Origin of the sequence: Flagellimonas yonaguniensis, from assembly GCF_029193885.1 — a bacterium.
GTDB classification, from domain to species: Bacteria; Bacteroidota; Bacteroidia; order Flavobacteriales; family Flavobacteriaceae; genus Flagellimonas; species Flagellimonas yonaguniensis.
In genome coordinates this window covers 1-57,671 of the sequence record NZ_JARFVB010000009.1, presented here as the reverse complement: position 1 = coordinate 57,671, position 57,671 = coordinate 1, and the positions used below count along the sequence as shown (strand labels likewise).

The following is a 57,671-nucleotide window of genomic DNA, read 5'->3' as shown; positions in this document are numbered from 1 at the left end:
ATTTCTCCCATTCGTAGAGGAATCTGCCACATGCAAGCTTATGCCTATGCCAATGGAAAACTGGTATCCGAAGCCGAGTTGATGGCCCAAATCGTAAAAACAAAAAACACAAATTCGTAGATGAACCAACCATTAGCATATGTACACCCAGGGGCCAAAATCGCCAAAAATGTGGTAATTGAGCCCTTTACCACTATACACAACAACGTCACGATTGGCGAGGGGACGTGGATTGGTTCCAACGTAACCATTATGGAAGGAGCCAGAATCGGAAAAAACTGTAGTATTTTCCCAGGCGCCGTAATTTCCGCAATGCCGCAAGACTTAAAATATCAGGGTGAGGACACTACAGTGGTTATTGGTGATAATACAACTATTAGGGAGTGTGCCACAATAAACAAGGGTACCTCTGACCGTATGAAAACGGTAATTGGAAACAATTGTTTGATCATGGCCTATTGCCACGTAGCACACGATTGTTTGGTAGGCGATGGCTGCATTTTCAGTAATAATTCAACCTTGGCAGGACACGTAACCATTGGCCAGAATGTAGTTTTGGCGGGAATGGTTGCCGTACATCAATTTGTATCCATTGGAAACCACGCCTTTGTAACAGGTGGTTCTTTGGTTCGAAAAGATGTCCCTCCTTATGTGAAGGCCGCAAGAGAACCTCTTTCCTATGTGGGCATCAATTCCATTGGGCTGAGACGAAGAGGTTTCGAATCCGACAAGATTCGCGAGATTCAAAATATTTACAGACTACTATATCAACAAAATTATAACAATTCCCAAGCGGCATCCATTATTGAAGCCGAGATGGAGGCAACTCCCGAAAGAGACGAAATCCTTCAATTTATAAGAGATTCGCAGCGTGGAATTATGAAAGGTTATTTCAGTTCAAATTAAATTTATGGCAAGTACTTCTGATATAAGAAAAGGGTTGTGCATCAAGTACAATCACGATATCTACAAGATTGTAGAGTTTCTTCATGTAAAACCTGGCAAAGGACCAGCGTTTGTTCGAACCAAATTGAAAAGTGTTACTACCGGAAAGGTGATAGATAACACGTTTTCCGCAGGACATAAAATTGAGGATGTCCGTGTAGAAACACGTAGTTATCAATTCCTTTATAATGAAGGTGAGACTTATCACTTCATGAATACGGACGATTACACTCAGATTGCTTTGCAAAGGGATGCTCTTGATGCTTACGATTTGATGAAAGAAAGCGAAGTGGTTACTATTATTTTCAACGCAGAGGATAACATGCCGCTTTCTGTGGAAATGCCCGCAAGTGTTATATTAGAGGTAACCCATACCGAACCTGGTGTTAAGGGAAACACCGCTACAAATGCCACCAAACCGGCTACGGTAGAAACTGGAGCAACGATTAATGTGCCACTTTTTATCAACGAGGGCGACAAAATAAAGATCGATACGGAGAAAGCAGCCTATTTGGAACGTGCCAAAGAGTAGCCTCAGATGAAATTCCCAAAAACCTATACGTTAAAGGAAATATCGAAGATCATTGATGCCGATTTCGTGGGAGATGATGATTTTCCGGTCTTGGGCATGAACGAAATCCACGTAGTGGAAGCGGGCGACATTGTGTTTGTGGACCATCCAAAATATTATGACAAAGCCCTTCAATCCAATGCTACAGTGGTACTCATCAATAAAGAGGTGGAATGCCCGGAAGGTAAGGCGTTGCTCGTTTCTGATGATCCGTTTCGAGATTTCAATAAATTGACTCGCCATTTTAAACCTTTTGAAAGTGCTGCTTCTTCGATTGCAGAAACTGCTGAGATAGGGGAGGGAACCATAGTTCAGCCTAACGTATTTATCGGTAACCATGTGAAAATCGGTAAAAACTGCTTGATTCATCCTAACGTAACCATTTACGATGGATGTATTCTTGGCGATAATGTGATCATTCATGCAGGTACCATTTTGGGTGCCGATGCTTTTTATTACAAAAACAGACCTGAAGGATTTGATAAACTGCTTTCAGGAGGAAACGTAGTAATCGAAGATCATGTGGATATTGGAGCTGGATGCACCATTGATCGAGGGGTAACAGGTTCAACAACCATTAAGGAAGGGACCAAGTTGGACAACCAAATTCAGGTTGGGCACGATACCGTCATTGGAAAAAAATGCTTGATTGCATCCCATGTGGGCATTGCTGGTTGTTGTGTTATTGAAGATGAAGTTACGCTATGGGGGCAGGTGGGCATCACAAGTGGGGCTACAATAGGTAAAAAAGCGGTGATCTTGGCACAATCAGGTATTTCAAAATCACTTGAAGGAGGTAAAACCTATTTTGGTTATCCGGCCGAGGAAGCACGTGAAAAACTCAAACAAATCGCATACATCAAAAAGATTCCTGAAATCTTGAAAAAACTGAAAAAGATTTAAGAAATCAATAGAAAAAAACTTTAGTAAACCATATTTTTGTATCTCTACATTAAGTTAAATATATGAGCGTCTTAGTAAACAAGGATTCAAACATAATTGTACAAGGATTTACCGGTAGTGAAGGAACATTCCATGCCGAACAAATGATTGAATACGGAACCAACGTAGTTGGTGGTGTGACCCCAGGAAAAGGTGGTCAGGAACATTTGGGAAAACCAGTTTTCAACACAGTTGAAGAAGCTGTAAAAGAAGTTGGTGCCGACACCACGATTATTTTTGTTCCACCTGCATTTGCTGCGGATGCCATTATGGAAGCTGCCGATGCAGGAATCAAGGTGATCATTACCATTACCGAAGGTATTCCCGTAGCGGATATGGTAAAAGCCAACGATTACATCAAGGATATGGACTGTACATTGATTGGTCCAAACTGTCCGGGTGTAATTACTCCAGGTGAGGCAAAAGTTGGTATTATGCCAGGATTTGTCTTCAAAAAAGGAAAAGTCGGTATTGTTTCAAAATCCGGAACATTGACCTACGAAGCTGCAGACCAAGTAGTTCGTCAAGGATTGGGAATCACAACAGCCATCGGAATTGGTGGTGACCCTATCATTGGAACTACTACCAAACAAGCCGTTGAGCTGTTGATCAACGATCCAGAAACCGAATGTGTGGTTATGATTGGGGAGATTGGTGGTCAATTGGAAGCCGAAGCGGCAAAATGGTACAAAGAAAGTGGAAGTGAAAAACCAGTAGTTGGTTTTATCGCTGGTGAAACAGCACCTGCCGGTCGTACAATGGGTCATGCTGGTGCCATTGTGGGCGGAAGTGACGACACTGCACAAGCCAAGAAAAGAATCATGAAGGAATGTGGTATCCACGTGGTGGATTCTCCTGCTGAAATCGGTGCAAAAGTGAAAGAAGTGGTTGGGTAACCAACCGTTAAAACCATACTAAATCCCGTTTTATGCGGGATTTTTTTTCGTCTAAACATAAAACAACAACTATATTTGGTTAATAACCATTCAAACACAATCATGGTATGAAACTTTTGGAAGGGAAAAACGTAATTATAACTGGAGCCAGTAGGGGAATTGGTAAAGGCATTGCCGAAGTATTTGCAAAGCATGGAGCAAATGTGGCGTTTACCTACAGCTCCAGTGAAGCTCCAGCCTTGGAATTGGAAAAAGAATTGACCGAAATGGGCGTAAAAGCCAAGGCCTATAAAAGTAATGCCGCAAGTTTTGAAGAATCCGAAGCACTTGTTGCCAAGGTTTTGGAAGATTTTGATGGAAAAATCGATATCCTCATCAATAACGCAGGTATTACCAAGGATAATTTATTGATGCGAATGGGCGAAGATGATTTTGATAAAGTAATCGAAATCAACCTGAAGTCTGTCTTTAACATGACTAAAGCCGTGCAGCGCACCATGTTGAAGCAGCGCAAAGGTTCCATAATCAATATGAGCAGTGTGGTAGGTGTAAAGGGTAATGCCGGACAGACCAACTATGCGGCCTCCAAAGCAGGAATGATTGGATTTACAAAGTCAGTTGCTTTGGAATTGGGATCCAGAAACATCCGTTGCAATGCCATCGCTCCAGGTTTCATAGAAACTGAAATGACCGAGAAGTTGGACGAAAAAGTAGTTCAAGGTTGGAGAGAAGGTATTCCGTTGAAACGAGGCGGAAGTCCTGAAGATGTAGCCAATGCCTGTGTGTTCTTGGCATCTGACCTATCCGATTACGTAACAGGACAGGTATTGAATGTAGATGGTGGAATGTTAACATAGATGAATGGAGTTGAGCACGGTACTTCTTATTGTTTTAGCAGTTGCTGCCGCGCTTACCTTTGTCTTTTTTCAATACTTCTATAAAAATCCAAGAAAGGGTTCACTTAAGATGATATTGGCCGCATTAAGGTTTGTTACCTTGTTTTGCGGCCTTTTACTTTTGATAAACCCAAAGTTTGTCAACAAGGATTATTTTGTTGAAAAAGCGAACTTGATTCTGTTAGTGGATAATTCCACATCCATGCAGGATGCTTCATCCGAGGCCGAGATTTCCCAAGTTATTCAACAAATTAAACAGGATGATGCTATAAACGAACGATTTACCGTGCATCAATATGGATTTGGCAATACCATTTCCACCACTGATTCTATTCGTTTTGATCAAGGCAACACCGATGTTTCCAATGCGCTCGCTACTCTAAATGATGTTTTTGTGAATAGTAACAACGCCATTGTGCTGTTTTCGGATGGAAATCAAACCCTGGGCAGGGATTACGAATACATAACTCTGAATGAAAACTCAACAATAAACCCTGTTGTGATAGGTGACACCACACAGTATGAAGATATTTCCATTGGGCTCATCAATGTGAACAAATATGCTTTTTTACGAAATAGCTTTCCGATCGAATCCACAATTCGGTACCAAGGAAAACGACCAGTATCCAGTACAGTAACCATTTCAATTAACGGAAGTAGGGTGCATCAAGAAAGGGTAAATCTCAACGCAACAAAGAACAGTCAGATTTTGAATACATTGGTCGAGGCACAAAGTGTAGGCATCAAAACCATCAAAATCGAAGTAGGGGCCTTGGAAAACGAACGCAATACAGCCAATAATTCCAAGGAAACCGCCATTGAGGTGATCGATGAAAAAACCAATGTTGCCATCATCTCCGATATGCTGCACCCAGATATTGGTGCATTAAAAAAATCGATTGAATCCAACGAACAACGCTCAGTAACTCTTTTAAAACCAACTGCCAGTCAATCCGAATTGGAAGATATGGGGTTGCTGATTCTCTATCAGCCCAATCGTGATTTTAGGAGTGTGTATGAATTTTTAAATAATTCAGGCACAAACTATTTTACCATTACCGGAAGCAATACGGATTGGAATTTTTTAAACCAGGTTCAAGAAAGCTTTACCATTTCTGGGAGTAGACAGTCCGAGGATATTTTACCTGTTTTAAACAACACCTTCGGGTTGTTTGGGCTTGGCGATTTTGCTGTGGATGGATTTCCTCCTTTAAAGGGAACTCTTGCAGATATTCAATTAAACAAGGAAAGTGAAACATTGATGTTCCAGCAATTACAGGGCATCAACTTGGAAAAACCCTTGTTTTCGATTTTAACAGAATCAAACACTAAGGAAGCGGTACTTTTTGGAGAGGATATTTGGCGGTGGCGCGCACAGGTGTACCGAAATGAACAAAGCTTTGACACCTTTGATGAATTCATCGGAAATTTGATGGTGTATCTCGGCTCCAACAAGCAACGAAACCGTTTGGAACTGGATTATGAATTGGTTTTTGATAATGCCAGCATGGCCAAGATCAGAGTCTCTTATTTTGATGAAAGTTACCAGTTCGATGCCAATGCAAACATTTCAATCAAAATAGAAGGAAGGGAAAACGATTTTTCAAGGGTCTCCCCAATGCTATTGAAAGGCTCTTTTTATGAGGTGGACCTGAGTGACCTGGAAGCAAGGGAGTACGAATTTACCGTGACCATTCAGGATGAAAATTTGAGCCAATCGGGAACATTCAGAATTTTGGATTTTAATCCAGAAAAGCAATTGATTTCCGCCGACTATAAAAAAATGGAGCGACTGGCTTCCAAAAATAGGGGGCAGGTGTACTATATGGACAAATTAGAGGAACTACAGACCAATTTATCCTCATCACAACAGTTTTTACCAGTTCAAAAAAGCAGGGATAATGTTGTATCTTTAATAGATTTCCGTATTTTACTCGGACTCATCATTCTTTCGCTTACAGCGGAATGGTTCATCAGAAAGTATAACGGATTAATATAAATCAAAGTAAATAAAATGGATAAATTACCAAAGATTGCGTTGCCGGCTTTGGCGGCGATTATTTTCATCATCATTTTTGCATCAAGGTCAACTGTAACCATTGGTTCAGGGGAGGCCGGAGTTTTGTACAAATATTTCGGTGGAGGTGTTGTTACCGACAAACCACCGTTGGGAGAAGGCTTTCATTTAGTGGCTCCTTGGAATAAAGTCTATATTTATGAAGTTCGACAGCAAGAACGATTGGAAAAAATGAACGTGCTCTCTTCCAATGGTTTGGATATTAAGTTGGAAGCATCTGTATGGTTTCAGCCCAAATATGACGAGCTCGGGAAGTTACATCAAGAAAAGAGTGAACAATACATAGAACGCGTGCTCCTTCCCGCCATTCGGTCTGCGGCCCGTAGTGTTGTGGGTAGATATACTCCTGAGCAATTATATTCCAGTAAGCGTGATGCGATTCAACAAGAAATATTCGAGGAAACCCAAAAAATTGTGGAAGACCAGTATATCCAGTTAAATGAAGTTCTGGTAAGAGACGTGACGTTGCCACCGACAATTAAGGATGCCATTGAACGTAAACTACGACAGGAACAAGAGTCGTTGGAGTATGAATTTAGATTGGTGACTGCCGAAAAAGAAGCTGAAAAAGTTCGGATTGAAGCACAGGGTAAGGCGGATGCCAATCGTATTTTGAGTGCTTCCTTAACGGATAAGATATTACAAGACAAGGGTATAGACGCGACGTTGAAGTTGTCGGAATCCCCTAATGCCAAAGTTGTTGTAGTCGGTTCCGGGGAAAGTGGATTGCCATTAATTTTGGGAAATAACTAAATTCCCCTTTTTTGATATAAAAATATATCCTACTTTTGAAGCATCATGAGAAACAAAAACACACATCATCATTTTTATACTTGCCCTCAAGCGAGATAGAAATGTATTGTTGTTTTTAAAATATATTCTAACCCGTTTGAGAAATCAAACGGGTTTGTTTTTTGTACCCCTTTGGTTTTTCGGACAAAACGATTGAAAAATGACAAAAATTAGAATTGCTGTTCAAAAAAGTGGCCGATTAAACGAGGATTCCCTCGCCATTTTAAAAGACTGTGGTATTTCCATCGATAATGGAAAAGATCAATTAAAGGCAACCTCACGTAATTTTCCTTTGGAAGTGTTTTATCTACGAAATGGAGATATCCCACAATATTTAAGGGATGGGGTAGTGGACATTGCCATTATCGGGGAAAACGTTTTGATTGAAAAAGGAAAGGACATTTCCATTGCCGAGCGTTTGAATTTTTCCAAATGTCGTGTCTCCCTTGCCGTACCAAAGGGAGTTACCTATAATTCCATCAAGGATTTTGAAGGCAAAAAGATAGCCACTTCATACCCGAATACGGTCAAGGAATACTTGGCATCAAAAGGCGTGACGGCAGATTTGCACATTATCAACGGTTCGGTGGAAATTGCACCCAATATTGGTTTGGCTTATGGAATCTGTGACATTGTTTCAAGCGGAAGTACACTCTTCAAAAACAATTTGAAAGAAGTGGAAGTAATGTTGAAAAGTGAGGCCGTATTGGCCGTATCGCCCACCATTTCCGAGGAACGCAAAGAGTTATTGAAGAAAATCCAGTTTAGGATCAAGTCGGTATTACAAGCTCGTAATAACAAGTATGTTTTGATGAACGCACCGAATGATAAATTGGATGAGATTATCGCTATACTTCCTGGAATGCGTAGTCCCACAGTATTACCTTTGGCCGAAGAGGGGTGGAGTTCTGTGCACACTGTGATCAATCGGGAGACCTTTTGGGAAGTCATAGATGAACTAAAAGCAGCTGGTGCAGAAGGAATATTGGTTTGTCCCATTGAAAAAATGGTGCTTTAATTCGAGGGATATGGAAAGTCAGATTGTAATAAAATGGATTCCGAAGGAGCATCTAACTACTATTTTGCCTTTAGCTTTTGTGCTGAATGACAAAAAAGTCTCCATGGAAGTTCTGGAAAACCGACTATCCTCCATGATTCCCATGGGATATAAATGTATCGGAGCATACCAAAATGAAAAACTGGTAGGAATATGTGGTGTTTGGGAATTGAACAAACTCTATGCAGGTAAACACTTGGAGCCTGATAATGTTATTATTGATCCAGAGTACCAAGGTAAAAGAATTGGTGAATTAATGATGTCCTACTTGACTGATTATGCCAAACGATTTGATTGTGAAACCTTGGAAATCAATTGTTATGTAAAAAACACGAGGGGTAAAAAATTCTGGGAAAGGCAAGGCTATGAGGCGTTGGGCTTTCACATGATCAAAAAACTCAAAGCATGAAAAAGGTTTTATATCCAGATAGGAGCACATGGAATAATTTGCTGAAAAGACCAACTCAAACCGTAGCTGATATTGAGGGTATAGTGGAAAATATTTTCAACGAGGTACAAATTGAAGGAGATACGGTCATTAAAAAATACACGGCCCAATTCGATAAAGTTGAATTGGATTCACTCTTGGTAACTGATGTTGAGATTGATAAGGCCAATAATACTGTTTCTGATGCTTTGAAACAGGCCATAAACTTGGCCAAATCCAATATTGAAAAGTTTCATGAAGCTCAAAAAACATCAAAAGTGGAAGTTGAAACGCTTCCCGGAGTAGAATGTTGGCAAGAAAAACGTCCCATTCAAAAAGTGGGATTGTACATTCCCGGAGGTACAGCTCCTTTGTTTTCAACCATTTTAATGTTGGCCATTCCTGCTAAATTGGCTGGATGCAAAGAAATAATTCTATGTACTCCACCAGATAAAAACGGTAAAATCAATCCAGCTATTTTATATACGGCCCAATTGTGTGGTGTAACACAAATATTCAAAGTTGGAGGTATTCAAGCCATTGCAGGGATGACCTTTGGCACAGAAAGCATTCCGAAAGTTTACAAAATATTTGGTCCTGGCAACCAATACGTGACCGTTGCAAAGCAATTGGCCACAAAATATGGAGTGGCAATAGATATGCCGGCTGGTCCAAGTGAATTGTTAGTGGCTGCTGATGATACCGCCAATGCGGCCTTTGTTGCTTCAGATTTACTGAGTCAGGCAGAACATGGAGTGGACAGTCAGGTTATTTTGGTTTCCACTTCAGAAAAGTTGATTCAAGCTATTGAAGAGGAGATCGAAAATCAGATACAAATGTTATCCAGAGAAGAAATTGCCCGTAAATCCATTGGAAACAGCAAGCTGATATTAGTAAAAGACGACCAAGAAGCATTGGAACTCATCAACGAATATGGCCCTGAACATTTTATTGTTTGTGTAGAAAATGAAGCTTATTATCTGAAAAATATTCAGAATGCAGGTTCCGTTTTTATTGGAAACTATACACCAGAAAGTGCAGGCGACTATGCTTCTGGGACCAACCACACCCTACCTACAAACGGGTACGCCAAACAATACAGCGGCGTAAATCTGGATAGTTTCATGAAGAGCATGACCTTTCAAAAAATATCAGAAAAGGGCATCCAGGGCATTGGAACTGCCATTGAGTTAATGGCCGAGGCGGAAGGATTGCAGGCGCACAAAAATGCTGTGACCCTTAGATTAAATAGTTTGAAAAAATGAAAGGGTTTGATTTAAATAGATTGGTTAGGGAATCGGTTTATAAACTACAACCGTACTCTTCTGCACGTGACGAATATGTCTCTGATGGCTCCGAAATGATATTTTTGGACGCCAACGAAAATCCATTCGACAATGGAGTCAATCGTTACCCGGACCCTTACCAGCGAAGTTTAAAGTCGCTGTTGGCGGAGCAAAAAGGGGTGTCAGAAAACCAAATTTTACTAGGGAATGGGAGTGATGAAGTTCTTGACTTGATGTATAGGGCGTTTTGTGAACCCAACCAGGATAGCATCATCACGCTGCCGCCAACATATGGCATGTACAAGGTCCTTGCTGGAATCAACGCGGTGGAGAACAAAGAAGTATTGCTAACTTCTGATTTCGAACCCGATGTAGAAGAAATCCTAAAAATGGTTGATCCCAAATCCAAGCTACTTTTCATTTGTTCGCCAAACAATCCAACGGGAAACGCTTTCAAAAAAGAGAGAATTGAACAGTTGCTGGAAAAATTTAACGGATTGGTCGTAATTGACGAAGCGTACATCGATTTTTCAAAAGATGAAAGTTGGTTGTCACAACTCAATAGATACCCCAATTTGATTGTGACCCAGACCTTGTCCAAAGCATACGGATTGGCGGGCATCCGATTGGGTATATGCTATGCATCTAAAGAAATCATCGGTGTTTTGAATAAAATCAAACCACCATACAATGTCAACCAATTGACTCAGCAAAGAGCTTTGAAACAGGTGTTGAACCAAGATTTGGTAAATCAGGAAGTAAAACAGATTCTTGAAGAGAGAACTGATTTGATAAAAGCATTAAATGGGTTGGAATTCGTAGAAGAACTATATCCAACCGATGCCAATTTTGTATTGGTCAAGGTTGATGATGCCAACAAGCGCTACCAACAACTATTGGAAAAACAGGTTGTGGTTCGGAACCGAAGCACACAGCCGCTTTGCGAGAACACTTTGCGGTTTACCGTGGGCACGCCAGAGGAGAACAAAAAATTGATAGCCATTTTAAAAGAATTGAACTAATGGGCAAAAAAGTACTATTCATAGATCGTGATGGAACCATCATCAAGGAAACTGCGGATGAGCAAATAGATTCCTTTGAAAAAATGATTTTTTATCCAAAAGCATTCTCTTTTTTGAGGAAAATCGCCAAAGAACTGGATTACGAATTGGTCATGATCACCAACCAAGATGGGTTGGGCACCGATATTTTTCCAGAGAATACCTTTTGGCCTGTGCACAACTTCATTATCAAATCCTTTGAAAACGAAGGAGTAGTGTTCGATAATGTCTTTATCGACAGAACGTTCCCAAAAGATAATGCGGACACCCGTAAACCAGGCACAGGAATGTTGACCTCTTATTTTTCCGAGGAGTATGATTTGAAGAACTCCTTCGTAATTGGTGACCGTTTGACAGATGTGGAATTGGCCAAAAATTTAGGGGCAAAGGGAATCTTCATCAATGATAAAACTCATTTGGGCACAGGGGAAATCACTGTAAAACGTGAGGAATTGGATAATTTCATTGCTCTTGAAAGCAATGATTGGGAAAAAATTTACGAGTTCTTAAAATTGGAAAATAGAATTGCTGAGATATCCAGAAAGACGAATGAAACTGATATTCAAATCAAGATAAACCTGGATGGAACGGGTAAAAGCGAAATCAACACAGGTTTAGCTTTTTTTGACCACATGTTGGACCAATTGGCACGACACGGACAAATGGATTTGGATATAAAAGTGGATGGCGATTTGGAGGTCGACGAACATCACACCATTGAGGATACGGCTATTGCTTTGGGTGAATTATTTTCCAAAGCTTTGGGCAATAAATTGGGCATTGAACGCTATGGTTTTGCCTTGCCAATGGATGATTGCCTTGCACAAGTCGCCATTGATTTTGGAGGACGAAACTGGTTGGTCTGGGATACTGAATTCAAACGTGAAAAAGTGGGGGATATGCCTACGGAGATGTTTATGCACTTTTTTAAATCGTTTACAGATGGTGCCAAGGCCAATTTGAATATAAAAGCCGAAGGCACCAACGAACACCATAAAATTGAGGCAATTTTCAAGGCTTTTGCCAAATCCATTAAAATGGCGGTCAAAAGAGATGCCGAAAAAATGGTGCTGCCATCAACTAAAGGGATGCTTTAAATGAAAATTGTAATAATCGATTACGGAGCAGGAAACATTCAGAGTATCATGTTTGCTATAAAACGCCTAGGTTACGAAGCAGCTTTGAGTCATGATGTCGATGAAATCCGGAATGCCGATAAAGTTATTTTTCCTGGGGTTGGCGAAGCTAGCTCAGCTATGGCTAAATTAAGGGCCACAGGGTTGGACAAGGTGATTCCAACCCTGAAACAACCTGTTTTGGGTATCTGCTTGGGCATGCAGTTGATGTGTCATTCATCTGAAGAAGGTAACACGGAAGGTTTGGGCATCTTTGATTTGGATGTGGTAAAGTTCTCCAAAAAGGTCAAGGTACCGCAAATTGGGTGGAACCAGATTTCAGATTTAAAAAGTAAGCTGTTCATCAATATTCCTGAGAAATCCTATATCTATTTGGTGCACAGTTTTTATGCTCCAATTGGAAAAGAAACCATTGCATCATCTGAATATGATGTGGAATACAGTGCCGCTTTACAGAAAGATAATTTTTATGGGGTACAGTTCCACCCCGAAAAAAGTAGCGATGTAGGTAGCGATATCCTGCAAAACTTTCTAAACCTATAACATGAGAATCATTCCAGCCATAGATATTATTGACGGGAAATGTGTTCGGCTTTCCAAAGGGGATTACAATACCAAAAAAGTGTATAACCAAAATCCGTTGGAAGTTGCCAAGGAATTCGAGGCGCACGGTATTCAATATCTGCATTTGGTGGATTTGGATGGCGCTAAATCCAAGCATATTGTCAACCATAGGGTTTTGGAGACGATTGCATCCAAAACCAGTTTACAAATTGATTTTGGCGGTGGCTTAAAATCAGATGAGGATCTCCACATTGCTTTTGAAAGCGGAGCGGAGCAAATTACGGGAGGAAGTATTGCTGTAAAAGACCGAGAGACCTTTTTGGGGTGGTTATCAACTTATGGTAAGGATAAAATCATTCTAGGTGCCGATGCCAATAACGAGAGAGTAGCCGTTTCGGGTTGGCAAGAAGAATCGGATTTGGAATTGACCCCTTTTGTCCAGCACTATCAATCAGAAGGCATCCAATATGTTATTTGTACGGATATCAGCAAAGATGGTATGTTGCAAGGTCCTGCTTTTGACTTGTATCAAAAAATATTGAATCAAACTAAAAAAGGCTTAAATTTAATTGCCAGTGGTGGCATCTCCACCTTTGACGAACTCCCCAAACTTGCCGAAATTGGCTGTGAAGGCACAATCATAGGCAAAGCCATTTATGAGGGCAAAATCAGTTTAAAGCAATTGGAACATTATATTCTTGAAAATGGATAAGGAAAAAGAGCTTCAGGAAGAATTGGTTTGGAATGCAGGGTATCGCATGAACGAAAGCCTACGCATGATCAAAATTTGTTTAGATCAGTTGTCAGAAGAGCAGGTGTGGGAAAAACCGAACGAATCGAGCAATAGCATTGCCAACCTCATACTTCATCTGTGTGGAAACATTACCCAATACGGTATTGCCTCCATACAAAACTTGGAGGATGAACGCAAAAGAGATGAGGAATTTTCAACCGATTCGGGTTATACCAAGCAAGAATTGATCAATAAACTGGAAAACACCATATCCGATGCTAAAAGAGCCTTTTACGATGCTCCACTAAATGAACTTTTACGCAAACGAAATGTTCAGGGCTTCAACTTTTCCGGTGTGAGCAACATTATCCATGTTACAGAGCATTTATCCTATCATACTGGACAGATTGCACTTTGGACCAAAATTTTGCAGAATAAGGACCTTGGGTTTTATTCCGGGGTAAACTTGAATGTCAAGAACGAATAAAATGCTGACAAAAAGAATCATACCCTGTCTCGATATTAAAAATGGACGTACCGTAAAAGGTGTCAACTTTGTGGACCTTCGCGACGCGGGAGACCCCGTGGAATTGGCATCCATTTACGCCAAAGAAGGTGCTGATGAATTGGTTTTTCTTGATATTTCAGCCACCGAGGAAAAGCGAAAGACTTTGGCCGAACTGGTCTACCATGTGGCCGAGACCATCAACATACCCTTTACCGTCGGAGGAGGGATTTCGTCTGTGGAAGATGTGGACGTTCTCCTTAAAAATGGTGCCGACAAGGTTTCCATCAACTCTTCGGCAGTAAAAAGACCTGAATTGATCAATGAATTGGTGGCAAAATTCGGTTCGCAATGTATTGTTGTTGCTATTGACGCCAAACAGATTGAGGACAAATGGAAAGTCCATTTAGTAGGAGGGAAGGTTCCAACGGAGCTGGACCTTTTTGAATGGGCCAAAGAAGTGGAAGAGCGAGGAGCTGGTGAAATTTTGTTCACTTCCATGGACCACGATGGTACTAAAAATGGCTTTGCAAATAAAGCTCTGGCAGAACTATCCGATTTACTGAATATTCCGGTAATCGCATCAGGTGGCGCAGGTTCTATTTCCCATTTCAGGGATACATTTAAGGAGGGAAAAGCTGATGCAGCTTTAGCTGCCAGTGTTTTTCATTTTAAGGAAATCGAAATCAATACACTCAAAGAAGAATTAAAGGGAGAAGGAATTCCTGTAAGAATATAATAATGCAAATAGACTTCAATAAAAATTCAGACGGACTCGTGCCAGCCATTGTCCAAGATGCCACAACCAAAAATGTGTTGATGCTAGGCTACATGAACCAAGAGGCGTTTGAAAAAACCCAAGAAACCCAAAAAGTCACATTTTTTAGCCGTTCCAAACAGCGTTTATGGACCAAAGGCGAGGAAAGTGGCAACTTTTTGAACCTTGTGGATATGCAAGTGGATTGTGACAGTGATACGCTTTTGGTAAGAGTAAACCCGGTTGGACCTACCTGCCATAAAGGAACCGATACCTGCTGGGCCGAGGAAAATGTTCAAGGATATGGTTTTTTGTCCACCTTGGAAAGAGTCATCGAATCCAGAAAGAACGACCAAGAAAATCCGGACAGTTATGTAGCCTCCTTATTCCGAAAAGGCATCAATAAAATAGCCCAAAAAGTAGGGGAAGAGGCTGTGGAAACGGTAATAGAGGCCAAAGACGACAACGAGGATCTTTTCTTGAACGAGAGCGCCGATCTATTGTTCCACTACCTTATTTTGCTTCAAGCCAAGGGCTATACCTTGAACGATATTGCCCAAGTACTCGAAAAACGTCATTAAACAAATCCGTTAAGTTTTTTCTAAAGCCATAGTCGTTACAGTGAAATGCCGTAAATTTATGTAATGGCTATGAACACAAGAAAAGGGTTTCGTTTTACCAATTACGAGGCACCGGACCAAACTCCGTTCGAAAAACTCTTTGAGATTTTCCAGGAACTTATTACCCATACTTCAGGCGATGTGGAGGAGGCGCTGGATTGGCTCCGTGAATTGGACAAGGAATATGAGCTTACCGATGAGGATTACACCATTGATGATTTTATTGAAGACCTTAAAGCCAAAGGATACATCCGTGAGGAATTTGATATGGATGGAACACAGGGCGACGAGGGACAAGAAGGAGATGAGAATGGAAAAGGAGGTGGAACTCTCTCCATTACCGCCAAGTTGGAACGAATGATACGCCAACGGGCCTTGGACCAAATTTTCGGAAAGATAAAACGAAGTGGTTCCGGCAACCATAAAACAGGAAAATCTGGTAAGGGAGACGAGCATACGGGCGAATTCCGTGAATACCGCTTCGGTGATTCGTTAGAGCATATCAGCATGACGGAAAGCCTTAAAAATGCCCAAGTGAACCACGGGTTGGACAATTTTTCATTGAGCGAAGAGGATTTGGTAGTGGAAGATACCCAATACAAAGCCCAGATGAGCACGGTGCTAATGATTGATATCAGCCATAGTATGATCTTATATGGCGAGGATAGAATCACACCTGCCAAAAAAGTGGCAATGGCACTCGCCGAACTGATTACCACCCGTTATCCAAAGGATACCTTGGATATTTTGGTGTTCGGAAACGATGCTTGGCCCATTCCCATCAAGGATTTGCCCTATTTAAAGGTGGGACCATACCATACCAATACCGTAGCTGGATTGCAGCTAGCAATGGATATGCTCCGCAGAAAACGGAACACCAACAAGCAGATTTTTATGATCACGGATGGAAAACCGTCGTGTTTAAGGCTTCCGAATGGAGATTATTACAAGAATAGTGTAGGATTGGACGAATACATTGTTGAAAAATGCTACGCTATGGCCCAACAGGCCAGAAAACTTCATATTCCCATAACCACCTTTATGATTGCAGAAGACCCTTATCTGATGCAGTTTGTACGCGAATTTACCAAAGCCAACAAAGGAAAAGCCTTTTACACAGGCCTAAAAGGTTTGGGCGAAATGATTTTTGAAGATTATGAGCAAAACAGAAAAAGAAGAATAAAAGGATAACACAACGTATGAAATTGGACCATACCTACATTAGAACACTCGGCGAACTTAAATCCGCAGGATATACAAGCAAAAGCATCAAGGACGAACTCAGGGAAAATCTGTTGGAAAAAATATCCAAGGGAGAACAGGTGTTCGAGGGTGTTTGGGGTTATGAAAACTCCGTGATTCCTGAATTGGAAAGAGCTATTTTATCTCGTCACAATATTAATTTATTGGGATTGAGAGGACAGGCAAAAACACGCTTGGCCCGTTTAATGGTGGAACTGCTGGACGAATGGATGCCCATTGTTGAAGGCTCCGAAATCCATGATGACCCATTGGACCCTATTTCAAGATATGCCACAGAGCTTATTAAAGAAAAGGGAGATGACACTCCCATAACTTGGGTGCACCGGAGCGAACGTTTCTATGAAAAGTTGGCCACACCAGATGTCACTGTAGCAGATTTGATTGGAGATGTGGATCCGATCAAAGCGGCCAATCTTAAATTGTCCTACGCGGACGATCGAGTTATCCATTTTGGTATGATACCAAGGGCCAACCGTTGTATTTTTGTGATCAATGAGCTTCCTGACCTTCAAGCAAGAATTCAAGTGGCTTTGTTCAATATACTGCAAGAGGGCGATATACAAATTCGCGGGTTTAAGCTCAGGTTGCATTTGGACATCCAGTTTGTGTTTACAGCAAATCCTGAAGATTACACCAACCGAGGAAGTATTGTAACTCCATTAAAAGACAGAATCGGCTCCCAGATTTTAACCCACTATCCGGAAAGTATTGAAATTGCAAAGAAAATTACCAAGCAAGAAGCGCAACTCGACAAACGTCAGTCTGAATTTGTGTATGTACCGGAAATAGCGATGGACTTATTGGAACAAATCAGTTTTGAGGCCAGAAACAGTGATTATGTGGATGCCAAAAGTGGTGTAAGTGCCCGTATGAGCATCACGGCCTTTGAAAATTTATTGAGTACCGCCGAGCGTAGAGCCATTGTTGCTGGAAATAAAAAAACTACGGTTCGTTTGAGTGATTTTATGGGCGTAGTGCCATCTATTACAGGCAAAATTGAGTTGGTGTATGAAGGAGAACAAGAAGGCGCAGGTACAGTCGCAGAGAACCTCATTGAAGATGCCACAAAATCATTATTCCCCAATTACTTCCCAAAGATTGAAAAACTACAGCGAAAGGAGGAGGAAAACGAATACGATGAATTGGTCAGTTGGTTCTTTGATGGAGAAGGTTTTGACCTTTTGGACGATGAAAAAGAGGAGGACTACAAGTCCAAGTTGGATTCCATCGGTCCGCTCAATAATCTCATGAAAGAATATCAGCCAGAAGTTTCAAAAGAGGATTCGTATTTCCTAAAGGAACTGGTGCTTTGGGGATTGGTTGCCCATAAAAAATTGAGCAAACATCGCTTTCATCAAGGTTACCAGTTTAAGGATCTTTACGGAAGTTACATCCGAGGCCTGTAACCTATTGCCAAATATTCAGGTTGTCGTTGTAGTTTTCAAAATTGTAGATGCCAACATAACGTTTTCTCAACCAAAAAGTATAAAGCGTTAAAATGGGCAAAATACTGTATAGTACCACGGATAGGGTGGCTATTGGTTTAAAAGTCGCTGGAATTATATGCTGTCCGTACAGGTCTATTGAATTCAAAACCATAACACTGTCATATACCTTAAAGATATATACAATCATAATGGCGTAAAGTACATACTCTATATTTCGCATTTTAGGGTCTGGCAACTCATCTTCGGTAATTTTGAACCACACCACGTATAGATATAAAAAGTGGACAGAACTTAGTACTGGAAATATATAGTTATCAGCCTTTAGAAAGTAAAATTGATTGGTATAGACACCGTAAAAGCTGAGAACGATCAAGATAATCAACACAACCGAACTGGCCAGTATATTTCTTTTCCACGTAATGATCTTTGACAGGGTATTCATATTAATTTGAGAATTTGGGACTTTGATAGTTTAAAGAACGGGCTTTTGTAAAGACTATTTCAAAGAAATCGATGACCCGCAAACAATGTTGGATAATGCGAAAAATCCGACATGAAAGTCCAAAAAACTGATATGTAAAATGATTTGTCTACTCAAAAAGATCTGAGGACAAATAGCGATCCCCACGATCACAAACAATGGACACAATGGTTCCGCTTTCCAAAGTTTCAGCCAGACGTAACGCAATGGTAGCGGCTCCGCCACTACTCATCCCTGAGAATATGCCTTCTTCTTTAGCCAAACGTTTCGCCATTTCCGTAGCATCTTGCTCACTGACCTCCATTACGGTATCCACTTTGGACGGATTAAAGATTTTTGGAAGGTATTCTTTCGGCCACTTGCGTATACCTGGTATTTTGGAATCATCGGTAGGCTGGACGCCCACAATTTGTATATTGGGATTCTGCTCCTTCAAATAGGTTGAAGTTCCCATTATGGTTCCCGTGGTCCCCATGCTGGATACAAAATGGGTGATTTCCCCATTGGTATCCCTCCAAATTTCAGGGCCAGTGGTTTTGTAATGCGCCTTCCAATTGTCTTCATTGGAAAATTGGTTCAACATTTTAAAACCTTCTTCCTTAACTTTGGCTTCAGCATAATCACGAGCGCCTTCAATGCCCACGTCAGCAGGTGTTAAAGTGACCTTTGCTCCATAGGCCTTCATGGTCTGCACGCGTTCCTTGGTAGAGTTTTCGGGCATTACGAGTTCCATATCGAGCCCAAAAAGGCCGGCAATCATGGCCAATCCAATGCCTGTATTTCCACTTGTGGCTTCGATCAGTTTAGTTTCCTTCGTAAAATCACCACGTTCGAGCCCGCTTTTGATCATATTGTATGCAGGTCTGTCCTTTACACTTCCACCTGGATTGTTCCCTTCGAGTTTAAAAAGAATTTTTACGTTTGGATTGGTATTCAATACTTTGGATTCCACCATCGGGGTGTTTCCTATAAGGTCTAGTATGCTGTTAGACATTTGGGATTGTCTTTATTTTTATTTCTGGTTTATGATAAACGGTTGAGTTGGCAGGAACAGACGAAGTGATCCAAGCATTACCACCAATGACGGAATTTGCACCCACGACTGTTTCTCCACCCAAAATAGTGGCGTTGGCATAAATGGTAACGTTGTTTTCGATGGTGGGATGGCGTTTGGTCTTCTCCAAATTTTTGGCCACGTATAGCGCTCCCAAAGTAACACCTTGGTAAATTTTCACATTATCGTGGATTACTGCGGTTTCTCCAATAACAACACCCGTGGCGTGATCTATGAAAAAGGATTTTCCGATCTTGGCCCCAGGGTTGATGTCCACGCCAGTTTGTCTATGTGCATATTCTGTCATCATCCGTGGAATCAATGGCACACCTTCTTCATAGAGTTCGTGCGCCAATCTATATATGGCTATGGCATAAAAGCCAGGGTAGGCCATATAAATTTCTTGTAAGGAAAGTGAGGCGGGGTCACAATTCAATATCGCCTCTGCGTCCAGATTCAAGTTTTCCAAAATTTGGGGCAGATGGGCAACATAGTTTCCCCAGAGTTCTTCATTGGGTTTTTCCAAATCCCAACACGCCATGTCCATCAACGTATTGAACTTTTTCTCCAACAGCTCCAAGTTGACGGCAACTGGGGTGTTGGCATCGAATAAGGTGTAAAATAATGTATCCGTGAAATCTTCGGTTTCCTGCTTCAACCTGTAATCCAGATAGGGCAGTTTTTTGTGCCTGTTGAGTTCGGCGATGATTTTGTCCTTGTCCATACTGCTCTGTATTGTCTTAAAATTAGACAAATCCTTACCGTGCGAAGGTATAAAAGGCTAACTTTAGTTTAAAAATAACATTTTAGCTACTAATGGGTAACAATATTACGATTTCCAAAGAAGTTTTTGATTATTTGAACGAGTTGAAAAACAACAACAATCGGGATTGGTTTGAAGCTCATAAGCCCGAATTCAAAAAGCATCAATCCGAAGTCAAGGCATTTCTTGAGGCAGTCAAGCTCAATCTGAACCATCATGATGAGATTGAGAAAATGAAGTTGTTCCGTATTTACCGTGATGTTCGTTTTTCCAAGGACAAAACCCCGTACAAAAACCATTTTGCTGGATTCTTTTCCAGATTGGGCGCGCACCTAAGAGGCGGTTATTATATTCATATAAAACCAGGCGAATCTTTTTTAGCGGCAGGGTTCTGGGCACCGAACAAGGAAGATCTATTTCGTATCAGAAAAGAATTCGAGATGGATGCTGACGAATTTCGTGAAGTCATCAACCAAAAAAAATTGAAAACCGTTTGGGGGGAATTACAAGGGGACGAAGTGAAAACAGCGCCAAAAGGATTTGATAAAGAGCACCCGGACATCGACCTGATTCGAAAAAAACAGTTTGTATTTATGCATAATCTATCGGACAAAGAAGTCCTGTCCCCATCATTTCTGGACGAAGTGGATGAGTCGTACAAGGCCATACGCCCTTATTTTGACCTAATGAGCGATATCCTTACCACAAATTTAAACGGGGAATCAATTTTGGAATAGGGCTTCCTCCTCCAAAAGCTGTATTTGATCTTTTAAGCGTTCCACCACCATATTCATCATTCTTTTGTTCAATGCAGAAGAATTGGTGATATAATCCCGGTACTCTTCCACGGTAAACTGGCCAATGATCATTCCCTTTAGGGAATTCCTGAATTTGATGTCCTTTTGGATGGCCCGCTCAATGTAGTGGAGCTTTTTCTCCAAAGAAAGTTCGTAGAAACCCCCTTTATGCTTGTTCGCATAATTCTTGAAAGCCTCTACCAATAAATAGTTTTGGAGTTTGATTACGGGACGAAGGGTCTTATTCTGAAAATGCTCATCAAACCCCATTTGGTTGTTAAAATGTGACTCGGGAATGCTTGGACGGATGTCCAATCTACTGTCGGATTGTGAATCCATGGTTGTGGTTTTCAATAAAATTACAGAATGATCGACCGCACACTTTTAAATAGAGCAATAGTTGTCAACGATGTTATGAACATCCCGTTGTAATGGTAGCAACTGGACTCTACCATGTAATTCAAAAAAGAAGTGCTCCGGAATTTATTGGTTTCACAGCCTCTCAATTTTGTGTGGCAAATTTGAATGCAACAAGTTATTTGCTACATTTAAGGTGTAATTCCCGCTGTGGCTAGATGGAAATTATTAATACACTCAATTCCAAAATACAAATGAATTAAATCGCCTAAATGTCACAGAAAAACAAACTAAATCAGCTTGCCGCTACCGCTATTTCTGGAAATGACATCAGTTCTTCTTGTTTATATGTATCTGCACTGGCCATAATTTATTCAGGTCAATATGCCTGGATAGCTCTTTTAATGGTAGGGGTGGTGCTGTTCCTGTTTAGAAAAATATATGGAGAAGTGGTTGGAGCGTTGCCCCTAAATGGTGGAGCGTACAATGCTTTGCTCAACACAACAAGCAAATCAATGGCTTCCTTGGCAGCAACGCTCACCTTATTGTCCTATATGGCAACTGCTGTTATTTCTGCCAACGAAGCAATGCACTACGCACATACCTTACTCGGTAACTTGCCCATAATTCTAACCACCATTGTTTTGCTGGCAATATTCATGGGGTTAACCATAATGGGAATAACAGAATCTTCAAAGGTTGCAATCACGATTTTTTTGTTTCACCTGTTCTCATTAATACTTTTATCCGCATTTGTTGGGATATACTTAATGAATACGGGATGGGATGTTTTTACAGATAATTTTGGACTCCCCGTTAAAGGTGGCAGTGTCACCACAGCCTTATTTTTTGGGTTTTCAGCAGCCATGTTAGGTATTAGCGGCTTTGAAAGTTCCGCAAATTTTGTGGAACAACAACAACAAGGGGTTTTTCCAAAAACACTTCGGAATATGTGGGTGGTGGTCACAATATTCAATCCTCTGATGGCATTTTTGGCATTGGCATCCATTCCAATGAGTTCCATTGAGCAGAATCAAGAGGCCCTACTTTCATTTATGGGCAATATTTCAGGGGGGTCCTGGCTGTCCATTCTTATATCAATTGATGCGGCGCTAGTATTAAGCGGAGCGGTTCTAACCTCATTTATCGGTGTAAACGGTTTGGTAGAGCGAATGACTTTGGACAGGGTGTTGCCTCCCTTTTTATTAAAAAAGAATAAGCGCGGAAGTTCCTACCGAATATCTATTGTTTTTTTCTTGTTGTGCGTATCAATATTATTGATTACCAAAGGAGAGTTAGGTGCCTTGGCGGGAGTTTACACCATTGCCTTTCTATCGGTAATGGTGCTATTTGGTTTAGGCAATATTCTTTTGAAGGTTAGACGGAAAAGTTTGCCGAGACCCGAAAAATCAAGATGGCCCTTATTGTTACTTGCCATTGCGGCCGTGCTTGTCGCCATAGTTGGAAATGCCCTTTTAAATCCAGCCTATTTAGGAGTGTTTTTTGAGTATTTCATACCAACTATGCTTCTTGTTTTGATTATGTTAAACAGAACTCTTCTTCTTAAAGTAATACTTCAGATAATCAAGTACATTCTCAACCCTATCCAACAATTTTTAAAACATTCCAATCGCCGTATTCTTAGGGTTATCAATAGAATAAATTCACAGGAATTTGTGTATTTTACCAAAGGTGACAATGTTGCCAATTTAAACAAGGTAATGCTTTACATCCAGAAAAATGAGCATACCAAAAAATTAAAAATTGTATCAGCTTTGGATAAGGAAGCAAAAATATCCCCACGACTTATCTCTGATATAGAGGTCCTAGACAGAGAGTACCCTGATATAGAAATCGAGTTTATTGAATTACAGGAAGAGTTTGGTCCTGAATTGATTCACAAACTATCAAAAGATTGGAATATTCCAGTTAATTTTATGTTCATAGGCTCTCCAGGGGATCATTTTCCCTACAGAGTTGAAGAATTAGGGGGTGTTAGGTTGATTATTTGACATTAAGCGGCCCCTCTGATTGAACTTTACCCTTATTACAACGCTCTAACTTAAAACCGTATACTTTTGACACAGCACAGAAAACGTGATAAAAATTTAGGGCTGGCCGAATTGGTCGCCATTGCCTTAGGGGGCATGGTTGGAGGTGGTATTTTTACTATACTCGGTATTTCTGTGTCAATGATTGGTAATTTAACCCCTATAGCTATAATAATTGGTGGCCTCATTGCTTCATTGGCTGCGTATTCCTATGTTAAACTAGGGTTGTACTATAAAGACGAAGGCGCCACCTATTCCTTTTTTAAAAGAACATACCCTAAGTCACATTTTTCAGCGGCGGCAATAGGTTGGTTTATCATTTTTGGATATATCAGCACCTTAGCATTATATGCATATACCTTTTCATCATATGCAATCAGCAGTACGGAGTTTGCAAACGATATCCAGATAAGAAAAATGATTGCCATTGGTGTAATTGGAATTTTCACACTAATCAATGTTTTGAGTGTAAAGGGAATGGGGAAAATTGAAGACTTAATGGTTTACACTAAATTAGTGATTCTAACTATTATTGCTGTGGTATTAATTCAGCATGGCAGTACCAGTTTCGAAGGATTTATTGGGGATATGGCCATGGATGCCAAAAACTCTAGCACGCTCTCGATCCTGATAGTCGCCTCCATTACTTTTGTTGCTTACGAAGGATTTCAGCTAGTCATCAATGCTGTTTCAGAAATGACAAATCCCGACAAGAATATCCCCAGAGCTATTTATTCAGCTATTGGTCTGGCTGTTTTGATTTATGTTGTAATTTCAATGGGCGCTTTATTTGCCATTCCATCGGAAGATATCATAAAAAACAAAGAATTTGCCCTTGCGGCTGGAGCTGGCGACGTCCTGGGCAAAATGGGCACTGATCTGGTAATTCTTGGAGCAATACTTGCAACAAGTAGTGCCATAAGTGGAACTGTATTCGGCTCATCAAGGCAAATGTCGGTTGTGGCAAAAGATGGTTACCTCCCGAAATGGCTCGCAATTAGAAAAAAGAATATTCCAATAAATTCAATTGTTGGAATGGGAGTTATGGCAGCTATTTTAATACTGATCGGTGGACTTGAGTTAATCCTTGAATTTGGAAGCATCACTTTTCTTTTGGTATCATTGCTAATGGCCATTGCTAATTATAAATTAAGAGATAAGACAAATTCATCAAAGGTTTTGACCACATTTTCCATTTTGGGATTGGCCATTGGGGGAGTACTTATCCTGTATTATGAATTCACTGCCAAATGGGAGCAAATGCTCGCCATTGTTGTTCTTTATGCAGTTTTAGCTTTAGGTGCATGGATATATTCCAAGAAAAATGAAAGAGCTAAAAAAATAACTTAATAAGTTATGCGCAGATATTCCCTAAATAATCATACCCTTTACCAATTTACTGGTACGATCTTTAAATTTTAATCATGAAATTCGGCAAAGTAGACCATCCAGAACTTATAGATTTTACCATACCCCCAGACCATCCCGATACTCCCGTAGTGCTATCCAAAAACAAAACAGGTGCAGAGACCAAAATTCATGTGGGCTGTGCTAAATGGAATAGGCAAGAACTCAAGAATTTCTACCCGAGAGGAACAAAAGATGAATTGGGATACTACTCAACACAATTCAACAGTATTGAACTCAATGCGACATTCTACCGCATTTTTCCTGCGGAACAGTATGAAAAATGGCGGGACAAAACCCCCGAAGGTTTTAAGTTTTTCCCAAAAATGACCAACGAGGTAAGCCATTTACGCCGAATGAACGATAAAGCACTGGAAGCTGCTGATCGCTATTTGGAGGTAACCCCGCTACTTGGGGATAAGCTGGGCACCATTTTTTTGCAGATGCATAACAACTTCGGCCCAAAAAATTGGGATAGGGTGGTGCGCTTTGTGGAATATTGGCCCAAAGAGATTCCGTTGGCCATGGAATTTAGGCATACCGATTGGTTCAATGATAAAAAAGTAGCACAAGAATTGTATCACTTACTCGAAGAAAACAACATTGCCAATATTTTGGTGGATACTGCGGGTAGGAGGGACCTCATGCACATGCGATTGACCAAGAACGAAGCTTTTATTCGATATGTGGGCGCCAATCACGAATCGGATTATCCCCGTTTGGATGATTGGATTGATCGCCTATCTTCTTGGGTCTCCATGGGATTGGAAAACATCCACTTTTTTGTGCATCAGAACCTTGAGTTGGAATCTCCATTATTGTCGGCATACTTCATAAAACAACTAAACAACAAATTGGGCTGTGATTTACATATTCCCAAGACCATTTTACCACCCCAAAAAGGTTTATTCGATTAGAAAGGCGCAATTTGATCAAGTTTAAAATCTTGGGCATTTAAAATTATTCACTCAATATTTGGCTTGTACAAAATATTTCAAATTCGTAATTCGCATTAATTAAAGGGGTTACCAATAAATTCTTCAAAGGATTCCGCTAACTTTGCACTTTAATTATAAAAGTTTCAATTATGCGATTTCATTCACGAAAATGGGTAAAGCCCGAGGATTTGAATGCCAATGGAACTCTTTTTGGAGGTAAGGTCCTAGCTTGGATAGACGAGGAGGCTGCATTGTACAGCATCATTCAACTTGAAAACAAAAAAATCGTTACCAAATATATGTCCGAAATCAATTTTATGAGTACTGCCCAAGAGGGGGACATTATAGAAATTGGTATCGAAGTAATAAAATTCGGGGTCACCTCAATTTCGCTCAACTGTGAAGTTAGGAATAAGATGACCCACGAAAGTATTGTTACGGTCGACAATATCATTATGGTCAACCTAGATGAGAACGGTAATCCCAAGGCTCACGGCAAAACGAAAATAGAATACGTTAAAGACCGTTTGGCCAAAAAGGAAAAAGAAGAGGAAAAGGCCGCTTCTTAGTTCAAGGTTTGGGCTATTGCCTGAACCTCGTCCAGTACCCTTAACAAGTTGCCGCCCCATAATTTAGCTATTTCTTCTTCGGTATAGCCTCGTTTTACAAGTTCCAAGGTTACGTTGAAGGTTTCAGAAGCATCTGACCATCCTTCAATACCACCACCTCCATCAAAATCGGAGCTGATACCTACGTGGTCAATTCCAATCAAATCCACCATGTAGTCGATATGGTCCACAAAGTCGGATACATTCACTGCTGGTGGTACATTAGGGTCTGTTTCGGCCACTCCTTCTCCAATTTCCCTAATTTTACGATAGTTGGCGAAAAATTCTTCACGCTGTTCATCGGTTAGCGTTGAGAATTGGGAACGCTCGTACCACTGTACTCCAAGGGAATCAGCTACTTTTTTGTACACCTCGCTCATAAAGGCAGAACGAGCCTCACTCTTTTCTGTACTTAAATAAGAACCCAGAGCTACGGTTTGCACAACACCTCCGTTTTCTTTCATCATCATCAATTGCTCATCATCCAAGTTACGGCTGTGACCACAAAGTGCTCTGGCCGAGGAGTGAGAAGCTATGATCGGTGCTTTGCTAAGCTCGATCATCTGTTTCATGGCTTCTTTGGATGGGTGGGACACATCAATCATGATACCCACTCGGTTCATTTCAGCAACTGCCTCTTTACCTAGGTCACTTAGACCATCATGAAGCCAAACACTGTCCCTTTCACCGGTGTTGGAGTCACTGAATTGGCTGTGTCCATTGTGAGCCAAGGATATGTAGCGGGCGCCTCGTTCTTGGTATTCTTCAATTTTGGAAAGGTCCTCGCCAATAGGATAAGCGTTTTCCACACCGATCATGGCCACCTTTTTTCCTGAAGCCGTAATCCGTCTTACATCATCTGATGTCAGAGCAAGTTCGATCTCATCCGGGGCAATTTCCTCACAAAGTCTGTGGATTGCCTCAAATTTGGAAATTGCATTCTCCGAAGCTTTGGCATAGCCATCGGGCGTCAATTCACCCTGCCCGGTATACACAATGAACCATGCCACATCCAGTCCACCCTCTTTCATTTTAGGGATGTTGACCTGAGTGTCCAAGTTTTGAGTGTAGTTGATGCTGTCCGTGAAATTCTGGACATTGATATCGTCATGCGTATCAATTGTAATCACTGAATCATGAATCCTTTGGGCTTTTTCTTCCAAGGTTTCAGTTTTTTCCGCTTTTTCTTTCTTTTCTCCGCAGGAGATAAATAATGTAATACTAAGGAATAAATAGAAATATTTCATTGGGTTGGTTTTTTACACATACAAATAACGCAATTTGACAACAATATCCGAATACTACGGAACAATAAATTGTAATCCCTCAACTAAATCAACATTTTTAGAGGAATTAATAACCATTACTGCATTAAATTGGGAACACGTGAATTGTTGACGTACCTGGAAAAGTTGGAAATAGGATTGAGTTCTTTTTCCTATGAAGAATTGGGCGTTGTGGAAGCTGGCGAGCTCAAAAAATCTTTTGAAATATTTAAAATAGGGCTGGAGAACAAAGTCTTCGGGGTTTCAGAAATGAGACAACTTGAGAGCATTTACGAAAAAGTGGGTATACAGAGCCTGAACAATCGTCTATTTACCGAAATCGATACCTGCAAACTTCTCACACTGCTCAATACGTTGGAAAATACATCATTGTCAGATAGCCAAAAGGAGATAGTGACAGAGCTTAAAAAAGTAGTGCAAGACCCAACGGAAAAGCATCAAGATCAGCATAAAAACACAGACCGCATGTCCACCGATTTTGAATTTATAGAGAAGAGTCTTCAGGCGGGGTTTTCTTCTCAAAATATTGATTTACAACCAGTTTTGGAAGACTGTATGGGCCAAATGGAGCTATTGGAGGAACTGGTTCGCATGTTCAAACAAAATATTTGGGAGTTCATAGGCAGCGCCAAAGTCAACCTTATGAATGAAGATTTCAATGCTCTGGAACTGGCATGCCAAAAAATCACACCATCGCTTCGAATGATGAAGACCAGTGGTCTTTTGGAAGTGACCCTGCAAGTTTCAAGATTGTGTAAAATGGACAAAGATGTAAAGCACCTTAATTTCCTGTACGATCAATTCCTTCAAGAATATCCACGTATTCAAGAGCTGATAGATTTTGAAATGGAAATGCTCCGATCAATGTAGAAAACATTACCATGGCAAAGAACGAACTTCCCAAATACCTACAAAGTATATTTTACCCGCTATTTCAGCATACAAATGACCTAGAATGCCAACTCATGCTGATGGATGAAATGTTGGAGGTAGGGGACAGGAAGGAGATTCCTTTTCTTTCCGAGTTGGAGTCGCACGTTAATCCCAAAATCAGTAACAAAGCATTCGAAATCAAAAATAGACTTCAGTCCAAATTGGGCGTAATGTCCGAAACGGAGAGACGACGATTACCAATGAACCTATGTTTCATCTATGATGAATTTAATATAAGACCCAGTAAAGTGGACAAAGACCTGGATTTTGAAGTGGAACTCGATATTTTGAACATGAAATAAGAAACCCATTTCACCACCCAAAGTAGGTGTTTCACCACAATTTGTGATGACCATATAATCTTTAAAACGAAACAACGTTATAACCTAGATCCCAAACAAAACCAAAGATTACAATGTTATACGATACCTACGGCGAAGAATACTTGGCTTTTTTACAAGAACTGAACGAAATTTTGACCATAAACGAGCTTGCCGAACTCGACTATTTATAGTAGACAAACACCCCAAAATTTGTTATCATGGACAACCAAAACAAAGAAAACACCGCTTATTTGAATTTTATTCAAGATTTGAAAGACATACTCACTGATTTTGACATTAGTCTATTGAGTAGATCCTGATTATTTAAGTGAATATCATGAAAAAGGGGACGTTGATTTTCAACATCCCCTTTTTTATTTGCATTTGATTATACGGCAGTTTATCCCAAATAAGATTTCAAAATCTTGCTTTTTGAGGTGTGCCTCAATTTTCTGATTGCTTTTTCACGGATTTGGCGCACACGCTCCCTAGTAAGATCAAAAGTGGTGCCGATTTCTTCCAAGGTCATGGATGGTTGGTCGCCAATACCATAATATAGCCGCACCACATCCGCTTCTCTTGGCGACAAGGTATCCAGCGCTCGGTTTATTTCGGTATTTAAGGACTGGTGCATCAAACCTTTATCAGGTTTTGGAGAGTCCCCGGCATTCAACACATCATATAAATTGGAGGTTTCCCCTTCTTTTAAGGGAGCATCCATGGACACGTGACGTCCAGTATTCTTTAATGATTGTTTTACTTCGGAAACCGTCATATCCAGCTCTTTGGCGATCTCTTCCGGAGATGGTGGTCGCTCATGCGCTTGTTCCAAGTAAGAGAAGGTCTTTTTTATCTTGTTGATGGACCCGATCTTGTTCAACGGCAGTCGAACCACACGGGATTGCTCCGCCAAGGCCTGCAGAATGGACTGGCGAATCCACCAAACCGCATAGGAAATAAATTTAAATCCACGGGTTTCATCAAAACGTTTGGCGGCTTTTACCAAACCAACATTACCTTCGTTGATCAAATCGGGCAATTTCAACCCTTGGTTTTGGTATTGTTTGGCCACGGAGACCACAAACCTAAGGTTTGCATTGGTCAATTTTTCCAAAGCAGCTTGGTCACCGGCCCTGATCTTCTGTGCTAGCTCAACTTCTTCCTGCGCGGTGATCAAATCGATTTTACTGATGTCCTGCAAGTATTTGTCAAGTGATTTAGATTCCCGGTTCGTGACCTGTTTGATGATTTTTAGCTGCCTCATTCTTATATCTGGTTTTACTAGTGTTACAAGCTATCATTATACATTATAATCTCCATTTTTCCAAGTCGAAAATGTTATTGTTATCAAAATGTTATGAGCAAATAATGGATTCGCGAAAAAAAGAGGTCGATTTTCAATTGTTGATACAATTTTGATAGAAAAGCCTCCGAGTATTGGTCTCACGCACAAAAAACCGCTAATTTTGTAGGGTTTTTTATTTAAGAATCCATAACGCATTTTCCCTTTGGAGGTAAACAAAGCAATCAAGAAGAAAACATTATACGATTATCAGGAAGAAGACCTGAACAAAATATTTACCCAGTTGGACAAGCTCCAGGAGGGCACCAATATTTTGTATCAACTGCCCACTGGTGGTGGTAAAACTGTGGTATTTTCCGAAATCGCCAGGCGATTTATTGAGCGTACTGGCAAAAAAGTAATGGTGCTGACGCATCGTATTGAGCTCAGCAAGCAAACCTCCAAAATGCTCAAAGGATTTGGAGTCGCCAACAAGGTCATCAACAGCGAAGTGAAAGAACTCTACGATCAGGATGACTATATGTGCTTTGTGGCCATGGTGGAAACATTGAACAATCGACTCCAGGAAGAGAAGGTCAAAATCAACAATATTGGCCTGGTCATCATCGATGAGGCTCACTACAATTCCTTTAGGAAGCTCTTCAAATATTTTGAGAAATCCACCATTTTGGGCGTAACGGCCACCCCGTTGAGTTCCAATATCAAACTCCCGATGAAAGATAATTACAAGCACTTGATCATTGGGGAGTCCATACAATCGCTGATCAACAAAAGTTTCTTGGCCAAGGCCAATCTTTATAACTACGATGTAAGCCTTCGTACCCTGAAATTAGGTATCAACGGGGATTATACCGTAAAATCATCGGATGAGTTTTATAGTGCCCATAGCATGTTGGGCAAACTGTTGTCAGCCTACGAAGAAATTGCCAAAGGCACCAAAACACTTATTTTCAACAACGGTATCAACACTTCCCTTTACGTTTACGAGACCTTTAAAAAGGCAGGCTACAACGTGAGGCATTTGGACAATAAAAACACGGCAACCGAACGAAAAGAGATTTTGGAGTGGTTTGCCGAGACCCCCGATGCCATTTTGACTTCTGTAAGTATTTTGACCACTGGTTTTGATGAACCAACGGTGGAAAGCATCATATTGAACAGGGCTACACGATCGCTCACTTTGTATTTTCAAATGATCGGAAGGGGCTCTAGGGTTCTTCCCGATAAGAGTGAGTTCAATGTCATCGATATGGGGAACAACATAGCCCGTTTTGGACCATGGGATGCTCCCGTGGATTGGCAAGAAATCTTCCATTTTCCCGATTTCTATCTGGAAAACATTAAAAATGACGAAGAGATCGAGCGTGACTTCGTTTACGAGATGCCCGATGACCTAAGGGCCAAGTTCAGCAATTCGGACAACATTACTTTTGATGTGAAAGAGGAATACAAAAAGATTTTTGCCCAAGGCAAAAAATCAAAATTGGTACTCGAAAAAAGTATAGAACAGCATGCTCAAATCTGTGTGGAAAACAGTGAAGATGTATTCGATGCCCGTATTTTGGCAAAAGAGTTAAAGGACGAAATCCAGTACCGTGTAAAGCAGTACTCCTATTGCATCATGAACAATACCAAAAACTACAAAGAGTGGTTGGAAGAGGACTATGAGCGAAAACTGCGTTCCAGTATCTCCAAAATGTTCGCGGCTAGAATGTAAGTCTGGATTGTTGGTTTTTTCATTTTGATGCTTAGGCTTGATTTTGAACTTGTACTTTAGCAGCTCCAACTTCGTACATTTATCCGCATGTCAAAAAAACTCCTTGTCATTGGTTATGTGTGGCCAGAACCAACCACCACGGCTGCTGGTTGTCGCATGCAACAGTTATTGGAAACATTTCTAATCTTTGGTCACGAAATCACTTTTGCCAGTACGGCCAGCAAAACGGAATACAGTCTGGATTTGGAGAAAATGGGCATCACAGGGATTTCGGTTCAGCTCAACCACTCCAGTTTCGATGATTTTGTAAAAGAACTTTCTCCTGACATTGTGTTGTTTGATCGTTTTATGGTCGAAGAGCAATTTGGGTGGCGGGTGGCAGAATTTGCCCCCAATGCCATACGTATTTTAAATACCGAAGACCTCCATGCATTGCGAAAGGCTAGGGAAGAGGCCAAAAAAACGGGGAAACCCTTTGAAATTGATGATTGGAAAAACCATCCTACGACCCTGCGCGAAGTGGCCAGTATATACCGTTGCGACATAAGCTTGATGATTTCCACGTTCGAAATGGAAATTTTACAACAAGAACTCCATATTCCATCAAACTTGTTATTGCATTTGCCTTTTATGGTTGATGTTTCGGCTATATCCGAAGCAAAATACATCCCATTTGAAGCCAGAAACGGTTTTGTGGGTATTGGCAATGGCAAGCATGCACCCAATGTGGATGCGATAAAAGTGCTGAAGCATGAGATTTGGCCCCGAATACAAAAACAACTCCCTAATGCTGAAATCCATATCTACGGGGCGTATTTGCCTCAACAAGTGAATGAAATGCACTATCCCAAATCAGGGTTTTATGTGAAGGGCTGGGCAGAAAATGTGGATACAGTACTCAAAAATGCCAAAGTTCTTTTAGCACCCATTCAGTTTGGTGCGGGCATTAAAGGCAAATTATTGGATGCCATGCGTACGGGAACGCCTAGTGTAACGACCACCATTGGAGTAGAGGGTATGCATGGAGAGCAACCATGGAACGGAACCATTACCGATAATTGGGACGATTTTGCGCAGGCTGCTGTGGAATTACACCAAAATCAAGAACCATGGGAAAAAGCTCAACAAAAGGGCGTGGAATTGCTACAAACTTTTTATGACAAAACCCTTTTACAAAACCAGTTGTTGGAACGGGTAAACCAGCTAAGTGAATCATTGGAAACCCATCGCCAATGCAATTTTATTGGAAAACTACTTCAGCATCAAACCATGGCGAGCACCAAGTATATGGCCAAATGGATTGAGGAGAAGAATAGGGGGTAGTTTAGAAAATATAATGCTTTAGGTGCTTCACATACACGGTGGTTCTTCCACTACCTTAAATTTATCCTTGAATTCCTCAGGAACCATATTTATGGAGTATTCAGCCTTACTGCCGTCATAACCCGTCTCTTCCCAAGTCCAATTGGATAGATATGTACTGATTTCCGTCACAACGAAGGTGATTTTGGCATCATCAGGCCTAATTACAGTGACCTTTGTGGTTGCATTGTCAATCGGAACAATCTCTTCAAGTGTATTTTCCCAGCCATCTTGCCCTGTAATTTCGATAAACTTGTTTTCCCCATTCGTGTTTTCAATAATGAACTCCGTGTTTTGATAATCACAAGGGATAAAAATCACTGCTTCGCCTTCAATTTCCTTTACTTCGTACCAATGGTTGGACAATTGTTGAAAACTAAGGTTGTGCAAAGCAACTTCATGTAAAGCTGTGGACTCCTGATCAGTTATAAACTTGATTTCTTTTTTACTACTGACCCATGGCGTTGTAACTAGAAGGATTAAAATAAGTTTGAGAGAATTCATTTATTTGGTTTTGGTTATTCTTTCGTAAAATTCACCGTGGCTCCACGCTGCTTAAAAAGCATGGTGTTTCCTTCTGGATCAAAGGTCATATTGATGCCTGCCGCAACAAATTCAAACTGATGTTCATCCACGGCATCCAATGTAAAGGCAGGTTGCCCCGTGGCTTGACCTTTTAGCACGCCTTCCTCAACGGTAATTGTGATGTCCAAAGGAAATTCGGGGGCCGCATAAGTACCCACATAAGCCTCCAATTGTTCTGGGGCCACTTCGTAAGTGTTGAATTCGGGCATTTCAAAATCTTCATTATACACCGTACTCAAAACCGCAATGGCGATATCGTTGGTATTCATATTGGCGCCATTTGAGGTCATGGCAAAAGTGACATTCCCGTCATCAAAATGACCAAAAATAGATGAAAAACCATCAATCCCACCGGTGTGTCCATAACTGGTCTGTCCGCGAAACGGAAAACTGAACAATCCCAATCCGTATCCATCCCGAATATTCTTCATCTGTTCCACATATTTCATATTGAGCAAGTCGCCGCCAAAAAGCGCATGACTGAATTTAATGAGATCCGTAGGGTTGGAAACCACGGCACCTGCGCCGATGGGAATGGACATATCGGTTTCAGGCTGTTCTTGCCAACTATCCAATAACATATACGATTTACATTCGTTGTCCTTTGCACCGATTTTTCCACCCACGTAGGTATCGGAAAGCCCCAATGGTTCAACTATGTGTTCCTGAAGGAGTTCTGCATACGGTTTTCCCATGCTTTTCTCCAAAATATAGGTCAGCAGTACAAAATTGGAATTGCTGTACTGAAACTTGCTGTCCGGTTCAAAGTCACTGCCTGCTTTCACTATGATTTCCACCATTTCTTCCTCAGTTTTCGCTTCCGTCATGTAAGTCATGTACAAAGGATCGTCGGTAAAATTGTGGATGCCACTTCGGTTACCCAACATTTGTTTGATGGTAATGGTCTCCGCATTGGGCACTTCAGGAAAAAAATCATCCAAAGTTTGATCCAAGGTCAATTTTCCTTCTACTATGGCCTTGAACACCACCACAGCAGTGAATGTTTTGGAAATGGAGCCGATTCGGTATCTAGAACCAGATGTAGCCTTAGATCCTGAAGCCACATCGCAATAGCCCACAGACCTTGTGTAGATCAATTTCCCATCACGGGAAACGGCAACACTGCCCATAAACTTGTTATTTTCCCCAAGAAGATCAAAATATTGATTGAGCTTGGCGGCATCAAAGTCTTGGGACCAACCCAAGCAACCTATCAACATCCAAACGGATAACATCCAATTTTTCATGTTATAAAATGATTTAGTGTTTACTTTTCAATATATCCAGGACCACGGACCACTCGTCCGGGCATATTTCCCGTGTGCTCTCCTTCTTTCAACACATGGGTGCCGTTCACAAAAACGTGCTGCATCCCTTCTGCGTATTGATGAGGGTCTTCGAAAGTGGCCTTGTCAATGATCGTTTTAGGGTTGAACAGGACAATGTCTGCATAATTCCCCTCAGTAAGGCTGCCTCGTTTTTTTATTTTAAGATTGGTGGCTGGTAATTTCGATAATTTATGTACCGCCTCTTCTAGGGAAATCACTTGCTCGTCACGCACATATTTGCCTAACAAACGGGCAAAATTTCCATAGGCCCTTGGATGGGTGCTGGATTTCAGGAAAACGCCTTCCGTAGCTGGAGAACCTGCATCGGAACCAAAGCTCATCCAAGGCAATGCAATCTGCTTTTTGACATTGTCTTCGGACATCAAAAAATAGATCGTACCCACGCGACTTCCATCTTGCACTACTAAATCCATTGCGGTCTCTTCAGGTGAGACTCCACGTATTTCTGCTACTTCTTTTAATGTTTTGCCCGTATAATGTTTCAATGTATCGTTCTTGAACCCTACTAAAAGGATTTTACTAGGGTCGCCTGCCGCTTGCATCAAGCTTTCCCATTCGTCCGTAGGGGTGGTCATTTCTTCTTTTACTTTTTTACGGATTTCCGGGTCTTGCAAACGTTCTGACCACTTATCATACCCGCCCTCTTGAACCCATGGCGGCATGGAGGCGTCCAATCCTGTTGCTCCGGCCACGTAATTGTACATATCAGCTGTAATGTGGAGTCCGGCCGCATTGGCAGAGTCCACTTTGGCCACGACGTCATCAAACTTGTCCCAATTTTCTTTCCCACTTTGTTTCAAGTGATAAATTTCGGCTCGGATACCGGCCTCATCTGCAATACGAATCAGTTCATCCAAGCTTTCCAACAGGCGTGAACCTTCGCTACGCATATGACTGATGTACATGCCATCATGCTCGGCAGCGACTTTGCAGAGCTCAATCAATTCTTCGGTACTGGAATAAAACGCCGGTGCATAGATCAAGGAGGAACCAACACCCAAAGCACCTTCTTCCATAGCTTGCTTGACCATCAGTTTCATGGAATCCAATTCCTGTGGAGTAGGGGCGCGGTCTTCAAAACCAATTTTATTGATTCGTAAAGTGGTCGCTCCCACAAAAGAAGCCACATTTGGAGAAATTCCTTTGTTGGTCAGGTATTCCAAATATTCGTTCAAGCTGTTCCATTCAATATCGTATTGGATATCGCCCTGACTTTCCTGTTCTTCTTTTTTCATGGCTTCATTGAGCGGCCCCATGGACCAACCTTCGCCAAATACCTCCAAAGTAACCCCTTGTTTGATATCGGCCATGGACCTTCCATCCTCAATCAGTGTTTCAGTAGCCCAACTCAGCATATTGATGAACCCTGGTGCCACGACCAAGCCTGATGCATCAATTTCGGTAGATCCCGTAGCATCTCCTAAATCGCCAACGGCAGCTATCGTATCTGCATTGATTCCAACAGCACCTGTATATGATGGATTGCCTGAACCATCCACGATTTCTCCATTTTTGATAAGGATATCAAAATTTTGAGGTTGGGAACAACCAACAAAAAGAAGAAGTAGGATAAAAACAGTGGAGAGGCTGGTTGGTTTCATAATCAGGTTATTTAGTGAGATAACCAAGTTATGTTATTTTGACCGCAAACCAAAGGGGAAACTGAGCTTACAGGTTTTTGCTTCTTTTTTCCATAGTGACTTTTATTCGCTTTAGGCCATGCAGTGTGGAAAAACGGATTTTTTCTTTATACAGCAACCATCCTCCAAAGGCACCCAGAATACTGCCTATGGCAATTTCCCAGAAGCGAAGCTCAATCAAAGTATCGGGACTTGCCATGAGTGGACTTGCTGCTTCCGATAAGAAAATGGTCATAGGGGTAATAAAAATCACAGCCAAGGCATAGTGCCGGGCAATCAATACTTCAATGATAAATTGAAGTACTATGATGGATAAACAGATTTCCAAAGGAGTATTCACGAAATTTAAAAGCACCCAACAAAACCCCAAGCCAATAAACGTACCTAAAATCCGATACACTGTTTTTTGCCAGATATGGTAAAGGGAAGCTCCCTGCATCACAGCGGCAGTCGAAACTGGTATCCAATAGGGGTTTTGATACCCCAAAGCATACCCAATGGCCAATCCTCCCGCCATAAAAACAGCCATTACTATAGCTTCCCAAACATCTGCAAAAGCATTTTTTTGAAAGACAAAGGCAGCTCCATCATGCTCCTCTTTTGATTTAAAAGTACTCCAAAGAATATGAATAGTTGCCAAAATAGAGGCAAGCATGGTACCCAGTGAAAGCGCACCTATTTTGGTGGGTATGGTCTCCAAATGAAAGGGCTGACAAATGGATAGGGCCGCAATCATGATAAAGAAAAAGCTACGTGGAGGGGAGGTTTTGTAAACCAAAACGATCCAATGGACCAAAAAAGTAAATATCCCCATAGCACCAATCGCTGCAATCGGATGGAAACTGAAAAATTGTCCTATGGAAAAGGATATGATGAATGCAAAAGATGCCACCAAAATTGTAACAAACCGACTGGTTCTTGAACCTGATTCCGGCAGGTACAAAATGACCAAACCTCCCAAACTTCCCATTAGTCCCAACCTAAGATTGCCAAAATACAATCCAATAAGCAAAGGTATACCCACGCATATTGCTGCCAATAGCGGGATATACCATTTTTTCTGAGTTTCCCTTAAAGTAAAAAATAGAGAAAGTTCGTTGCCTATTTTGTTTTTTAAAGCCATACGGAAAATGTAGCACAGCAAAGTTCGTTGAATCTTGGCTCAACTACAAATTGAGATTAATCAACCATAAACTTCATTCAAAAACTCGTTGATTGATTTTGTTTTTCTTCCCAAAACAGCTTCCAAATCATTGGATTTTTGGTCAAACTCACCTTTGGCTATCCCCAAACTGAACATCGTCAACATTCCGATGATGCCTTCGGGCAATTGATAAGAAGCCATGGTCTGCTTAAATTCGTCCACCTCAGGAGAGACATATCCGATAGGCTCATCCAAGGTTTTGGTCAATATATGGGCCACCTCTTCAAAACTGATTTGCTCATTACCGTTGAATTCCAACACCTTGTTTTCATAAGATGATGGATCAGCAAGAATGTTGGCCTCAGCCTCTGCAAAATCCTCTCGGGGTACAAAAGATGTTTTTCCGCTTCCGGTTGGCAAATAGATGGTCTTGGATTGCAAAAGCTGTTCTTTTTCACCTAAGAACATGGGGATGACCTCAGCATACAAATTATGACGAAGAATAGTGTAGGTCAAACCTGAGGCCTTTATCCAATTTTCGGTCTGCACATGGGCATCCACAACCACATGCAGGGGAGCATTTGATGACTCATCTTTCCGCACTGTACTCGTGTACATAATATGCTTGATGTTGGATGCCTTGGCAGTTTCCACCACATTTTTATGTTGGGGGATACGTTTCCCTATATCACTCGCGGAAACAAAATACAGGATATCTATGCCTTTAAATGCCTCTGCTAGGCTATCTGGGTTGTCATAATCTCCCGAACGAAGCTCAAAACCTTCGCTAGCCAGTGCTTTGGCATTGTCACTTTCTTTGTCGCGCACCAAAACGGTAATGTTGTCGGATGTTGTTTTTTCTTTTAAAAATCTTGCGGTAGTGCCACCCAATCCTCCGGTAGCACCGGTTATCAATATTTTAGCCATTTTATAATTTATTATAGTTATTTAATTACTTTTAGTAAGTCAAAGGTAAAAGGTTAGTTACTTTTCCACAAGAACCGACCTCATCGTCAGAGACTTACCTTTAGGTAATTATTGCTGATTTTAAGCTGGTTATGGAAAATAAAGTGAAAAACTATGCTGATGAGGAACACTGCCCCGTTCGAAATGTACTGGATCGTTTCGGCGATAAGTGGTCCATGTTGGTATTGATGCTGTTAAGCGATATGGAAGTGTTACGTTTTAACGAAATCCATAAGTACATCGGGACCATATCCCAAAAAATGCTCACAGTTACCCTTAAAAAACTGGAAGCGGATGGCTTGGTTGAACGTAAAGCATATCCCGAAATACCCCCACGAGTGGAGTACTCGCTGACCAAACGTGCCAAAACCCTGATGCCGATCATACAGGATTTAGCGCAATGGGCGAATAAGAACATGGCCGACATTCAAGATTCGCGTAGAAAAGTGGTTTAGTTACTTCTTTTTGGCAAAAAACCTGATCACGGAACCAGTGCCCACATGGCCATCTCCCTCATTGAGTTCCACGGTCGTTTTTTTGAGCTCCAGTATTTCATAATCCGTAAAATCGGATTGCAATTCTTCCATGGAGAACAAAGAATCCAAATTTCCAGGACCACCCACACTTGGATTTTTCTTTTTGTATTCCAAATGGTCTTTACTGAATCCTTCAAAAATGATAGTACCGCCTTTTTTTAAGTAGCTATGCAACAATTTGTGATACCCTGAACGAATAGTGGGAGGGAAATGGGCATAAATTAAGGCAATGGCATCAAACTGTTCTGGTTGATAACCCAATTTGTCCAATTCCCCTAATTTATAGTCGATGGACACCTGTTTTTTCTCCGCTAGCCTTAAAGCCTTTTGTTGGCCTGCTTCGCTGATGTCAAACGCGGATACCTGCCAACCTTGTTGGGCGGCATAAACGGCATTTCGTCCTTCTCCTTCTGCGGGAAAAAGAATAGAGCCTGCTGGTAGGGTCTCCAATTTCTCCTTCAAATAGTCATTGGGATGAGTGCCGTAGGCATATTCCTTTTGTCCAAACTTGGTGTCCCACATCTTAAGCCAATCGCTTGCCATATCAATAATAGTTTATGATTGCAAAATTAGGGGAATTGTTTAAACTATTAATCTGAATACAGGTTATTCGTGATGACCCCATCCTAGAATTACTCAAACTGACTCTAGTCATGGAATAAACAAGATGAATCAAATAATTTTAATCACATAGTAATTCCAAACTGATAGTGATGGAAAACGGTAATAAAAAGTCAAAAAAAAGAGTGTTTTGGATATTTATAATAGTATCCCTAATCATTGGTTTCATCATTTATGGTACAATGAAAGACCAGTTCGGTTTAAAGTTTCTCGTATTTTTCTCCGGCGTACCTTTTTTACTATTTATCACTGGGGCTTTTGGACTTTTGTGGCCAAAGATTAAACCCGAAGGCGATGAAGTATATATAAGTCATGCCTTGATAATTGGTCTGCTGTTTATCGTATTGTTTTTTATCCACGTATGGGTATTATTGCCGCTCTTATGTCCAAGATTTGCAGAGTGTTTGGCCATGTAACTTGTTTTCTGATGATAGATAGAACACCTATCTTGCTTGTTCTTCATTCTAAGCACTAAAGTATTGGAGTATATCTCATTAAGTCTCCTACCAAATCTCCAATGGTCATAATCCAGATTTTCCGTTATTTTGTGGTACAATAAAATCTACCACTATGGAATCACCCAACTGGCAGACCGCCATGGAATTCGAAGATATTACCTATAAAAAATGTAATGGCGTGGCGCGTATTGCCTTTAACCGCCCCGATATACGCAATGCGTTCCGGCCCAAGACCACCAGCGAGCTCTACAAAGCTTTTTATGATGCACAAGAGGATACCTCCATTGGAGTAGTGTTGCTTTCTGGAGAAGGACCTTCGTCCAAGGATGGTAAATGGGCCTTTTGCAGCGGTGGCGACCAAAAGGCTCGTGGACACAAAGGTTACGTAGGCGACGATGGCTACCACCGTTTGAATATTCTGGAAGTACAGCGTTTGATTCGTTTTATGCCCAAAGTGGTCATTGCGGTGGTTCCCGGATGGGCAGTTGGGGGAGGGCATAGCCTTCATGTGGTATGTGATATGACCCTTGCCAGTAAGGAGCACGCTATTTTTAAACAAACCGATGCCGATGTGACCAGTTTTGATGGTGGTTATGGCTCTGCGTATCTCGCCAAAATGGTAGGTCAGAAAAAAGCCCGCGAAATTTTCTTTTTAGGAAGAAACTATTCCGCACAGGAGGCTTATGAAATGGGCATGGTAAACGCCGTTATCCCTCATGATGAATTGGAGGATACTGCCTACCAATGGGCCCAAGAAGTATTGGCCAAGTCACCAACATCCATAAAAATGTTGAAATTCGCCATGAACCTAACCGACGATGGCATGGTAGGGCAACAAGTATTTGCCGGAGAAGCTACTCGTTTGGCCTACATGACGGACGAGGCAAAAGAGGGTAGGAATGCTTTTCTGGAAAAACGTAAGCCCGATTTTGGTAAGGACAAATGGATTCCGTAAAAACAATCTTCAATTAGGTCTTATCATTCTGAAGAGTTGAGATTCTTCGCTGTGCTTAGAATAACATCTATGTTGTCACATCGAGCGCAGTCGAGATGCTACAGGATTAATTCAGGATGGCCCAAAATAGAAAAGAGCCCTGCCGTTATGGTCAAGACTCTTTTACGAGAACACTATATGAAAATGAAAAAATTACTTTCGTTTTTTATTACACTGTAAATGTACCCCGCAACTCCGCATAAGTGAAATTATTGTTGTGAAGTGCCGTTTACTTGTTGTCATCTGAACATTTTCAGTGATTCTGAACTTCATTATTGGCTTGGTAAGGGCATTATAGAGGATAGTTGCTACTGAAGAATTTGGGTTTCTTGAAGAGTTGAGATTCTTCGCTTCGCTCAGAATGACAAGCATTCAAGCCATTTGTGCAAGAAAAATACAATCTAGAATCTCCAATAAAAAATAGGATGTCATTCCGTGCTTGGACGCGGAATCCATTGGAAATGTGACCCTGAAACAAGTTCAGGGTAACGGGTAACATGCTCCACTAGGCTCACAATGACAGGGAAGTTGCTCTGATTTGTCACATCGAGCGCAGTCGAGATGCTACAGGATTAATTCAGGATGGCCCTAAATAGAAAAGAGCCCTGCCGTTATGGTCAAGACTCTTTTACGAGAACACTATATGAAAATGAAAAAATTACTTTCGTTTTTTATTACATGGTAAAACTACCACGAGTGTTCCCGTAAACGAAATTATTGTTGTGAAGTACCTTAATCCTGTGGTTTTTCGGACATTTTAGTATATCTCATCGATTTAAGGTACTGCTTTCACGATGTTTGACAGCACGCCGTTCACATCGAAATACGGTTCCTCGGCCAATCCGGTCCGTACAACGACCAAGTCTTTGGAAGGAATCATAAACACATGTTGTCCTTCAAAACCATTGCACGAAAACATATCTATGGGCACATCGGGGTACTTCCCTTCAGCATTCAACCAAAAATGAGCACCGTAGGTACCATTGGAGTTAACCGTTGGTGTAGTGATGTACTCTATCCAAGAAGCATCAAACAGTTGTTCTCCGTTCCAACTTCCCTTATCCAAATGCAATTGTCCAAACCGGGCCCAATCTCGGGTACTGGCCCATGCGTAAGAGGAACCAACATAATTCCCTGCAATATCGGCTTCCAAAACCATGGAATACATTCCAATTTTATCGATTAAAGCAGCATAAGGGAAATCCAAATACTCTTGATGGCTCCTAAACTGTTGCCGTAATATTCCAGATAGCAGATTGGTGGTGCCAGAGGAATAGTTCCAAATTTCCGTAGGTTTGGCTATGGCTTTTTTATCGCGCTGTGCTTGTGTCATATCACTATCCAAGAACAACATGCGGGTTACATCGGATATACCCGTATAATCTTCATCCCAAGCCAATCCGCTTTGCATACGAAGCAAATGGTTTAAGGTAATGTCTTTTCTTTCATCGTCCTTCCATTCGGGAATGGGAGCCGGCCAATCCATTTCCAGTTTCCCTTGATGTTCCAGAACTCCGTAGCAACTAGCTAAAACACTTTTGGTCATAGACCAGCCCAAGATAGGGGTGTCCTTATCAAAGCCATCAATATATTTTTCGGCAATTAGGTGCCCCTTGTACAAAATAAGAAGAGTCCTTGTTTTTTGGGTCTCGGGTTCGGCAAATGCCATGGCCATGGCTTTGTTTATCTGGTCCATATCCACTTCAGGCAATATGGTATCCATGGGTGCCGCTTGACCGTAAGGATAGGGAATGGTATCTGCAGGTTGATTTCGCTTTGGTCGTATCGTTAATGCTTCGGAATCATAATCATCATTGATCAATACCGCTCCAAGACCATCACGATATATCGCCGTACGCTTCATCAAACCATAAACGGTAGAGGAAGTGGATTCCTCGCTTTCATTGACTTCAGTGGAAGCCATTTCAATCAAGGGAGCGCTATTGTCGTATTGGTTCATGCTTGCAGCAGAACGATCGGCAACAAAAACGCCGGAAGCCACATTTTTGGCGGCATATCCAGAAATAATGTTCAGTTTGGGGTAATTTAGGTAGACGACCACTCCTATGATTACGACAAGGAGTAGCAAAACACGTTTAAGTAGTTTCATGGTTATAGGATGTATTTGTAACTTTCTGCATCTAAATATAAACATTTAACGAATGTCCAACATTGGATTGATCATTGAAGAACGTAGCAGGGATATTGGCGATTTTTTAGTGGGAAGACTGATTCCTTTCCGTAAAAAGCGAATGATCGGCCCCTTTATTTTTATAGATCACATGGGACCCACGCAGTTGGGGCCTGAAAAGTATATGGATGTGGACCAGCATCCGCACATGGGACTATCCACATTGACCTTTATGTTGGAAGGAGAGATTATCCACGAAGATAGTCTTGGTACGCATCAACGCATCAAGCCTGGCTCCGTTAACTGGATGACGGCAGGGAAGGGGGTAACCCACACCGAGCGGACACCAAAGGATATGCGAGATGGCCACACTTTTACGGCCCATGGCTATCAAATTTGGGTCGCATTGCCCAAGGAACTTGAAGATATGGAACCTCAATTCCATCACATTGATAGCGCTGATATTCCCAAATGGACCGATGGCGATACAGAATTTAAACTGGTAGCGGGCGAAGGTTACGGTAAAACATCTCCAGTTCCAGTACATTCCAACCTTTTTATGATCGAAGTAAAAAACAAGGACACTTACACTCTCAATGTGAACGGTAATCTAAAAGGAGAAATCGGCATCTGTATCGTTGAGGGAAGCATCGAAGCTTGCGGAGAAACGGTCGAAGAAGGCAATATCTTGGTTTCCAAAGTAGAGGACACGTGCAACATCAAACTACAACCAAATACCCATTTAATGTTGTTCGGTGGTGGGCCTTTTCCAGAGGAACGTTATATTTATTGGAATTTTGTTTCCTCAAGTAAAGAAAAATTGGAACAGGCAAAAAAAGCTTGGGTAGACAAAACCTTTATGATGATGAATAACGATAACACCTATGTTCCTTTGCCCAGCTAAACCCTTTTCAACCTCGATACCTTAACCAATCCATGCCCAACCCACCAACTATCTTTAACTTCTGTGCTGTTTTTGCACTTCTGCTTTTGATGGGCTCCTGCAAAAAAGAGCACCTTAAACCCAAGGGTGCGCAGCTTTATGACAACTATTGCGCTAGTTGCCATATAGCACCCAAAATTGAAGAATTGCCCAAACATGTCTGGAAAGAATCGGTGCTGCCAGCGATGATGGAGCGTATGGAAGTGGAAGGTTTGAATGATGATAAAAACACAGAAACAACTGGATATAGACCAAAAATCACCTTTGAAGAATTGGTTCAAATTCAAAGCTATATCATATCCAATGCGCCAGATCAGTTGAAAACAATCAATGTACCCCAAGCGGATACTTTAAACCAGTTTATTCCAAAGCCCTATGTTGTAGATACGCTAAATGAGGGTATGATTACCTATCTGGAATTTATGGATGAAAGTAATAAAGTTTTTTACGGTGATTTAATTGGAACCCTAGGCTTTTTCAATTTTGATCAAAAATCATCAAAACAAATTTACCAGGGCAAAACACCCGTAACCTGGTACAACAAAAAAGATTCCGTGGAGATGATCACTGAAATTGGAATCATACGACCATCGGAACTGGAAGAGGGAAAACTGATGCTAAAAATGGGCGAAGACACCCTTTCCATACAGAACAACCTGCACAGGCCGGTCCATACGCTCATGGATGATTTAAATGATGATGGGAAAAATGAATTCGTTGTGAGCGAGTTTGGCAATCAATCGGGGAGGTTGTCCCTTTTGTATGAAAATGAATCCGGAGGTTACAGTAAAAAAGTGTTGTTGAATCTGCCCGGGGCCATCAAAACGGTGGTAAGGGATATGAACAATGACGGCAAAAAGGATATTGTCTCCCTTATGACCCAGAGCAATGAGAGTATCACTGTTTTTTACCAAACAGATAACCTCGTCTTTGAAGCAGAGAACATACTTCAATTCAGTCCCGTTTTCGGAACAAGTTGGTTCGAATTAATGGATTACAATGGAGACGGTCTGGAAGATATCATTACGGTACATGGCGATAATGCGGATATATCGTATGTGCACAAACCCTATCATGGAATGCGAATTTACCTGAACAATGGAGACAACACTTATTCGGAAGCCTTCTTTTACCCCATGTACGGAGCCACTCGGGTACTGTCCCGTGATTTTGATCAAGATGGGGACTTGGATTTTGCCCTGATAAGTACGTTTCCCAATTATCAGGAATTTCCCGAACATTCATTTGTCTATTTGGAAAACAAGGATGCCGTCAATTTTGAATTTACCACCAGCATATTGGAAGACCCTTCCTTGGCTCGCTGGTTTCTCATGGATGCTTCGGATATCGATAATGATGGCGATGAAGATATAGTTCTGAGCTCCTTAACTTTAGGGTTCACTCCAGTTCCAAAAGAAATAGCGGACCGTTGGAAGAACAATAATGTGGATATTATGCTTTTGGAAAATTTACTGTATTGAAAAAGTTGATTCTCATAGCGTCCATAATTTTGATAGGGTGTACTCAGAAGGAGAAACAGCAACCCGTGGAACCACCTTCAAAACATATATGGTATGGGCATGAGGTCACAGTGTCAGCATACAATTCCGTTTTTTGGCAAACGGATAGCATCAACCCATCCGTAGCGGCTTGGGGAGATACCTTAAAACCTGGAATGAAGACCATAGCCGTTTCAAGGGACCTTATTGAAAAAGGGCTTACCCACAATACCATGGTAAAAATAGATACCTTTCCCGATACATTTTATGTAAAGGATAAAATGCATTATCGATGGCGGAACCGAATTGACATCTATATGGGAAAGGACGTAAAAAAAGCACGGGAATGGGGCAGGAAAAAACTGATTATCTGCTACGCCGTTCCCATTAACCCAATACATACAACAAATGAAGAAAACTAGCTTAATTCTTTGGGCCTTGGCCTTGGGAGCTTGCTCCACCCAAAAGGAAATTGTGGACATCCCTATTATTTTTGATGAACAACGGATTGAACTGACCAAGGAATACTTGCTGAACAGGTATGAACTGGACCAAGACACTCCAGAAATAACCCCAAAAATGGTGGTATTACACTGGACAGCAATTCCATCCCTTAAAAAATCCTTTGAAGCATTCAACAGGCCCACCTTGCCCAACTGGCGACCTGATTTAGTGAATGTGAGCGGTTTGAACGTGTCATCACATTTTTTGGTGGATCAAGATGGTACCATTTACCGATTGATGCCTGAAACTACCATGGCACGCCATACGATTGGTTTAAATCATTGCGCCATTGGGATAGAGAACGTTGGTGGTACAGAAGGAATGCCCTTGACTAAACAACAGCTCAAATCCAACATCTATCTAGTCAATTATTTGGCATCAAAATATGATATTGACTATGTGATAGGACATCAAGAATACACCTTGTTCGAAGGACATCCGCTTTGGTTGGAAGTGGATGATGGTTATCGAACCAAAAAGACAGACCCAGGAATGGATTTCGTGGAAAAAGTGAGAAAAGCCACTAAAAAATTTAACTTTAAATCTGTTCCAACAAAAGACCAATGATCAAAAAACTATTCACTTTAACCATCATCGTGCTTGTGTGCAACGTACAAGCACAGGACGAACTTACTTCCAAATTACACAAAACCTATGATGACTACAAGGAGTCAAGCATAGGGAAGCGTAGAATAAAACACGCTGATATCCAGCCTTTGATTGAAAAATTCAAGGCTAACCCAAAATTTGAGGTACAAAAAGTAGGGGAGTCCATTCAAGGACGAGACTTACATCTCATCAGTATTGGTTCCGGTGACAGTAATATATTTCTCTGGTCTCAAATGCACGGGAACGAACCCACGGCCACCCAAGCCATTTTCGACATTCTCAATTTTTTGGATGCTCCGGAGTTCAAAGAGGAGAAAGAAGCGATTCTCTCCAAATTGAAACTTCACTTTTTGCCCATGCTCAATCCCGATGGGGCAGAAGTGTTCACTCGTCGAAATGCTTTGGGAGTGGATATCAATCGGGATGCGCTGCGCTTGCAATCCCCAGAAAGCCAAACATTAAAGCGATTACGTGACAGCCTCGATGCGGATTTTGGTTTCAACCTTCATGATCAAAGTAAGTACTACAACGCAGAACGCACCGAAAAACCAGCGACCATTTCGTATTTGGCAACTGCTTTCAACTACGAAAAAGACATAAACGAAGTGCGTTCCAATGCCATGAAGGTCATAGTGTACATGAACAAAATCATTCAAAACTACGCTCCAGGTCAAGTTGGTCGGTATAGCGATGATTTTGAACCCCGTGCCTTTGGGGATAATATTGCCAAATGGGGCACCAGCTTGATTTTGATTGAATCAGGTGGATATCCCAGTGACCCTGAAAAGCAGGAAATCCGAAAGCTGAACTACGTATCGATTCTTTCCGCCCTGTACACCATAGCCAATGAATCTTACAAAAGCATCCCTATCGAGGATTATGAAAAAATACCCCGTAACGACCGCATGTTGTTCGATTTGAAAATAGAGAATCTGACCTACGAACTTTTGGGCGATACGTATATCCTTGATCTCGGTATTTTCAACAACGAGATCGATTTGGAAGGGCATAATCAGTTTTATTACAGAAGTTCGGTTGCCGACCAAGGGGATTTATCGACTTACTATGCCTACAAAACCTTTGATGCCAAGGGATATACCGTGGTTCCACCAAAGATGGCCAAGATAGCTCAGGTACAAAACCCAATGGATGTATTGAAAGATGGTGTGGCCTACGTTGAAACAGAACAAGCTGAAGAGAACGCCTTTGTTGATTTCCCCCTGATATTGGTCAACGAAAAATTTGAATTGAATGAGTTGAGACTTCGGCCCGGTATCAATCCCACTTTCTTTTTAAAGAAAGATGGAGAATTGACGCATGCCTTGATCAATGGTTTTTTGATTGACCTCGCTAAACCTTTGGATGAGCAGTATACGGGTAATGGATTGGTCAATGGTAACTAAATCATTATAAAAAATAAATAACCTTTTAGCACATAAAAATGAGAAAACAAATTTTAGTAGCATTATGCCTATTGGCTGCACAATTGACATTCGCACAAGAATCCATCACACTTTTCAATGGTAAGAACTTGGATGGTTGGGTCAATCACGGAGAGGAAAAATGGTTTGTTGAAGATGGCGAGCTCATCTGTGAGAGCGGTCCAAAAGGGGAGTATGGCTATTTGTCCACGGATAAATTCTATAAGGATTTTGAGTTGACCTTGGAATTCAAACAAGAGGCTGATGGTAACAGTGGCGTGTTTATCCGCTCTACTTTTGAGGGAACCAAAGTAAGTGGTTGGCAAGTGGAAGTAGCACCTCCTGGTAAAGATACCGGTGGAATTTATGAATCTTATGGCCGTGGTTGGTTGATAAAACCAGACCCTGAAAAGGACAAAGCCCTGAAAATGGGGGAGTGGAACACCATGAAAATCCGTGTGGAAGGCCCCAAAGTCACATCATGGCTGAATGGTGTACAAATGGTTCATTTGGAAGATGAAAAAATAGGGGAAGGCGAAGGAGCCATTGCATTACAAATACATGATGGTGGTGGTATTCGGGTCAAGTGGAGAAACATCGAACTTGTTCCCTTGGATTAAGGGTTAAACTATTTTTTTAGCTGTCATTACGATGGAGGGCAAGCGACGAGGAATCTCATAATTTTGAATTTGCTCGGAGATTTCTCTCTAAGTTCGAAATGACACAATGCTCCTAAGAACCCAAGTAGTTTTATCGAGGTTAACCTTAAACACTATAAAAAAAGAGGCTGTTTGACTGTCGTCATTCCGAACTCGTTTCGGAATCTCATCATATTGCGTTACAAAGTGCCATGAGAACCTGAAACAAGTTGAGGTTGACGTACGCGAAACGATTTCAAACAGCCTCTTCCTTAATTTTCAAACTCCTACTTCTTCAAAGGAGTTACTTCAAAACTTCTGTATTCGATAGGGCCATGGTCTCCCTGAATCATAAATGGACCCGGTTCACCTTCGTTACTGTCCAAAGCTCCCCCTGTAATGCCAGGGATCGTAGCATCGGAAATCACGGTTTTTCCGTTAAGGGTTACAGTGACCCTTCGTCCAATCAAAGTAATATCATAGGTCTGCCACTCGCCAGCAGGTTTGGATGCATTTTCATTGGGCTCCAAAAAACCATATACACCACCTAAGTAAATATCAGCAGGTTCGTAGCCTTCGCTATCCACAATCTGAACTTCGTAGCGTCCACGAAGATAGATTCCGCTATTGCTTCCTTCTGGGTAACGGAATTCCACATGCAGTTTGAAATCTTGGAATTTTTCGTCCGTAATCAGGTTGGAGCCAGACTCTGGACTGGTCAAAACACCATCTTTTATCACCCATTGGTTCTTTTCGCCGTCCACATGCCATCCAGAAAGGTCTTTACCATTGAACACATCAATGGTTTTCCCCCATTTTGGGTTTTCTGTATACGCTAATTCCGGTGCTTTTACGCCCGTCCAATGAATGATGGAACCATCGGTATAGATCAGCGTTCCCTTTAATTGCCCATCTTCCAGTTCGCCATGAAAAATCATATCGCTTCCCTTGGGCTCCCATTGGTTGGGAATACTAAAGGTAAACTTGTTGTCTCCGTAGGTTTCCACTTCGGCAATGGGTCTAGCGCTACCAAAAGCGAACACAAAACGGCCCAATAGGGTAGCGGTTCCCGAATGCCTGATTTCCAACCAGGAAGGGGAGGTCTTCCCCATAAAATCCATTTCCAAATCCCATCTGCCCTCTAACGGACTGATGTGTTGGGCATAAATACTGCTGGTAAAACCTAAAAGTAAGGTGCAGATAAAAGTGTAAATCGTTTTTCTTTGGGTAATCATATGTATGTTTAGTTTTATTGCCGAACAAGATACGATTAATCCAAAAATAAGTCAGGCTGATAAAAAGCCCTATCTACTCACAGCCGCCCGTAAATCCGTTGGCACTGAAACTGGTCTGTACAGCTCCTTGTAAACCATTATGATTCAATTCGATGACGAGGTTGCTCTCGCCACTGCCATCACGTTTTGGGGTACAATACTCAAACAGATAGTAGCTTCCTGCTTGCTCTTCCACTCGTTGTGAGATATCGTTGAAGGTATTTTCCAACTCTTCGGAATTACTGGCGAAAACACTGGCGGTTTTACCGATTTCCGTCAAGACTTCGGTATCGATTTCAGCACCAAGCCCAATGGTAAAGAACGAGATGTTCCTATCGGCTTCCTCTACAGCACGTAGGGCATCGGATTCCCTGTAACGGGATGCTTGGTCGGTACCATCGGTAAATAATACAATGGATGCAGCATTGATGACTTCAGGATTTTCAGTGAGCAAATCCTCTGCGATATTGGTCGATTTGATCACGGCACCGTACAAATCGGTAGACGGGTCGTTGCTGATATCCGCTGTGATACCATCCACGGAGGACGTCAATTCAGCCACTGATGATGTCAACGGATTCAATAAATGGAGTTCATCCTCGCCATCAAACCAATAAATGGCCATTCTGAAGGATTCCGTCGGTTCTTCGGGCATCACATTATTGATGAAACTCGTAGTCGCTACCTTTAATTCATCCAAACTGCTTTGCAAGACGCTATTGCTCAAATCCAACACCAATAAGGTGTTGTTGTTGAACACTTGTGAGTTGGGGGAAATCCTTGCAAAGGATTCGGAAGAGGAAATAGGTTCAAAACAATCATCGTTTCTACCTTGTTCATAGATGGAGAATTGATCTGCGGACAAACCTGAAATGGGGTTGCCCATAAGGTCCGATACCCTAAAAAGTACAGAAACCTTTCCGGGTTGGGTCGTATATTCATCCTGAATGGACAGTAGCAATTCGTTTTCGTCAAAACCCAAGCAATCATCCGGCTCTTCGCCAAGGCCAAGTTCACTGTCGTTTATGTCAAAACTGACATCATCATCCGCATTTCCGCAGGAAAACAAAATAAGGCTAAATGATAGTAGGAATGTAAACTGGAGTATGTGTTTCATTTTCATATAGTGTTAAGGTCTTGCATCCACAACGAAGAATTCGTTTGAAAAGTATGGAAGAACCCAAGAATTGAATTAAAGAAAAGTTAAAAGAAATCTGTGTTTGTTAAAATGATAGTGTTCCAAGCAAAATTTAATATTTTCACTGCCCATAAAACCTACCAACCTATCTAACCAAAATTCAAAACAAACAATAAACGCTAATAGGTTGATACTATGACTATACTTTTGTTCGGAGCTACCAAAGATATTATTGGAACCCCCACTTTATCTGTCCCAACAGCTAGCTTAACAGGAAAAAAAATACCCAATACCGTAGGAGAACTCAAAAAGTTCCTTGAGCATACCTATCCGGAACTCAAAAAAATATCACAAGTGACCGTTGCTGTGAACCAGAATTATGCTTCGGACAATGAAAAAATCAATTCATATGATGAGATTGCCCTGATTCCGCCGCCAAGATTTTGATGCTGGCCTTAAAGTTTTGTTTTTGGGGATAGCCTTTTGTCGTGGTCCAAATCCAGTGGTTCCAGATCTTGGAAGGTTCCGCACGAAATCTGTCTTTTAAGAAGTGATGACAATTTTTTTCTTTTGGTACGTGAGGCTATTTCCTCATTTAAGAAATTCATGGTAATGTGTTTTTCCTAAAACGAAATTAGCATTATTTTATTTTGACAATCAGAAGATTAACCCTTTTTAACGTGGATTTGTGCCTCAATATGTTCCAAAATGGACATCCAATGCATCCGTAGGATCAATGCGGCCGTGGGCACATTGTCTTCTTGAACCGCCTCGACCACAGAACGGGTCTGTGCGCTCAGTTTTTTGAAGAATTCGAAATCCCGGATAAAATCGTATTCGTAAAAGTGCAACCTGAGCTTGAGGTCCTTCAGGATTTGCAACAGTATCTTGTTAGTGCAATGCCGAACCAAATGGTTGTGAAAGTTAAACCGAAGGGTAAGCCCCTCTTGAATGCTTCCTGCTTCTTCCATTTGTGATTGCAGTGAGTCCAAAGTATCCATGGCATGGGAATCAAATTGAGAATTCTCCAAGGCCATCACTTCCAATTGGGCCACGATTTCGATAAGGTTCTTGACCTCGGTTTTGGACAGCTTGGCCACGATAAAACCCCGATTGGGTATGGCCTGTAACACTTGTGCTTGCTCCAATTGACTCAGGGCTTCGCGAATAGGGGTAACGCTTACGCCAGTATCCCGTGATAGGGCCGCCAGGTTGATGGGTTTTCCTATTTGCAATCCCCCTTTTTGTATTTGCAACAATAAATGCGCCCTGATTTGATCCCTTAAAATTGATAGCTTGGCCATGGTGTCGTTATGCTTCAAAAGTGTCTGAATCGAAGAGGATCGGGCAAATGTTATCGTTTTTCATAAATGTATGCTTCCACGCCCGGTAATGCTTCATCCTCACTCCATATAATTCTATTGCCCATTAGCTGTAAGATACCCAAAACATCGCTGCCTTGGAAAGCCACTTCAGAACCATTACTGGCCCAAACTCCTGTGGCCAAATAGGTACCATAACAATCTGTATTGTATTGGCCATTGGCATTGGCAACTATTTTGAAACTGGTCTGTTCAAATTGGTAAGAGGTATCCTCCCTCAAAACGATAGCGCCCGAAATGCAATCCGCTTCATCCAATAAATTGGATGATCGTGTACCATTACCATCAATGTCCACACCCTCACTCAGTCTGATTTCCACCAAATCCCATGTTCCGACAAGTTCGGCGCTGGAAAAACCAGGATCTCCATTATCGCCTTCACTGCACGACTGTATCATTAAAAAAGACAAGGTCGATAGCATAAGTAACTTACTGTTTTTCATGGGACTATAATTTACTAATTGATGAAAATAACATAATTTCAAGAATAATAATTCAATCTTTGGTGCTTTTCATCGATCTAACCGTCTCAAATACACTAATCAAGGTCTCATTACGTTCTTCAACACAAATGCATAACCAAATAATTATGAAGTACCTTACCCAAAGAATCTTATCGATTACGTTTATTGCCACTGCTCTGATTGGCTTTCAATCCTGTAGTGAAGATGCCATGCCCGGGGATGATGAAACCATCACTTCTGCGGAATTGAAGACCATTTTAACAACAGAAGATATCGCAGGGGCTGCCGATACCGCTTTGGCCGATCTTTTTGCCGGAAATACCGCTAAATCGGCTGTTGCCAAAGACGGGGAATGCTACGCTGCCGAATATACCGAAACCGGATTCGTGGCAACCTTCAATAATTGTGTGCTCAACGGAACGGAAAATGTGAACGGAACGGTAACCGTAACCTACGAAGTAGGGGAAGAGGCTTCTTCCTTTACAGCTTCCTACCAAGATTTTTACGTGGGCAACATTAAAATAAATGGTACTAGAACATTTGAAATTTCAGCGAACAGCGGGCAAAATTCCGTGTCATTTACCGTGGTCAGTGATATGTCCGTGGAAATGGAAGATGGTGCTGTAATTTCCGAAAACGGGACCAAAACCTTTGGAATTACCTTTGGTGATACCTTGGAGAGCACGGTGTTCTCCCTATCCGGTACGTGGACCGTGGTCGCTGATGGAAACACCTATGCCGTGGAGACAGTGGAGGATCTTGAAGGAAATGCTTCTTGCCAATACCTGACAACAGGCACCATGACCCTGTCCAAAAACGGATTGGCCGTTACAGTTGACTTCGGAAACGGGGATTGTGACGATGTGGCCACGATTATTTATCCCAATGGCGCTACAGAGGAGATTTCGCTGTAGCCGCTTAAAAAATATAGATCAAAAAGAGCACTGGTTCATTCCGGTGCTCTTTTTTTTGGTATGATTCCACATTAGTTTGGTTATATTTAAAGAAACAATCAGTTTATGGTAAAGCAATTGGTGGCAGCCCAAAATGACTTTTTTGCCACGCAGAAAACCAAGGATATTGGTTATAGAAAACAGCACCTTAAAAAACTGCAACAAGAGATTCTGGATCAAGAAGATGCCATCTGTGATGCCCTTTATGCCGATTTCAAAAAGCCACGGTTCGAAAGCTTGGCCACAGAGACCCAATTGGTTTTGGCCGAACTCAAGCATGCCATTAAAAATGTAAAAAACTGGAGTGAGCCCAATGGAGTAGGGAGCTCCTTGTCCAATTTCCCGTCCAAGGATTGGATTCAGCCTGAACCTTATGGCAAAATCCTCATTATATCTCCTTGGAATTACCCATTCATGTTGGCCATGACACCTTTGGTGGGAGCCATTACCGCTGGCAATACAGCGATGATCAAGCCTTCCGAATTCAGTTCGCATACTTCTAAGATCATGGCTCAAATCATCCGAAAAGTGTTCCCGCCCGAATATGTGACCGTGGTGGAGGGTGGAGTAGAGGCCTCGACCCAACTTTTGGAAGAGAAGTGGGAGTACATCTTTTTTACGGGCAGTACCCGAGTGGGTAAAATCGTGTATGAAAAAGCTGCGAAGCATCTAACGCCCGTCACTTTGGAACTGAGCGGCAAGAACCCCTGCATTGTGGACGAAACAGCTTCTTTATCACTGGCCGCCAAGCGTATTGCATGGGGTAAATTCATCAATGCGGGGCAAACCTGTATCGCACCGGACTATATCTTGGTGCACAAGAGTGTCAAGGACCGTTTGGTAAATCGTCTCCAACAAAGCATTACGGGGTTTTATGGTCAAACAATGGAAGATTCCAAAGATTTTGCCCGAATTGCCACTAGCAAACATTATCAAGAACTTAAAGGGATGCTTGAAGGGCAAACACTGTTGTTTGGTGGTTCTTTTACCGATGATGACCAATATATCGCCCCCACTTTAGTGGATGAACCCGCATTGGACAGCCCCATTATGGAAGGGGAGATATTCGGTCCCATTCTTCCTATCATCTCCTACGAAGAGGAAAGTGAATTGCATGATTATATCGCCAAGTACCCAAACCCATTGGCTTTTTATGTGTTCTCCAATGATAAAAAGTTTCAAAAACGTCTGATGAGCCAGTACTCCTTCGGTGGAGGCACCATTAACGATGTAGTGGTGCATATCAGTAATACGAATTTGCCGTTTGGCGGAGTGGGGCAATCGGGAATAGGGGGATACCATGGTAAATTTACCTTTGACCTGTTCTCGCACCATAAATCCATAACCAAAAGAGGGACTTGGCTCGATGTACCTTTACGATATGCACCTTACAACATTTCATTGAAATGGGTAAAGAAAATCAAGCATTTATTCTGATTCATTAAGAATTCATCAAAACAGGACACTTCAATTTAATAATATCATATTTCTTTTCATAATCAAAAGTTAAACCTTTGAACCCTAAGGGTTTTGATGTTATTTTTAAGAGAAATCATCAAAAAAAACCACGTCTATGGAAGGAAGTCAAAAAAAATACCGAATCTCAGTGTTGTTGGACATGTCCAATAGTTCGCCGTTTGTATTGACCAGTGCAGTGGAGTTGGCAAAAAAGATTGATGGGACCATAGAGGTCTTTCATGTAAAACCGACTTCCCATATCATTAAAGGAGACAGTCAATTGTCCGCCATTCGTAGCTTGAACCAAGATGATAGATCTACACGGGCCAAGTTGAAAGAACTTATTTCCCAAGTTGGGGAAAACGAAAATCCACCTATTAGCTATAAACTGGAATATGGCAATGTAAAACACAGGGTAAGAGACTATTTGGCGCTTCAAAAACCAGATATTCTTGTTTTGGGCAAACGTAGGCCCAGATTAGGGATGTTTTTTGAAAGCATTACCGATTTTGTCATCAACCAGACGAACAACACCAATGTACTGATTTTGGGCCAAGATGATAAATTCCATTCGTTCGAGGATATCAATCTTGGGATTTTCGGTTCTGAGTTTGAAGACAATGACCTAGAGGTCATCAAGGATTTGAAACGTGACAGTGAAAAACCGGTACGTCATTTTGGTATTGCCAGTGAATCGGAATCCAAAGATAGTTCGTATCCTTGGCACAAAACGGTTTCGTACAAATTCAGTAAAGGTGCCAATGCGCTGGATGGTCTGGTCAATTATGTTTCGCGAACCAATACACAATTGCTGTGCGTTCCCAAAAAAGGGAAAAGCCTTAGGTTTGGATCAAGCCCTATAAAATCCGTTATCAAAAAATCCAAGGTGCCTTTAATGGTTTTGGCCAAATAAGAGATTAGGGGAGTATTTTTTGTACTTCTTGAATATTCTATTTTACATAATGTAAATTATAGTACAAATGTTATTGTATAGCAAATTGCGTATAGCTTTGCTATTTGATATAAAATCAGTTCTGATGCTTCAGCGTCATAACGACAACGATTTTATGTCAAAACAATTTGCTTTAAACATTCGTTGTTTTATTTCCACCGCACCATCTCGCCACCAAATAAAATCATCCACTGGATAATTTTACCTGTCACGTGTAAGCTATAATTTTCCATTATGTAAAATATCCCTCGTGTGAACGTCATAGATTGAAATTTACAACGGGGTCATGAATATTTTCCAAATCGGTCAGCTACGCTGCATCTTTGCATTTGTATCTATAATCAGTCGCTATGTAAAATAGCCGCTCGGCCAACAGCACATTGCTTTCATAAAAAGTAAATGCCCAAGCATTTATTTTTATACGCAATTCTCAGCCACTTGGCCAGCGCCATTAAAAGCTTAGCTTTTGGTTTTTGTTGAAACCTTTGGTTTAATTGAAAATCTGGAAAAGAAAAATTTCAGGAAAATCGGGTCTGTAAATTAAACTCTGTCCGATCCATCAATCCCTCTGGGGCTAGCCCCAGAGGGATTGGGATTTAATTCCAAGGGAATCCTCTCCCCAAATTTAATATAAAGTTGCTGGACCACCAGGCTCC

General features: G+C 41.4%; 60 protein-coding genes (1 of these 60 running past the window's edge). 42 read left to right on the top strand and 18 right to left on the bottom strand.

Features of this window, described 5'->3' with window-relative positions:
• From PY092_RS13790 to PY092_RS13695, 20 genes are all read left to right on the top strand, one after another.
• Positions 1-120: the 3' portion of a bifunctional UDP-3-O-[3-hydroxymyristoyl] N-acetylglucosamine deacetylase/3-hydroxyacyl-ACP dehydratase gene (locus PY092_RS13790; protein ID WP_275616386.1), read on the top strand. The gene continues 1,293 nt to the left of window position 1, outside the view; only the last 120 of its 1,413 coding nucleotides appear in the window; the start codon falls outside the window, past its left edge; its stop codon occupies positions 118-120.
• Positions 121-906 (top strand): acyl-ACP--UDP-N-acetylglucosamine O-acyltransferase, encoded by a 786-nt coding sequence (lpxA, locus tag PY092_RS13785; RefSeq protein ID WP_275616385.1) that lies wholly within the window; start codon positions 121-123, stop codon positions 904-906.
• 4 nt (positions 907-910) lie between these two features.
• On the top strand, positions 911-1,477 hold the full coding sequence (gene efp, locus PY092_RS13780) for an elongation factor P (RefSeq protein ID WP_275616384.1): 567 nt from the start codon (positions 911-913) through the stop codon (positions 1,475-1,477).
• A 6-nt stretch (positions 1,478-1,483) separates the two neighbouring features.
• A complete protein-coding gene (locus tag PY092_RS13775; protein WP_275616383.1) occupies positions 1,484-2,419 on the top strand; it encodes a UDP-3-O-(3-hydroxymyristoyl)glucosamine N-acyltransferase in 936 nt (311 codons plus the stop codon).
• A gap of 62 nt (positions 2,420-2,481) precedes the next feature.
• Positions 2,482-3,354, top strand: coding sequence for a succinate--CoA ligase subunit alpha (gene sucD, locus PY092_RS13770; RefSeq protein ID WP_275616382.1), 873 nt, complete (start codon positions 2,482-2,484; stop codon positions 3,352-3,354).
• Positions 3,355-3,461: 107 nt separating this feature from the next.
• Positions 3,462-4,211: a 3-oxoacyl-[acyl-carrier-protein] reductase gene (gene fabG, locus PY092_RS13765; protein ID WP_275616381.1), complete on the top strand. Its 750-nt coding sequence runs from the start codon at positions 3,462-3,464 to the stop codon at positions 4,209-4,211.
• Between the two features lie 4 nt (positions 4,212-4,215).
• Positions 4,216-6,249, top strand: a complete 2,034-nt coding sequence (locus PY092_RS13760; protein ID WP_275616380.1) for a vWA domain-containing protein — start codon at positions 4,216-4,218, stop codon at positions 6,247-6,249.
• Positions 6,250-6,264: 15 nt separating this feature from the next.
• Positions 6,265-7,080, top strand: a complete 816-nt coding sequence (locus PY092_RS13755; protein WP_275616379.1) for a prohibitin family protein — start codon at positions 6,265-6,267, stop codon at positions 7,078-7,080.
• 199 nt (positions 7,081-7,279) lie between these two features.
• On the top strand, positions 7,280-8,137 hold the full coding sequence (gene hisG, locus PY092_RS13750; RefSeq protein ID WP_275616378.1) for an ATP phosphoribosyltransferase: 858 nt from the start codon (positions 7,280-7,282) through the stop codon (positions 8,135-8,137).
• A gap of 10 nt (positions 8,138-8,147) precedes the next feature.
• The gene (locus PY092_RS13745; protein WP_275616377.1) at positions 8,148-8,585 is read left to right on the top strand and encodes a GNAT family N-acetyltransferase; all 438 of its coding nucleotides are present in this window, start codon (positions 8,148-8,150) and stop codon (positions 8,583-8,585) included.
• A complete protein-coding gene (gene hisD, locus PY092_RS13740) occupies positions 8,582-9,868 on the top strand; it encodes a histidinol dehydrogenase (RefSeq protein ID WP_275616376.1) in 1,287 nt (428 codons plus the stop codon). Before PY092_RS13745 ends, hisD begins: the two co-directional genes overlap by 4 nt.
• The gene (hisC, locus tag PY092_RS13735; RefSeq protein WP_275616375.1) at positions 9,865-10,911 is read left to right on the top strand and encodes a histidinol-phosphate transaminase; all 1,047 of its coding nucleotides are present in this window, start codon (positions 9,865-9,867) and stop codon (positions 10,909-10,911) included. Before hisD ends, hisC begins: the two co-directional genes overlap by 4 nt.
• Positions 10,911-12,047 (top strand): bifunctional histidinol-phosphatase/imidazoleglycerol-phosphate dehydratase HisB, encoded by a 1,137-nt coding sequence (gene hisB / locus PY092_RS13730; RefSeq protein WP_275616374.1) that lies wholly within the window; start codon positions 10,911-10,913, stop codon positions 12,045-12,047. The genes hisC and hisB overlap by 1 nt, the downstream gene beginning before the upstream one ends.
• Positions 12,048-12,629, top strand: a complete 582-nt coding sequence (gene hisH, locus PY092_RS13725) for an imidazole glycerol phosphate synthase subunit HisH (protein ID WP_275616373.1) — start codon at positions 12,048-12,050, stop codon at positions 12,627-12,629. It begins immediately after the preceding gene.
• 1 nt (position 12,630) lies between these two features.
• Entirely contained in the window at positions 12,631-13,362 is a 732-nt protein-coding gene (hisA, locus tag PY092_RS13720) for a 1-(5-phosphoribosyl)-5-[(5-phosphoribosylamino)methylideneamino]imidazole-4-carboxamide isomerase (RefSeq protein ID WP_275616372.1), read from the top strand.
• Positions 13,355-13,870 carry a DinB family protein gene (locus PY092_RS13715; RefSeq protein WP_275616371.1) on the top strand — a complete coding sequence of 172 codons (516 nt, stop codon included), beginning with the start codon at positions 13,355-13,357 and terminating at the stop codon, positions 13,868-13,870. The genes hisA and PY092_RS13715 overlap by 8 nt, the downstream gene beginning before the upstream one ends.
• A gap of 1 nt (position 13,871) precedes the next feature.
• Positions 13,872-14,627, top strand: a complete 756-nt coding sequence (hisF, locus tag PY092_RS13710) for an imidazole glycerol phosphate synthase subunit HisF (protein WP_275616370.1) — start codon at positions 13,872-13,874, stop codon at positions 14,625-14,627.
• A gap of 2 nt (positions 14,628-14,629) precedes the next feature.
• A complete protein-coding gene (gene hisIE, locus PY092_RS13705; RefSeq protein ID WP_275616369.1) occupies positions 14,630-15,226 on the top strand; it encodes a bifunctional phosphoribosyl-AMP cyclohydrolase/phosphoribosyl-ATP diphosphatase HisIE in 597 nt (198 codons plus the stop codon).
• Positions 15,227-15,289: 63 nt separating this feature from the next.
• Positions 15,290-16,456 carry a vWA domain-containing protein gene (locus tag PY092_RS13700; RefSeq protein WP_275616368.1) on the top strand — a complete coding sequence of 389 codons (1,167 nt, stop codon included), beginning with the start codon at positions 15,290-15,292 and terminating at the stop codon, positions 16,454-16,456.
• Positions 16,457-16,464: 8 nt separating this feature from the next.
• Positions 16,465-17,934, top strand: a complete 1,470-nt coding sequence (locus tag PY092_RS13695) for a magnesium chelatase (RefSeq protein ID WP_275616367.1) — start codon at positions 16,465-16,467, stop codon at positions 17,932-17,934.
• Position 17,935: 1 nt separating this feature from the next.
• On the opposite strand, the gene PY092_RS13690 is transcribed toward PY092_RS13695, so the two are convergent.
• From PY092_RS13690 to epsC, 3 genes are all read right to left on the bottom strand, one after another.
• Positions 17,936-18,418 (bottom strand): hypothetical protein, encoded by a 483-nt coding sequence (locus PY092_RS13690; protein ID WP_275616366.1) that lies wholly within the window; start codon positions 18,416-18,418, stop codon positions 17,936-17,938.
• Between the two features lie 148 nt (positions 18,419-18,566).
• Positions 18,567-19,451, bottom strand: a complete 885-nt coding sequence (gene cysM / locus PY092_RS13685) for a cysteine synthase CysM (RefSeq protein WP_275616365.1) — start codon at positions 19,449-19,451, stop codon at positions 18,567-18,569.
• The gene (gene epsC / locus PY092_RS13680) at positions 19,444-20,235 is read right to left on the bottom strand and encodes a serine O-acetyltransferase EpsC (RefSeq protein ID WP_275616364.1); all 792 of its coding nucleotides are present in this window, start codon (positions 20,233-20,235) and stop codon (positions 19,444-19,446) included. The genes cysM and epsC overlap by 8 nt, the downstream gene beginning before the upstream one ends.
• Before the next feature lie 92 nt (positions 20,236-20,327).
• Here epsC and PY092_RS13675 point away from each other — a divergent pair, with 92 nt between their 5' ends.
• Entirely contained in the window at positions 20,328-21,011 is a 684-nt protein-coding gene (locus tag PY092_RS13675; protein ID WP_275616363.1) for a DUF2461 domain-containing protein, read from the top strand.
• Here the strand turns inward: PY092_RS13675 and PY092_RS13670 are convergent.
• Positions 20,997-21,410, bottom strand: coding sequence for a glyoxalase (locus tag PY092_RS13670; RefSeq protein ID WP_275616362.1), 414 nt, complete (start codon positions 21,408-21,410; stop codon positions 20,997-20,999). The genes PY092_RS13675 and PY092_RS13670 overlap by 15 nt on opposite strands.
• A 290-nt stretch (positions 21,411-21,700) precedes the next feature.
• Here PY092_RS13670 and PY092_RS13665 point away from each other — a divergent pair, with 290 nt between their 5' ends.
• From PY092_RS13665 to PY092_RS13650, 4 genes are all read left to right on the top strand, one after another.
• Entirely contained in the window at positions 21,701-23,440 is a 1,740-nt protein-coding gene (locus PY092_RS13665) for an APC family permease (protein WP_275616361.1), read from the top strand.
• Between the two features lie 66 nt (positions 23,441-23,506).
• On the top strand, positions 23,507-24,829 hold the full coding sequence (locus tag PY092_RS13660; protein ID WP_275616360.1) for an APC family permease: 1,323 nt from the start codon (positions 23,507-23,509) through the stop codon (positions 24,827-24,829).
• Positions 24,830-24,903: 74 nt separating this feature from the next.
• Positions 24,904-25,803 carry a DUF72 domain-containing protein gene (locus tag PY092_RS13655; RefSeq protein WP_275616359.1) on the top strand — a complete coding sequence of 300 codons (900 nt, stop codon included), beginning with the start codon at positions 24,904-24,906 and terminating at the stop codon, positions 25,801-25,803.
• Between the two features lie 170 nt (positions 25,804-25,973).
• Complete coding sequence (locus tag PY092_RS13650) at positions 25,974-26,393, top strand: acyl-CoA thioesterase (protein WP_275616358.1); 420 nt, start codon at positions 25,974-25,976, stop codon at positions 26,391-26,393.
• Here the strand turns inward: PY092_RS13650 and PY092_RS13645 are convergent.
• On the bottom strand, positions 26,390-27,679 hold the full coding sequence (locus tag PY092_RS13645) for a dipeptidase (protein ID WP_275616357.1): 1,290 nt from the start codon (positions 27,677-27,679) through the stop codon (positions 26,390-26,392). The genes PY092_RS13650 and PY092_RS13645 overlap by 4 nt on opposite strands.
• 129 nt (positions 27,680-27,808) lie before the next feature.
• On the opposite strand from PY092_RS13645, the gene PY092_RS13640 reads away from it, so the two are divergent.
• On the top strand, positions 27,809-28,588 hold the full coding sequence (locus PY092_RS13640; RefSeq protein ID WP_275616356.1) for a hypothetical protein: 780 nt from the start codon (positions 27,809-27,811) through the stop codon (positions 28,586-28,588).
• Positions 28,589-28,599: 11 nt separating this feature from the next.
• Positions 28,600-28,953 carry a hypothetical protein gene (locus PY092_RS13635; RefSeq protein ID WP_275616355.1) on the top strand — a complete coding sequence of 118 codons (354 nt, stop codon included), beginning with the start codon at positions 28,600-28,602 and terminating at the stop codon, positions 28,951-28,953.
• A gap of 421 nt (positions 28,954-29,374) precedes the next feature.
• On the opposite strand, the gene PY092_RS13630 is transcribed toward PY092_RS13635, so the two are convergent.
• Positions 29,375-30,238, bottom strand: a complete 864-nt coding sequence (locus tag PY092_RS13630) for a sigma-70 family RNA polymerase sigma factor (RefSeq protein ID WP_207026523.1) — start codon at positions 30,236-30,238, stop codon at positions 29,375-29,377.
• Between the two features lie 244 nt (positions 30,239-30,482).
• On the opposite strand from PY092_RS13630, the gene PY092_RS13625 reads away from it, so the two are divergent.
• Together PY092_RS13625 and PY092_RS13620 are read left to right on the top strand one after the other, a co-directional pair.
• Positions 30,483-31,994 carry a DEAD/DEAH box helicase gene (locus PY092_RS13625; RefSeq protein ID WP_275616354.1) on the top strand — a complete coding sequence of 504 codons (1,512 nt, stop codon included), beginning with the start codon at positions 30,483-30,485 and terminating at the stop codon, positions 31,992-31,994.
• Positions 31,995-32,081: 87 nt separating this feature from the next.
• A complete protein-coding gene (locus PY092_RS13620) occupies positions 32,082-33,317 on the top strand; it encodes a glycosyltransferase (protein WP_275616353.1) in 1,236 nt (411 codons plus the stop codon).
• Positions 33,318-33,344: 27 nt separating this feature from the next.
• On the opposite strand, the gene PY092_RS13615 is transcribed toward PY092_RS13620, so the two are convergent.
• From PY092_RS13615 to PY092_RS13595, 5 genes are all read right to left on the bottom strand, one after another.
• On the bottom strand, positions 33,345-33,860 hold the full coding sequence (locus tag PY092_RS13615; protein WP_275616352.1) for a hypothetical protein: 516 nt from the start codon (positions 33,858-33,860) through the stop codon (positions 33,345-33,347).
• 14 nt (positions 33,861-33,874) lie between these two features.
• The gene (locus PY092_RS13610; protein WP_275616351.1) at positions 33,875-35,188 is read right to left on the bottom strand and encodes a serine hydrolase; all 1,314 of its coding nucleotides are present in this window, start codon (positions 35,186-35,188) and stop codon (positions 33,875-33,877) included.
• Between the two features lie 20 nt (positions 35,189-35,208).
• A complete protein-coding gene (locus PY092_RS13605; RefSeq protein WP_275616350.1) occupies positions 35,209-36,891 on the bottom strand; it encodes an N-acyl-D-amino-acid deacylase family protein in 1,683 nt (560 codons plus the stop codon).
• Positions 36,892-36,958: 67 nt separating this feature from the next.
• The gene (locus tag PY092_RS13600; protein ID WP_275616349.1) at positions 36,959-38,053 is read right to left on the bottom strand and encodes an FUSC family protein; all 1,095 of its coding nucleotides are present in this window, start codon (positions 38,051-38,053) and stop codon (positions 36,959-36,961) included.
• Positions 38,054-38,113: 60 nt separating this feature from the next.
• The gene (locus tag PY092_RS13595) at positions 38,114-39,001 is read right to left on the bottom strand and encodes an SDR family oxidoreductase (protein ID WP_275616348.1); all 888 of its coding nucleotides are present in this window, start codon (positions 38,999-39,001) and stop codon (positions 38,114-38,116) included.
• Positions 39,002-39,132: 131 nt separating this feature from the next.
• Here PY092_RS13595 and PY092_RS13590 point away from each other — a divergent pair, with 131 nt between their 5' ends.
• The gene (locus PY092_RS13590) at positions 39,133-39,495 is read left to right on the top strand and encodes a winged helix-turn-helix transcriptional regulator (RefSeq protein ID WP_275616347.1); all 363 of its coding nucleotides are present in this window, start codon (positions 39,133-39,135) and stop codon (positions 39,493-39,495) included.
• On the opposite strand, the gene PY092_RS13585 is transcribed toward PY092_RS13590, so the two are convergent.
• A complete protein-coding gene (locus PY092_RS13585; protein WP_275616346.1) occupies positions 39,496-40,119 on the bottom strand; it encodes a class I SAM-dependent methyltransferase in 624 nt (207 codons plus the stop codon). It lies immediately after the preceding gene.
• Positions 40,120-40,289: 170 nt separating this feature from the next.
• Here PY092_RS13585 and PY092_RS13580 point away from each other — a divergent pair, with 170 nt between their 5' ends.
• Positions 40,290-40,613 (top strand): hypothetical protein, encoded by a 324-nt coding sequence (locus PY092_RS13580; protein WP_275616345.1) that lies wholly within the window; start codon positions 40,290-40,292, stop codon positions 40,611-40,613.
• A gap of 154 nt (positions 40,614-40,767) precedes the next feature.
• Positions 40,768-41,610 (top strand): 1,4-dihydroxy-2-naphthoyl-CoA synthase, encoded by an 843-nt coding sequence (locus PY092_RS13575; protein ID WP_108246048.1) that lies wholly within the window; start codon positions 40,768-40,770, stop codon positions 41,608-41,610.
• Between the two features lie 814 nt (positions 41,611-42,424).
• On the opposite strand, the gene PY092_RS13570 is transcribed toward PY092_RS13575, so the two are convergent.
• Complete coding sequence (locus PY092_RS13570) at positions 42,425-43,759, bottom strand: serine hydrolase domain-containing protein (protein ID WP_275616344.1); 1,335 nt, start codon at positions 43,757-43,759, stop codon at positions 42,425-42,427.
• Between the two features lie 52 nt (positions 43,760-43,811).
• On the opposite strand from PY092_RS13570, the gene PY092_RS13565 reads away from it, so the two are divergent.
• Genes PY092_RS13565 through PY092_RS13540 form a run of 6 tightly spaced genes read left to right on the top strand, consistent with a single transcriptional unit; the run spans position 43,812 to position 49,376 of the window.
• The gene (locus tag PY092_RS13565) at positions 43,812-44,684 is read left to right on the top strand and encodes a pirin family protein (RefSeq protein WP_275616343.1); all 873 of its coding nucleotides are present in this window, start codon (positions 43,812-43,814) and stop codon (positions 44,682-44,684) included.
• 32 nt (positions 44,685-44,716) lie between these two features.
• Positions 44,717-46,204 (top strand): FG-GAP repeat domain-containing protein, encoded by a 1,488-nt coding sequence (locus PY092_RS13560; protein WP_275616342.1) that lies wholly within the window; start codon positions 44,717-44,719, stop codon positions 46,202-46,204.
• A 5-nt stretch (positions 46,205-46,209) separates the two neighbouring features.
• Entirely contained in the window at positions 46,210-46,644 is a 435-nt protein-coding gene (locus tag PY092_RS13555; RefSeq protein ID WP_417958168.1) for a 3D domain-containing protein, read from the top strand.
• The gene (locus PY092_RS13550; protein WP_275616341.1) at positions 46,631-47,293 is read left to right on the top strand and encodes a peptidoglycan recognition protein family protein; all 663 of its coding nucleotides are present in this window, start codon (positions 46,631-46,633) and stop codon (positions 47,291-47,293) included. Before PY092_RS13555 ends, PY092_RS13550 begins: the two co-directional genes overlap by 14 nt.
• Positions 47,290-48,738 (top strand): M14 family zinc carboxypeptidase, encoded by a 1,449-nt coding sequence (locus PY092_RS13545; RefSeq protein WP_275616340.1) that lies wholly within the window; start codon positions 47,290-47,292, stop codon positions 48,736-48,738. Before PY092_RS13550 ends, PY092_RS13545 begins: the two co-directional genes overlap by 4 nt.
• Before the next feature lie 38 nt (positions 48,739-48,776).
• On the top strand, positions 48,777-49,376 hold the full coding sequence (locus PY092_RS13540; protein ID WP_275616339.1) for a 3-keto-disaccharide hydrolase: 600 nt from the start codon (positions 48,777-48,779) through the stop codon (positions 49,374-49,376).
• A 305-nt stretch (positions 49,377-49,681) separates the two neighbouring features.
• Here PY092_RS13540 and PY092_RS13535 read toward each other — a convergent pair whose 3' ends face one another.
• Both PY092_RS13535 and PY092_RS13530 read right to left on the bottom strand, forming a co-directional pair.
• Positions 49,682-50,629, bottom strand: a complete 948-nt coding sequence (locus PY092_RS13535; RefSeq protein ID WP_275616338.1) for a 3-keto-disaccharide hydrolase — start codon at positions 50,627-50,629, stop codon at positions 49,682-49,684.
• A gap of 73 nt (positions 50,630-50,702) precedes the next feature.
• Entirely contained in the window at positions 50,703-51,785 is a 1,083-nt protein-coding gene (locus tag PY092_RS13530; RefSeq protein WP_275616337.1) for a vWA domain-containing protein, read from the bottom strand.
• A gap of 216 nt (positions 51,786-52,001) precedes the next feature.
• Between PY092_RS13530 and PY092_RS13525 the strand changes: the two genes are divergently transcribed.
• Positions 52,002-52,253, top strand: a complete 252-nt coding sequence (locus tag PY092_RS13525; protein ID WP_275616336.1) for a MoaD/ThiS family protein — start codon at positions 52,002-52,004, stop codon at positions 52,251-52,253.
• Between the two features lie 8 nt (positions 52,254-52,261).
• Here PY092_RS13525 and PY092_RS13520 read toward each other — a convergent pair whose 3' ends face one another.
• Genes PY092_RS13520 through PY092_RS13510 form a run of 3 tightly spaced genes read right to left on the bottom strand, consistent with a single transcriptional unit; the run spans position 52,262 to position 53,631 of the window.
• On the bottom strand, positions 52,262-52,414 hold the full coding sequence (locus PY092_RS13520) for a hypothetical protein (protein WP_275616335.1): 153 nt from the start codon (positions 52,412-52,414) through the stop codon (positions 52,262-52,264).
• Positions 52,415-52,471: 57 nt separating this feature from the next.
• Positions 52,472-53,110, bottom strand: coding sequence for a GntR family transcriptional regulator (locus PY092_RS13515; RefSeq protein WP_275616334.1), 639 nt, complete (start codon positions 53,108-53,110; stop codon positions 52,472-52,474).
• Between the two features lie 50 nt (positions 53,111-53,160).
• A complete protein-coding gene (locus tag PY092_RS13510) occupies positions 53,161-53,631 on the bottom strand; it encodes a hypothetical protein (RefSeq protein ID WP_275616333.1) in 471 nt (156 codons plus the stop codon).
• Positions 53,632-53,777: 146 nt separating this feature from the next.
• Here PY092_RS13510 and PY092_RS13505 point away from each other — a divergent pair, with 146 nt between their 5' ends.
• The 3 genes from PY092_RS13505 to PY092_RS13495 all read left to right on the top strand — a co-directional run bounded on the left by PY092_RS13505 (position 53,778) and on the right by PY092_RS13495 (position 56,976).
• Positions 53,778-54,566 carry a hypothetical protein gene (locus PY092_RS13505; RefSeq protein ID WP_275616332.1) on the top strand — a complete coding sequence of 263 codons (789 nt, stop codon included), beginning with the start codon at positions 53,778-53,780 and terminating at the stop codon, positions 54,564-54,566.
• A gap of 105 nt (positions 54,567-54,671) precedes the next feature.
• A complete protein-coding gene (locus PY092_RS13500) occupies positions 54,672-56,042 on the top strand; it encodes an aldehyde dehydrogenase (protein WP_275616331.1) in 1,371 nt (456 codons plus the stop codon).
• 136 nt (positions 56,043-56,178) lie between these two features.
• Positions 56,179-56,976, top strand: a complete 798-nt coding sequence (locus tag PY092_RS13495; protein ID WP_275616330.1) for a universal stress protein — start codon at positions 56,179-56,181, stop codon at positions 56,974-56,976.
• Positions 56,977-57,671: the final 695 nt, after the last annotated feature.

What these genes read in the sequence shown, in the direction of transcription:
- lpxA (WP_275616385.1), top strand. Translation starts at nt 121, where the DNA reads ATGAACCAACCATTAGCATATGTACACCCAGGGGCCAAAATCGCCAAA.
- efp (WP_275616384.1), top strand. Translation starts at nt 911, where the DNA reads ATGGCAAGTACTTCTGATATAAGAAAAGGGTTGTGCATCAAGTACAAT.
- PY092_RS13775 (WP_275616383.1), top strand. Translation starts at nt 1,484, where the DNA reads ATGAAATTCCCAAAAACCTATACGTTAAAGGAAATATCGAAGATCATT.
- sucD (WP_275616382.1), top strand. Translation starts at nt 2,482, where the DNA reads ATGAGCGTCTTAGTAAACAAGGATTCAAACATAATTGTACAAGGATTT.
- fabG (WP_275616381.1), top strand. Translation starts at nt 3,462, where the DNA reads ATGAAACTTTTGGAAGGGAAAAACGTAATTATAACTGGAGCCAGTAGG.
- PY092_RS13760 (WP_275616380.1), top strand. Translation starts at nt 4,216, where the DNA reads ATGGAGTTGAGCACGGTACTTCTTATTGTTTTAGCAGTTGCTGCCGCG.
- PY092_RS13755 (WP_275616379.1), top strand. Translation starts at nt 6,265, where the DNA reads ATGGATAAATTACCAAAGATTGCGTTGCCGGCTTTGGCGGCGATTATT.
- hisG (WP_275616378.1), top strand. Translation starts at nt 7,280, where the DNA reads ATGACAAAAATTAGAATTGCTGTTCAAAAAAGTGGCCGATTAAACGAG.
- PY092_RS13745 (WP_275616377.1), top strand. Translation starts at nt 8,148, where the DNA reads ATGGAAAGTCAGATTGTAATAAAATGGATTCCGAAGGAGCATCTAACT.
- hisD (WP_275616376.1), top strand. Translation starts at nt 8,582, where the DNA reads ATGAAAAAGGTTTTATATCCAGATAGGAGCACATGGAATAATTTGCTG.
- hisC (WP_275616375.1), top strand. Translation starts at nt 9,865, where the DNA reads ATGAAAGGGTTTGATTTAAATAGATTGGTTAGGGAATCGGTTTATAAA.
- hisB (WP_275616374.1), top strand. Translation starts at nt 10,911, where the DNA reads ATGGGCAAAAAAGTACTATTCATAGATCGTGATGGAACCATCATCAAG.
- hisH (WP_275616373.1), top strand. Translation starts at nt 12,048, where the DNA reads ATGAAAATTGTAATAATCGATTACGGAGCAGGAAACATTCAGAGTATC.
- hisA (WP_275616372.1), top strand. Translation starts at nt 12,631, where the DNA reads ATGAGAATCATTCCAGCCATAGATATTATTGACGGGAAATGTGTTCGG.
- PY092_RS13715 (WP_275616371.1), top strand. Translation starts at nt 13,355, where the DNA reads ATGGATAAGGAAAAAGAGCTTCAGGAAGAATTGGTTTGGAATGCAGGG.
- hisF (WP_275616370.1), top strand. Translation starts at nt 13,872, where the DNA reads ATGCTGACAAAAAGAATCATACCCTGTCTCGATATTAAAAATGGACGT.
- hisIE (WP_275616369.1), top strand. Translation starts at nt 14,630, where the DNA reads ATGCAAATAGACTTCAATAAAAATTCAGACGGACTCGTGCCAGCCATT.
- PY092_RS13700 (WP_275616368.1), top strand. Translation starts at nt 15,290, where the DNA reads ATGGCTATGAACACAAGAAAAGGGTTTCGTTTTACCAATTACGAGGCA.
- PY092_RS13695 (WP_275616367.1), top strand. Translation starts at nt 16,465, where the DNA reads ATGAAATTGGACCATACCTACATTAGAACACTCGGCGAACTTAAATCC.
- PY092_RS13690 (WP_275616366.1), bottom strand. Translation starts at nt 18,418, where the DNA reads ATGAATACCCTGTCAAAGATCATTACGTGGAAAAGAAATATACTGGCC.
- cysM (WP_275616365.1), bottom strand. Translation starts at nt 19,451, where the DNA reads ATGTCTAACAGCATACTAGACCTTATAGGAAACACCCCGATGGTGGAA.
- epsC (WP_275616364.1), bottom strand. Translation starts at nt 20,235, where the DNA reads ATGGACAAGGACAAAATCATCGCCGAACTCAACAGGCACAAAAAACTG.
- PY092_RS13675 (WP_275616363.1), top strand. Translation starts at nt 20,328, where the DNA reads ATGGGTAACAATATTACGATTTCCAAAGAAGTTTTTGATTATTTGAAC.
- PY092_RS13670 (WP_275616362.1), bottom strand. Translation starts at nt 21,410, where the DNA reads ATGGATTCACAATCCGACAGTAGATTGGACATCCGTCCAAGCATTCCC.
- PY092_RS13665 (WP_275616361.1), top strand. Translation starts at nt 21,701, where the DNA reads ATGTCACAGAAAAACAAACTAAATCAGCTTGCCGCTACCGCTATTTCT.
- PY092_RS13655 (WP_275616359.1), top strand. Translation starts at nt 24,904, where the DNA reads ATGAAATTCGGCAAAGTAGACCATCCAGAACTTATAGATTTTACCATA.
- PY092_RS13650 (WP_275616358.1), top strand. Translation starts at nt 25,974, where the DNA reads ATGCGATTTCATTCACGAAAATGGGTAAAGCCCGAGGATTTGAATGCC.
- PY092_RS13645 (WP_275616357.1), bottom strand. Translation starts at nt 27,679, where the DNA reads ATGAAATATTTCTATTTATTCCTTAGTATTACATTATTTATCTCCTGC.
- PY092_RS13635 (WP_275616355.1), top strand. Translation starts at nt 28,600, where the DNA reads ATGGCAAAGAACGAACTTCCCAAATACCTACAAAGTATATTTTACCCG.
- PY092_RS13630 (WP_207026523.1), bottom strand. Translation starts at nt 30,238, where the DNA reads ATGAGGCAGCTAAAAATCATCAAACAGGTCACGAACCGGGAATCTAAA.
- PY092_RS13620 (WP_275616353.1), top strand. Translation starts at nt 32,082, where the DNA reads ATGTCAAAAAAACTCCTTGTCATTGGTTATGTGTGGCCAGAACCAACC.
- PY092_RS13615 (WP_275616352.1), bottom strand. Translation starts at nt 33,860, where the DNA reads ATGAATTCTCTCAAACTTATTTTAATCCTTCTAGTTACAACGCCATGG.
- PY092_RS13610 (WP_275616351.1), bottom strand. Translation starts at nt 35,188, where the DNA reads ATGAAAAATTGGATGTTATCCGTTTGGATGTTGATAGGTTGCTTGGGT.
- PY092_RS13605 (WP_275616350.1), bottom strand. Translation starts at nt 36,891, where the DNA reads ATGAAACCAACCAGCCTCTCCACTGTTTTTATCCTACTTCTTCTTTTT.
- PY092_RS13600 (WP_275616349.1), bottom strand. Translation starts at nt 38,053, where the DNA reads ATGGCTTTAAAAAACAAAATAGGCAACGAACTTTCTCTATTTTTTACT.
- PY092_RS13595 (WP_275616348.1), bottom strand. Translation starts at nt 39,001, where the DNA reads ATGGCTAAAATATTGATAACCGGTGCTACCGGAGGATTGGGTGGCACT.
- PY092_RS13590 (WP_275616347.1), top strand. Translation starts at nt 39,133, where the DNA reads ATGGAAAATAAAGTGAAAAACTATGCTGATGAGGAACACTGCCCCGTT.
- PY092_RS13585 (WP_275616346.1), bottom strand. Translation starts at nt 40,119, where the DNA reads ATGGCAAGCGATTGGCTTAAGATGTGGGACACCAAGTTTGGACAAAAG.
- PY092_RS13580 (WP_275616345.1), top strand. Translation starts at nt 40,290, where the DNA reads ATGGAAAACGGTAATAAAAAGTCAAAAAAAAGAGTGTTTTGGATATTT.
- PY092_RS13575 (WP_108246048.1), top strand. Translation starts at nt 40,768, where the DNA reads ATGGAATCACCCAACTGGCAGACCGCCATGGAATTCGAAGATATTACC.
- PY092_RS13570 (WP_275616344.1), bottom strand. Translation starts at nt 43,759, where the DNA reads ATGAAACTACTTAAACGTGTTTTGCTACTCCTTGTCGTAATCATAGGA.
- PY092_RS13565 (WP_275616343.1), top strand. Translation starts at nt 43,812, where the DNA reads ATGTCCAACATTGGATTGATCATTGAAGAACGTAGCAGGGATATTGGC.
- PY092_RS13560 (WP_275616342.1), top strand. Translation starts at nt 44,717, where the DNA reads ATGCCCAACCCACCAACTATCTTTAACTTCTGTGCTGTTTTTGCACTT.
- PY092_RS13550 (WP_275616341.1), top strand. Translation starts at nt 46,631, where the DNA reads ATGAAGAAAACTAGCTTAATTCTTTGGGCCTTGGCCTTGGGAGCTTGC.
- PY092_RS13545 (WP_275616340.1), top strand. Translation starts at nt 47,290, where the DNA reads ATGATCAAAAAACTATTCACTTTAACCATCATCGTGCTTGTGTGCAAC.
- PY092_RS13540 (WP_275616339.1), top strand. Translation starts at nt 48,777, where the DNA reads ATGAGAAAACAAATTTTAGTAGCATTATGCCTATTGGCTGCACAATTG.
- PY092_RS13535 (WP_275616338.1), bottom strand. Translation starts at nt 50,629, where the DNA reads ATGATTACCCAAAGAAAAACGATTTACACTTTTATCTGCACCTTACTT.
- PY092_RS13530 (WP_275616337.1), bottom strand. Translation starts at nt 51,785, where the DNA reads ATGAAACACATACTCCAGTTTACATTCCTACTATCATTTAGCCTTATT.
- PY092_RS13525 (WP_275616336.1), top strand. Translation starts at nt 52,002, where the DNA reads ATGACTATACTTTTGTTCGGAGCTACCAAAGATATTATTGGAACCCCC.
- PY092_RS13520 (WP_275616335.1), bottom strand. Translation starts at nt 52,414, where the DNA reads ATGAATTTCTTAAATGAGGAAATAGCCTCACGTACCAAAAGAAAAAAA.
- PY092_RS13515 (WP_275616334.1), bottom strand. Translation starts at nt 53,110, where the DNA reads ATGGCCAAGCTATCAATTTTAAGGGATCAAATCAGGGCGCATTTATTG.
- PY092_RS13510 (WP_275616333.1), bottom strand. Translation starts at nt 53,631, where the DNA reads ATGAAAAACAGTAAGTTACTTATGCTATCGACCTTGTCTTTTTTAATG.
- PY092_RS13505 (WP_275616332.1), top strand. Translation starts at nt 53,778, where the DNA reads ATGAAGTACCTTACCCAAAGAATCTTATCGATTACGTTTATTGCCACT.
- PY092_RS13500 (WP_275616331.1), top strand. Translation starts at nt 54,672, where the DNA reads ATGGTAAAGCAATTGGTGGCAGCCCAAAATGACTTTTTTGCCACGCAG.
- PY092_RS13495 (WP_275616330.1), top strand. Translation starts at nt 56,179, where the DNA reads ATGGAAGGAAGTCAAAAAAAATACCGAATCTCAGTGTTGTTGGACATG.